Raw genomic sequence first — 56,742 nt, 5'->3', positions numbered from 1 at the left:
GGTGATGGAAACACTGGCGATTATTGCATACCGGCAGCCTGTCACGCGTGGTGATATCGAGCAAATTCGCGGGGTGGCGGTGAACCCGAATGTGATTCGCCAATTGCAGGAGCGTGACTGGATTGATGTGGTTGGGCAGCGCGAAGTGCCAGGCAGGCCTTCATTGTATGCAACCACCAAACATTTTTTGGATGACCTGAATCTGCGTTCTTTGGCAGAATTGCCTCCTTTTGAGGATTTTGCGCAAACTGAAATTCCGCTGGAATAAGTGCTTATGTCAGAACCCTTATTAAGACTGCGTATCAGCCACCAGGGCCAAACGGCGCTGGGGCCAGGCAAGATCGAGCTATTGGAGGCGATTGCACAGCAGGGCTCTATTTCTGCGGCCGCCAAACAGATGAAAATGTCCTATCGCCGTGCTTGGGAACTGGTCGATGTGATGAATCGCTGTTTTGACCAGCCTGTGGTCGTGAGTATGGCGGGCGGTCAGCATGGCGGCGGTGCGCAAGTCACGGATTTCGGACAGGCGCTGATTGCGGCCTATCAGCAGATCGTGCATAAAACAACACAGGCCGCCGCACTGGAGCTTGATTTGATCAGGCAGCACCTGAAGTAATCAATATTTTTTTGCGCGACGTAATGCATAAATGGGTATAACGATGGTAGCATGCAGTGGCTTAAGGGCGCTTCTAACCATCCAAATTGCTAAGCTAGCCTTGGCGTGATTAAAAAATTTAGACGCCGCATATAGTGGATATGTAAGGAGGAAATTTTTATGCGTAACGAAGTATCGCAACGGAATTTGAATGATTAGAGGTGCCCTTAAGCGGGATAGAGCGTGATCAGCATATTGAGGATATGTTCAATGAAAAAATGGCTATGGCTGGTACTGTGTACCTGCAGTTTTTTTGCGCATGCCGAGGAAGGCAAGGTGAAGGTGTTTGCTGCTGCCAGTTTGACTGATGTCATGAACCGGTTAGGCAAGCAATATACCCAGCAAACCGGGGTCGCTGTGGTGACTGTCTATGGCGGGTCTGGCATGCTGGCCAAGCAGCTTGAGCAGGGTGCGCCCGCTGATGTGTTTATTTCGGCGGACGAGAAGTGGATGCAGTACCTGGGAGACCGTCAACAATTACAAAATAATACGATCAAGTCCTGGCTGGGTAACCGTCTGGTGATGGTGACGCCGTTGACCAGGCCGTTGACGATTCAAGCCAGCGCGATGACCGATATTCAAAAGCAGGCGCCTGGCTACTGGTGTACCGGGGACACCTTGTCCGTGCCGGTCGGTATCTATGCAAAGCAGGCCCTGACCAGTCTTGGCTGGTGGGATAAACTCAAGGCCAGACTGGTAAGTGCGCAAGATGTGCGTGCTGCACTCAATCTGGTCGAGCGTGAAGAATGTGATGTGGGCATTGTCTATGCCAGCGATGTGCAGGCCTCCGGCAAGGTGAAACTGGCAGGCGAGTTTCCGGCCAGCAGTCATGTGCCGATTATCTATCCGGTCGCCATGTTGCCGCAGGCATCCTCCGCCACCGCTGCTTTTTACCGCTACCTGTTCTCTGCAGATGCCATCAAGGTACTTGTTGAATATGGTTTTCAACCCTTGCTTACTGAGTAGCAGGATTGGTTAACGCGATGTGGACTTTGACCCCGGCAGAACTGGCGATTGTGCAGCTTTCCTTGAAAGTGGCCGTATGCTGTGTGATGCTGCTTATCGTTCCGGCCATGCTGTCTGCATGGCTACTGGCCAGAGGACACTTCTGGGGAAAGTCGCTACTGGATGCGCTGGTGCACCTGCCGATGGTGTTGCCGCCTGTGGTGTTGGGCTATGCCTTACTGGTATTGCTGGGCCGTAAAGGCGTGCTTGGCGGCTGGTTATATACGCATTTTCATGTGCAGTTTACTTTTCACTGGTGGGGGGCGGTCATTGCCTCTGCCGTCATGGCGTTTCCGTTGATGGTGCGTGCGCTGCGACAGGCGCTGTTGCAGGTGGATCCTCTGCTGGAACAGGCAGCCCAGACCCTGGGTGCGTCGCCGTTAAAAGTATTCTTCACCATCACACTGCCCCTGTCTTATCATGGATTGCTCACTGGCGGTATTCTGGCCTTTAGTCGCAGCCTGGGCGAGTTTGGTGCCACCATTACCTTTGCCGGTAATCTGGAGGGTGAAACGCGCACCCTGCCGCTGGCGATTTACAGTTTGACGCAAACGCCTGAGGGGGATGCGGCGGCCTTGCGTCTGGTGGTCTTAAGCGTGCTGGTGTCATTGGCGGCGTTATTGATCAGCCAATGGCTGGAGCGCGGTTTGCAACGGAGTCAGCGCTAATATGTTATCTGTCGATATAGGCTTGCAGCAGCCTTACGCTGAACCTGGACGCGCATCGCCTCCCTTTGCCGTGCATGCAAAGTTTCAGGTGTCTGCCGGACAATGCCTGGGAGTGATGGGCGCATCTGGCTCAGGCAAAACCACCTTGTTGCATGCGATCGCCGGATTGCTGACCCCGGCGCAAGGTGCAGTGCGCTTTGGTGATCAGCCGTGGTTTGATGCTGGTCAGGGGATCAATATGGCAGCCAATAAACGGCGTGTCGGGCTGGTATTTCAGGAAGGGCGGCTATTCCCGCACCTGAATGTGATGCAAAACCTGCGCTATGGCTTGCCAACGGCTTTACCCGTGCATATTCAGTTTGATGAGGTCGTGAATACGCTGGCGATTGGCCATTTGTTGTCACGCAAGCCTGCACAACTGTCTGGCGGGGAACGGCAACGCGTCGCCATGGGGCGTGCATTGCTGTGCCAACCATCTGTATTGCTGATGGATGAGCCGCTGAGTGGTCTGGATGAGGCCTTAAAGCAACAGGTATTGCCCTATATACAGCGTGTAATTCAGGGGTTTGGCTTGCCCACTGTCTATGTCAGCCATGCGCCGGATGAGGTCAACAGCGTGGCAAATGCAGTCATGCTACTGACGCAGGGCGTGCTGCGTCAGCCTGATGCGTGTGCTGCTTAGTGTTAGTGATGGTGGCCGCCAGCCCCATGGACGTGCTGGTGTTCAACTTCTTCCTTGTTTGCAGCCCGCACGTCTTTAATGGTGGCTGTGAACAGCAGACGCTGACCTGCCCAGGGATGATTGCCATCGACCACCACTTTGCCATCGGCAATATCGGTAATCGTGTATAAAATCACATCGCCGGTGTCGTCTTCGCCTTCAAATTGCATGCCGACCTTGAGATCTTTGCTCGGGAAGGCACTTGCTGGTTCAATCTGTACTAGCGTGTCATCATACTCACCAAAAGCATCTTCCGGGTCCAGGCTGATTTCAACCAGGTCACCTACGTTCTTGCCATGCATGGCCTCTTCCACTTTCGGGAAGATATTGTCGTAACCACCATGCAGGTAAGCAACGGGTTGCTGGCTTTCTTCAAGTGTTTCGCCATCGCTGTTTTGCAGTTTGTAGGTCATGCTGACCACGGTGTTCATTGCTACTTGCATGTGTCGGAATCCTAATATTCGATTTTAAAATGCTATTTTAAAGGATATTTGCATGCCAGTGTCATTCTTGCCTGCGATAATGTGCGCCATACAATTTTCGCCAAACCCATGGTTGCACAGGGTTTTCTTGCTGCCACAGGCCGATACGGCTTTGTTGCACCTGTACTTGCAAGTCTGCAAGGGCGTTGTTTTGCGAGAATTTGCTGTTAAACCATGCCATGCCTTGCGTGATCTGATGGGTGCTGCTGTTCTGCCCATCACAATATAAATTTCCCAGCGTGCGGCCATAGCGGTCTGTGCCGTCGGCTTCAACGACAATGCGCGCCTTTTGACAGAATGTACGCAGGCTGCGTTGCGACTGCTTGCCATAAGACTGGTGCAGTTCTGGCGCGTCTATGTCGAGTAAACGCAGGTGGTAGTGTTGTGTGCCTTCACGAATAATGACAGTATCGCCATCCAGCACTTTTTCCAGTGTGGCGGCTGAGACGGTTGTTGCAAACACAGGCGCCAATGCTAATAGCCAAGCCAGTTGCACGATTTAATCCAGCAGGCTGGTGTAGTTTTCCGGCGTCAGCACGGTGGGGATCGCTTCTGGCAACAGGTCCGGATAGTCTTTGCTAAAGTGCAGTCCTCGGCTTTCCTGCCGTTCAATTGCACAACGTACGATCAATTCGGCGACTTGCAGCAAATTCCGTAATTCAATCAGGTCGTGGCTGACTTTAAAGTTACTGTAAAATTCATCCACTTCGTCCCGCAGCATATGGATGCGGTGTAGCGCACGGCTCAGGCGTTTGGTCGTACGCACAATGCCCACATAGTTCCACATAAAGCGGCGTAGCTCATCCCATGTGTGCGTAATCAATACCTCTTCGTCGGCATCGGTGACGCGACTTTCATCCCAGTCTGGCAGGGAGATGGTCGGCTGTTGACCATTGGCACGAATGTCTGCGGCACAACACTGGCTGAAGGCCAGGCATTCCAGCAAGGAGTTGCTGGCCAGCCGGTTGGCGCCATGCAAGCCCGTGCATGCAGTTTCACCAATGGCGTAGAGGCAGTCAATGTCGGTGCGGCCATGCATGTCTGTCATCACGCCGCCACAGGTGTAATGTGCAGCCGGGACCACCGGGATCGCCTGCCGGGTAATGTCTATGCCTAATTCCAGGCAGCGTTGATAAATATTGGGGAAATGTGTGCGGATAAAGTCGGCGGGTTTATGGCTGATATCCAGATACACGCAGTCCAGGCCCCGTTTTTTCATCTCAAAGTCAATAGCTCGCGCAACCACATCACGTGGTGCAAGTTCTTCGCGCGCATCATGCCAAGGCATAAAGCGTGTGCCATCCGGTAATTTCAGTAAGCCACCTTCACCCCGTAATACTTCCGAAATCAGAAATGACTTTGCGTGCGGGTGGTACAGGCAGGTGGGGTGAAACTGTACAAACTCCATATTGGCAACACGACATCCCGCGCGCCAGGCCATGGCCATCCCGTCACCGGTGCTCACATCCGGGTTTGTGGTGTACAGATAGACTTTGCCGGCGCCGCCGGTTGCCAACACGGTATATTGAGCAGACAGCGTGACCACTTTGCCTGACTGGTTGTTCAGTACGTAGGCGCCCAGGCAGCGATTCGGTCCGTCATTTGCGGTCAGTTTGAACAGTTTGTGGGTGGTAATCAGATCCACCGCAATGTGGTGCTCAAGCACGGTAATATTGGGATGTTCGCTCACGCGGTCAGACAGCGTAGTTTGCACGGCCTGTCCCGTGGCATCTGCCACATGCGCCACCCGGCGATGGCTATGCCCGCCTTCGCGCGTGAGATGCAAGCGGTCATTTTCGGCATCTTTAGTAAAGTTGACGCCCTGCTGCATAAGCCAGTCAATGCTGCTGCTGCCGCTGTTAACCACCATGCGGGTGACTTCGGTATCGCACAGGCCAGCACCCGCTATCAGGGTGTCTTGAATATGCGCTTCAATCGAATCTTCATTGTTGAGCACTGCAGCAATGCCCCCCTGCGCCCAGTTGCTGGCGCTTATAGGCAACTCACGTTTGCTGAGCACGCAGACCTGATAGTCCTCGGCCAGTCGCAGCGCCAGTGACTGGCCAGCCAACCCGCTGCCAATGATTAATACATCATAGACTTTATGCATATTTTTGCCGTGAATGGAACTTCGAGGATGCGCAGAAGTCATAAATATGCCAGCAGTGCATGTTGCACGGACTGGCAAAAAAAAGGGAAGAGACGATGTTACACACAGCTAATTTAGAGGCGCTGACGCGCACCGGGTTCGTCGAAAATAATACAAAAGCGTATACTACTCCCAATAGCAAAATAACCCAAGGGAGTCACGGTCATATGACTGTTCAGGCGGCAAGCGCCAAGCAGCAGGAAAACAGAGAACTTGATCAGATGCTTGTTGAGCGCGCACAGCAAGGCGATAAACATGCATTTGGATTGTTGGTAGAGAAGTATAATCGCAAGCTGGGGCGATTGTTGTCGCGTATGATTCGTGATCAGGCCGAAGTGGAAGATGTCGTGCAGGAGTCCTTTATCAAGGCCTATCGTGCGTTACACAGCTTTCGCGGTGATAGCGCTTTTTACACTTGGCTATATCGTATTGGCATTAATACAGCCAAGAATTATCTGGTGTCTATGGGGCGTAAGCCGCAGGTGATGCAGGATGTCGAAATTGAAGATGTTGAAAATTTCGATGAAGCCAATGATATGCGTACTATGGAGACCCCTGAAACCTCGTTAATGACTAAGGAAATTGCTCAAACCGTGAATGATGCCATTGCCGCATTGCCAGATGAGTTGAGAACCGCGATTACGTTGCGTGAGCTTGAGGGGTTGAGTTATGAGGATATTGCGACTGTGATGCAATGCCCGATTGGCACTGTGCGATCAAGAATTTTCCGCGCCCGCGAAACCATTGCGGCTAAGTTAAGGCCGCTTCTGGACACGCCGCAAGACAAGCGCTGGTAGTTTTTCAGCTTATTAAGACTTTGTATTGATGGGTGTTATGACAAACGTACGCTTAAATGCTAACATAAAAACATTGGTTGAATTGGGGTTATTATGAAGCAGCAACTTTCCGCTTTAATTGATGGCGAGGCTGATATTGAGCGCTGTGAGCATGTGTTTCTTGCGGCCAAGTCTACGGGCGAAGTGGCTGAAGCCTGGCGACATTATCATGTGATTCGTGATGTGATGCGTGACGAATTGTTTGTACAGTCATCTGACATGAGCCGTCGTATCATGGCTGCAATTGATGATGAGCCAACGGTGCTTGCTCCAGCTGCAACAATGGTTGCTTCCAAGGTAACGCATATTCGACCTCAATTCGGCAAGTATACCTGGTCGATTGCTGCTTCAGTTGCAGCTGCCTTTTTTGTAGGCTTGTTTGTGGTTAGTCAGTCAGGCGTGTCCGAGCCTGTTCAGATTGCTGATAATGATGCAGACCAGTATGTGATGGCGCATCACAATTACGCACCTAATAGTGCTACCTATTACATTCATAATGTTGCTTATTCAGCAGGTGAATAATTTTATTTTGTCGTCGTGCTCGATATGCCATTGCGGTTAGTTCTAAGTCTAGTTCTCGGTATATATCTTCATCAGCCAGTGTTCGCGGATGAAGATTTATGGCTTGTTTTGCAAAAAACGGCCTCAGCAGCCAGAGAGCTGAATTATCAAGGTTTATTTGTCTATCAAAACGGCGCTACCATTCGGTCTGTACAAATTACGCATATGTACGAAGCAGGCCGTGAATTTACCCGCAATGTTGTACTTGATGGCCGTCCTCGCGAAGTGTTTAGTGAGGGCGATGATATTGTCATTTTTAATGCTAAAAATGACAAAATAGTCATTGAAAAGCGCCGTGGTCAAAATTTGTTTCCAGCCATGTTACCTACCCAGCTGCAGCAACTCAGGCATAGTTATAAATTGAAGCTGGTTGGCACTGAAAGAGTGGCCGGTAGGATGGCAAGTGTCATCGACCTTGTTCCGAATGACAATCTGCGCTATCAGTATCGCATCTGGTCTGATACCGAGTACGGGTTGCTTCTTAAAATGAGCATGATGGATATGCAGCACCACACTCTGGAGCAAATAGGATTTAATCAGGTGGCAATGTTGCAGACCAAAGATTTGGACTGGTTTCAGCCTAAAATTGACGCCACCAAGCCATATGTGATGGATGACACCACTGAATTGAATCATATTCAGGATAATCTGGTTGTTCCTAACTTGCCAGCAGGCTATCGGAAAATAGACCAGATTCAGTTGCAGGTGCCCGGCAAAGCCCCCGTTCAACAACTGATTTTTTCTGATGGTCTGGCGTCGGTGTCCTTGTTTGTAGAGCCGATTGTCAAAGGTATGCAACCCCGCATTGGCAAGAAAAACATGGGTTCAACCAACGTCTGTGCACATGTACTCAATGGCTACCAGCTGGTCGTCGTGGGTGAGGTGCCAGCGCAAACTGTTGAGCAAATTGCCCAGCAGGTCACTTTCAAAAAATAAAACTCCGGTACGGCTATGATCGAAGAACGTGCGCTGGTTGTGGCTACCGACAATCAAAATCCCGAACAACCGTTGGCATATCTGGAAATTGAGCGTAAAACTGCCTGTGGGTTGTGTGGCAAAACCCGTGGTTGCGGTAATCAGATATGGGGCAAGTTGCTCGCCCACCAGCAGGCAAGGTTCTCTGCTAACAATTCCATTCATGCGCAAATCGGCCAAAGTGTGATTATTGCAATCGATGAACAGGCCGTGATGCATGCGGCATTGCTCTTGTATTTGCTGCCCTTGATCACCATGTTAGTGTTTGCGGCTCTCTTTTCTTCACTATTCGGCGGGGATCTGTATGCGGTGTGTGGTGCTGTGCTTGGATTGGCTTTGGCCTGGTTATGGGTCAAAGGGTTTCTCGCGGTACGTCCACATGGGTTTGCCCGGCCTGAAGTGGTCAGGCTGGCCACAGAGAGTTGCGTCACTTTTCACAATGGTTAAATAATAGGAATAATCATGATAAGAACTTGGATTTCAAGCCTGATGCTGGCTTGTGCGGTGGTTGTGAGTAGCCCGGTGTTGACGGCACAAGCCAAAGACTTGCCGGATTTTACTGAGTTGGCCGAAAAGCAGGGGCCGGCAGTGGTCAATATCAGCATTACATCGGTGGTGCATGGTGCGGGTACGATTGGCTTCCCGGGCATGCCTAATGATGAAGCGTTGCAGGAGTTTCTGCGCAGATTCGGTATTCCCGGGATGCCAGGCGCACCCGGGCAGGAAGGCGGACAGGACTACAAGTCTCAGTCGCTGGGGTCCGGATTTATCATCAGTAGCGACGGCTTTATTCTGACCAATGCGCACGTGGTAAGTGAAGCGGATGAAGTGCTGGTAAAGCTGTATGACAAGCGTGAGTTCAAGGCGAAAATTATTGGCGCCGACAAACGCACGGATGTCGCGTTGATCAAAATTGAGGCAACGGGGTTGCCCAAGGTCACCATTGGGGATCCCAACGCACTCAAGGTGGGTGAGTGGGTGGCTGCAATTGGCTCCCCGTTTGGCTTGGAAAACACCATGACTGCCGGGATAGTCAGCGCCAAAGGGCGCGCCTTGCCTCAAGAAAACTATGTACCATTTATTCAAACCGATGTGGCAATTAATCCTGGTAACTCAGGCGGGCCATTGTTTAATCTGCGTGGTGAGGTGGTTGGTGTGAACTCGCAAATTTACAGCAAGAGTGGTGGCTCGATGGGGCTGTCATTCAGTATACCGATTGATGTCGCGATTGATATTTCCAATCAACTCAAGGCGACTGGAAAGATTTCTCGGGGCTGGCTGGGGATAGCCATTCAGGAAATCACCAAAGAGCTGGCAGAGTCTTTCGGTATGAAAAACACCAATGGTGCGCTGGTGGCTGGCGTTGAGAAAAACAGCCCTGCCGATAAAGGTGGGTTGGAAGCCGGTGATGTGATTTTGAAGTTTGATAGCAAGCCAATCAACACCTCCAGTGATTTACCTCGTGCCGTGGCCGCAACCAAGCCTGGCAAAGTTGTTCCGGTTGATGTCTTGCGGAAAAATGCAGTTAAAACTCTGCAAATTGGTGTTGGCGAGATCCCAACTGAGCAAAATGAAGCGCCCGTAGCCAGCAAGGAGACTGCCAAGCCGGAAGCGAACAAGGTAGGCCTGACCTTGCGTGAGCTCACGCCACAGCAGAAGAAAAAACTGAATGGCAAGAACGGTCTTCTGGTCATTGAGAGTACAGGAGCAGCAGCGCAGGCGGGCATCCGTCGTGGTGATGTGATTCTGGGCTTGAACAACAGTGAGAGTCAGAGTGTGGAGCTGTTTAATAAGCAAATAAACGCGGTGAGTGCTGGTAAAACAGTTGCCGTGCTCGTGCAGCGAGGTGAAAATACTTTATATGTCCCGATTAAAGTGGGCAAATAGGCCATTAGCTACAGCTAATGAAGGCGGGAAATTCCCGCCTTTTTGATGTGCTGACTGCCGATACATAATCAATATGATCCATTTATGCAGTCCTTTTGTATGCCCGGGTTACACGTTGCAATCACTTTTTCATCCGGTCTTGAATCACCCGAAAAGTTGTGGGCTCCATTGGGTGTGTGCGGGTGTCTGGCGAGGGCTGATCAGTATGCCTGGCGTCTCTGACTCTCAAAATAAATCACTGATATTCATGCATTTGCTGTAAAATATCTCAAATTGAAAAGGCGCGTCAAAGCGCCTTTCTTGCTTGTAAATAACCCGTATTCATCAATGAAAAACATTCGTAATTTTTCGATTATTGCCCATATTGACCATGGCAAGTCGACACTGGCAGACCGTATTATTCAGTTATGCGGTGGCTTGGCTGACCGCGAAATGGAAGCGCAGGTGCTCGATAGTATGGATATTGAGCGCGAGCGCGGGATTACCATCAAAGCGCAAACGGCCGCCTTGCAATACAAAGCCAATAATGGCGAAATCTATCAGCTCAATTTGATTGACACCCCAGGACATGTTGACTTCAGTTACGAGGTCAGCCGCTCGCTTTCCGCTTGCGAAGGGGCCTTGCTGGTGGTGGATGCTTCGCAAGGAGTTGAAGCGCAAAGTGTGGCCAATTGCTATACCGCGATTGATTTGGGTGTGGAAGTCACCCCGGTGCTCAACAAGATAGACTTGCCTTCGGCGGACCCCGAGCGCGTCATGCAGGAAATTGAAGATGTGATTGGGGTGGACGCGACGGATGCTGTGCGTTGCTCGGCGAAAACCGGTGTGGGCGTGCGTGATGTACTTGAGGAGGTCGTTGCCAAGGTTCCACCACCCAAGGGTGATATCAATGCACCACTCAAGGCGTTGGTGATTGATGCCTGGTTTGATAATTATGTCGGTGTGGTCATGCTGGTGCGTGTGGTGGATGGTGTACTGCGTGCCAAGGAAAAAATTCGCCTGATGGCGACCGGTGCCGAGTATTTGTGCGAACAGGTGGGGGTGTTTACGCCCAAGTCTTTGCAACGTGCCCAGCTCAGCGCCGGTGAAGTGGGGTTTATTATTGCCGGTATTAAAGAGCTGGCTGCTGCCAAAGTGGGCGATACCGTCACCTTGGCAGGCAAGCCTGCAGCAGCAGCTTTGCCCGGCTTTAAAGAGGTCAAGCCGCAGGTGTTTGCTGGCTTGTATCCTGTTGAGTCCAACCAGTTTGAGTCATTGCGCACCGCGCTGGAAAAGTTAAGTTTGAACGATTCCAGCTTGCAGTTCGAGCCGGAAAATTCAACGGCCCTGGGCTTCGGTTTCCGTTGCGGCTTCCTCGGTTTATTACATATGGAAATCGTGCAGGAACGCCTCGAGCGCGAGTACGATATGGATTTGATTACCACTGCGCCGACTGTGATTTACGAGCTCTTGCTCAGAAGTGGCGAAGTGGTGCAAATCGAAAATCCATCACGGTTGCCAGAGCCTTCACGGGTAGAGGAAATTCGCGAGCCGATGATTGTGGTGAATCTGCTGATGCCGCAAGACTATGTCGGACCAGTGATGACACTCTGTAACAATAAGCGTGGTATCCAGCGCAATATGCAGTACATGGGCCGTCAGGTGATGTTGAGCTACGAAATGCCGCTCAATGAGGTGGTACTCGATTTCTTTGATAAGTTGAAATCAGTCTCACGCGGCTATGCTTCGATGGATTACGAGTTTCTCGAGTTCCGTGCGGCGGATCTGGTCAAATTGGATATTATGGTCAATGGTGAGCGCGTGGATGCCTTGAGCCTGATTGTACACCGTGCCAATAGTCTGTATCGCGGCCGTGAACTGGTATCCAAAATGCGTGAGTTAATTCCACGTCAGATGTTTGATATTGCTATCCAGGCCTCGATTGGCGCGAATATTATTGCGCGCGAAACGGTAAAAGCCATGCGTAAAAACGTGATTGCCAAATGTTATGGTGGCGATATTACGCGTAAACGCAAGTTGCTGGAAAAACAAAAAGAAGGTAAAAAGCGTATGAAGCAGGTGGGGAACGTGGAAATTCCGCAAGAAGCCTTCCTTGCCATTCTGCGTGTAGAAGATAAATAAATCGGGTGTTCCCGTAAAGTCCATTACAGGAAGTCAGTATGTATTTTGCAATGTTTATGTTGGTGATTTTGCTGGTGTCTGGTGCCATTTGGTTGCTGGATATTGTGGTCTTGCGTAAAAAGCGTCAGGCCTCTGCCTTGGGTGAAGTGGCAGATCCATGGTATGTCGAATACAGCAAAAGTTTCTTCCCGGTGATTTTGCTGGTGTTTACGGTGCGCTCTTTTATCGTTGAACCGTTTAAAATTCCGTCAGGCTCGATGATGCCAACCCTGCTGGCTGGTGACTATATTCTGGTCAACAAGTTTACTTATGGTCTGCGTGTGCCTATTCTCAATAAGGTGTTTTATCCGATTGGCCAGCCGCAACGCGGCGATGTCTTTGTATTTCATTATCCGCCAGACCCTTCCATCGACTATATCAAGCGCGTAGTTGGCTTGCCTGGTGACAAAATTGAATACCATGACAAGCAATTGACGATCAATGGACAAGTGGTCAGCCTGGACTTTATCAAACCGTATCAATATGCATTAAACGTGAATGACGAAACCGGTGATGCCCGTGCCGTCGATGTGACCGCCTCGCGTCTGAGCGAGCAACTGGGCGCAGTTAAACACGAGGTGTTGGTGCACGACATCATGAATCAATATGCGCCAGGTAGTCCGGGTGACCGCCTGATGCAAGGCGAGACGATTACAGTGCCTGAGGGCCAGTATTTTGCCATGGGTGACAATCGGGATAACAGTTCGGATAGCCGGGTGTGGGGATTTGTCTCTGAACAATATTTGGTTGGTCGGGCCTTTTTTATCTGGTTTAACTTTGACCAATGGCACCGTATCGGGCAAAGTATAGGGTAATCACAGCGTTGTGCTGATGGATGATACGGGTCTTCTTGCTTAAGGATATGTGCTTATGAAACAGAACACTGGCAACATTCGATCACAATCAGGTATCGGGCTGCTTGGTATATTATTAGTTCTGACAGCGTTTGGTATTCTGGGTGGCGTAGCTCTCAAGGCGTTGCCTTCTTATATTGAGTTTTACACTATCCAGAGCACAGTCAAGCGTATTGCCAACGACCCTTTGCTACAATCTGATGCGCAACGTCGTGAAGCCTTTGATCACCAGATGCATGTGGAAATGATCAATGACATCAAGGGCCGTGATCTTGTGATTGGTAGCGGCGGGGTAGCGGTGCAGTATCAGAAAAAAATTCCGCTGACAGACACCATTGGCCTGGTCATAGACTTTAATGCGACCAGTGAGGAGTAGTGTCTGCCGACATGAACGCACTTCCGGTTTTACAAACACGCATCAGTTACACCTTTACGCAGCCTCAACTACTGCAACAAGCACTGACACACCGCAGTTTTTCGGCTGCCAACAATGAACGCCTGGAGTTTTTGGGTGACAGTGTGTTGAACTTTATTATTGCCCATCAACTGTTTAAACGCTTTCCAGATTTGCCAGAGGGTGACTTGAGCCGTTTGCGTGCCAAACTGGTCAAAGAATCGAGTTTGGCTGAAATAGCTTCGACCTTGCATTTGGGAGATGCGCTCAAGCTGGGCGAAGGGGAGTTGAAAAGTGCTGGTTGGCGGCGCCCTTCTATCCTGGCCGATGCATTGGAAGCGATTGTCGGTGCCGTGTATCTCGATGGCGGATTTTTCGCAGCTGAACAAGTGGTAACTTTGCTCTATGCCGAAAAACTTACCATCATTGATCCCAAGGTCATTGATAAAGATGCCAAATCACAATTGCAAGAGTATTTGCAAAGTAAAAAAATGGAACTGCCGGAATATGAAGTAGTGTCGATAGAGGGCGAGGCGCATGCGCAAAGCTTTACTGTCAGATGCACCTTGCACAAGTTAAAAATGACCACCACCGGGGTCGGCACCAGCCGTCGGGTGGCCGAACAACAGGCGGCAAAACTCGCCATGGAAAAAATTCAATCATGACAGAACATACCTCTGCCGCAGAAGTATTTAGATGCGGAACCGTGGCCATCGTTGGCCGTCCCAATGTCGGAAAATCTACATTGTTAAACCATATTCTAGGTATGAAATTGGCGATCACTTCGCGTAAAGCGCAAACCACGCGGCACCGTTTGCTCGGCATACACACCACTGAAGATACTCAGTTTTTGTTTGTAGACACGCCCGGTTTTCAGCAAAAACACATCAATGCTCTAAACAAAACACTGAATAAAACAGTCACACAAGTACTCACAGAGGTCGATGTTGTACTGTTTGTGATCGAGCCGATGAAGCTTGGCGAAGCGGATGAACTGGTACTCAAGTTGTTGCCAAAAAACAAGCCGGTGTTGCTGGTGGTGAACAAAGCCGACCTGATGGGAGACAAAGGTAACCTGTTGCCATTAATTCAGGACTTTGACCTGCTGTTTGATTTTGCCGGGATTATTCCAGTCAGTGCCAAAAAGAACCAGCACCTGGACGAGCTATTGGAGGCTGTGCGCGAGCACTTGCCAGAGCAGCCCGCCATGTATGGCGAAGATGAACTCACCGATAAAAACGAGCGCTTTTTGGCAGCAGAGCTGATTCGTGAAAAAATATTCAGGCTGGTTGGCGATGAGTTGCCTTATTCAATGACGGTCGAAATTGAAAAGTTTGAAACCGTGAAAAAACTGCGCCGGATTTTTGCCGTCATTATTGTCGATAAAGACAGCCAGAAGCCGATGATTATTGGCAAAGGTGGCGAAAAGCTCAAGCAAATCTCTACCGAAGCGCGACAAGACATGGAAAAGCTGTTTGGATCCAAAGTCTATCTCGAAACCTGGGTCAAGGTTAAAGGTGGCTGGGCTGACGATGAGCGCGCCTTGAAGAGCCTGGGCTTCTAGTTTAAACGCAAGTCAGCAGCATGGCAGTGAGCAAGCCAGATTCCGGGTCTCACAAACAATCGCAGCAGCCGGTCTTTATTCTGCACACCTACCCTTTTAAAGAAACCAGCTTGGTGGTGGAGATGTTCAGCCAGGAGTTTGGCCGTATTGCCGCTGTCGCCAAAGGGGCGCGCAGGCCACTCTCAGCCATGCGCGGCATGCTGCAATCGTTTCAGCAATTGGCCGGCACCTGGTCAGGTAAAAATGAACTCAAAACCCTGCATGATCTTGAGTGGATGACAGGCCTCACCTTGCTCAGGGGGGATGCGCTGATGTGCGGTTTTTACATGAACGAACTGCTGTTACGGCTACTTCCCCGCGACGACGCCCATGCCCAACTGTTTGAGTATTATGCGCAAACTGTACAAACGCTTTCTACCTTACAACAAATGCCAGACTCGCAACAATTGGCGCAAATCATGCGGCGCTTTGAGTTGAAAATGTTACAGGAACTTGGTTACGCAGTGCCACTCACCTACGATGAGCATGGCGAAGTGATTCATGCCAATGAGTCCTATCGTTTTGAAGCAGACTATGGTGCATGTGCACCTTCAGCCACCAGGCATGGCGTCTTGATGCAAGGTAGTACTTTGCTGGACATGGCGCGAGGTGATTACAGTAATGTGGTCACGCAAGCGCAAAGCAAGCAGCTGATGCGTTACTTGCTGCAACACTATCTCGGTGAAAAGCCGTTACATACGCGCCAGTTGCTGGTGGATTTGCAAGGCTTCTGATGTAGCCTGCAAACAAATAGTGTTATATGTTATCAATCGTTTTCATGAGTGTCTGGCGATGATGTGCTCATCCCGTGCCCAAAAAAGTTTAAAATTCGAATTGCTGCAATTGATAAAAAAACTGAGAATCTAACCATGTTAAAACTAGGCGTCAATATCGATCACGTTGCCACTATCCGTCAGGCGCGTGGCACCAAATACCCCAGCGTGGTGCAGGCAGCACTGCGTGCCGAACAGTCTGGTGCAGACAGTATTACCCTGCATTTGCGTGAAGACCGCCGCCACATGCAGGATGCCGATATTTTCGCGCTGCGTCCCTTGCTGCAAACCAAAATGAACCTCGAATGTGCGGTGACCAGCGAAATGATCGACATTGCCATTCAGGTCAATCCGCAAGATGTCTGCCTGGTGCCTGAGCGTCGCGAAGAGCGTACTACCGAAGGCGGCCTGGATGTGCTCACCCATTACGCCAAGGTGGAGCATGCGGTGAAAAAACTGTCCGCACAGGGGATCCGTGTATCCCTGTTTATTGCGCCGGATTTAGCGCAAATTGATGCCGCAGTTAAAATGGGGGCGCCGGTGATTGAGCTACATACTGGCACTTTTGCCGATGCCGAAACGGAGAAGGCGCAGCTTGAAGAGTTGGAAAGAATTGAAGCCGCGCTGCAGCATGCCAAAGCCGCCGGGCTGGTCGTGAATGCCGGACATGGCTTACACTATCATAATGTGCATCACATTGCCCGCTTGTCGGGGTTTGAAGAGCTTAATATCGGCCATGCGATCGTGGCACATGCTCTGTTTGTTGGCTGGGATCATGCTGTGCGGGAAATGAAAGCGCTGATGAAAGAGTTTTCACCACGATGAATGTAGAAGAAGGTTGCCCACTTTGTGGCAATGCTTTGTTCATTACAAAAAAAATGACACTGAACTGGTTTCAGGTACTTCTTGCATTGATACCAACTATTGCAATAGTTTATCTACTTAAGCTTTTCTTAGAAGATGGTTATCGGTATGGAAAGTTTAGTGTATACGTCTTGTTGGGTGCTATTGGTTTGGTGGGCCTGATTTTTGCCAAGATAGTGAGTAAACGCAGGTTTACGGTTAAGTCTTGCATACGTTGCGATTATGTAAATACTCAAGAACAAGTAGATACATAGGAAATATAAAGATGATATTTGGCATCGGTACCGATATTGTAGAAGTCGAACGGATTCAGTCTTCACTCGACCAGTTCGGCGAGGCTTTTGCCAAGCGCATTCTGGCTGAGTCGGAGTGGCCGGACTTCCAGTCCAGCCAGCTCAAGGCGCGCTTCCTGGCCAAGCGATTTGCCGCCAAAGAGGCTTTTGCCAAAGCGATTGGGACCGGGATACGCGGTGAGGTCAGTTTTCAAAATATCGCAGTCACGCATGATGCCCTTGGTCGTCCTTTGTTACAGCTTTCGGCCACGTTGCAGGCCTTTCTCAAACAGCACCATATTCACCAGTCACATATCAGCATCAGTGATGAAAAAAACCTGGCGCTTGCTTATGTCATACTCGAAATGCAACAAGATTGAATGTCTTTAGAGATATGCTGTAGTGAATCCATGATTGTCTCGCGGCTGACTTCTAAAGGTTGACATGGCATGTAGACATTGACGCTAAAATTCACCTATATGATAATGGTTCTTATTTATCAATCCGGTTGAATTTAGTTTCATGCCTCTTCAGTATGTCGAAAAATATTGTTCATCACCTTTATCTTGATCATCACCGCTGGCTTTTCAATTGGTTGAACCGGAAATTGGGCGATTCAGCAGATGCTGCAGATATCGCGCAAGATACTTTTATTCGCATTATCCATACATCCACAAATGAAGATGTGGTGTGTGATGCGATCAATGAGCCCCGTGCTTACCTTACTGTTGTGGCTAAGCGCTTAGTTGCGAATTTGTATCGCAGGCGTGTATTAGAAAAAGCCTATCTGGATTCACTGGCTCAGTTCCCAATGACAGCTACGCCTTCACTAGAACATCAACAATTGATCCTGGAAACCTTGCAGCAAATTGATAGCCTGTTAGACCAACTACCCTCTAAAGTCAGGGATGCTTTTCTACTCTCCCAGCTTGATGGGCTGACCTATGCGCAGATCGCAATGCAGTTAAAAGTCAGTGAGCGCTCTGTAAAACGCTATATGGTGCAAGCCATGGCAAAATGTATTTTGTTAATGCCATGAAGGTTTCTGAAAAAACTGCCTTGCAGGCCGCAGAATGGTATTTCAGGCTGCAAGTACCCTCTGTCTCACAAACAGATCAATTTGCCTGCCAGGCCTGGCGGGATGCTGATCCATCGCATGAATATGCATGGCAACGCGCGGTTGCTGTGAGTCAAAAATTACAGGCCTTGCCCAAAGGCCTAGCCTACACCACGTTACGATCAAATGAGCAATCCGGTCGCCGACGGGCCATTAAAACACTGGCAGTATTGATGGCTGTGAGTGGTGTGAGTTGGGAGGCCTCGCAAAGTGAGGCTGCGCGACGCTATTTTACTGAGTACTCGACCGACATAGGGGAGCAACAAAGAATCACGCTGGACGAGGGCACCGAGATCCACCTCAATACCGCATCGGCGATCAATACCAAATTGACTGAGGATCTGCGCCTCATTGAAGTTGAAGCGGGCGAAGTGTTAATTCAAACCGGAAAGTTGGATCCCCTTAACCGGCCCATGCTTGTCAGCACTCGTTTTGGGCGTCTGCAACCGCTGGGTACCCGATTTCTGGTGAAATACATGGACCAGCATGCCACACTGGCTGTTATAGAGGGTTCGGTAAAAATCACTACGAAAGATCATCAACAATCCGTGATACTGGCCAATCAAGAAGCCATATTTGATCAACACGCCATTGGCAAGGTATTGCCAATAAGTGCTAATTTGGACAGTTGGGTGCGTGGCCTGCTGGTAGTGCGCGATATGCGCCTGGCAGATTTTGCCAGCGAATTGGCGCGTTATCGCACTGGCATGATTCGTTGTTCGCCAGAGGTCGCCGATCTCAAGATATCAGGCGCATTCCAGCTTCATGATACACAAGCATTACTTTCAAGTTTGCCCACGCTCTTGCCTGTGAAGGTCGATTATCACACCAGCTACTGGGTGATGTTAAGTGCGATAAAGTCTTGAACCTATAAGCGCTAGAAAAATTATTCATTTTTTTGTCCCTTTTTTTAATCCTGGCGTGTCATGTCATTAAAGAGGAGAAATTCTCACGTCAGTGACATTTAAAAAGGGAAATTCATGCAGAAAAAGCAAGGCCAACACTTGCGTCAAGTGGTACACACAGCGCTGTTATTGATGGCAACAAGTCAAACAATCATCCTGCCATTTTCAGATGTGCAGGCCGCTGAGCAAACGGTCACAAGTACTTATCGAATCAAGGCAGGCCCCCTCGCACAATCGCTTAACGAATTTGCGGCTGTGGCCGGGGTGAGTGTCAGCCAGCCGCCTGCATTGGCCGATGGCGTGACCAGCCCGGCAATTAACGGCACTTACACCACACGCCAGGCGCTGGATGCGCTTCTGAATGGCACCGGTCTGGAAGCAGTTGAAACCGCTCAAGGCGTATTTAAGCTGCAAAAGAAAGCCATCACGGTAGGCGCTGACTCAAAAGAGGCACAAAACCTGCCCGAGGTAAATGTCAGTGCAAAAGTAGACACTGAAACCGCTTGGAGCCCTGTGCAGGGATACCTTGCCAGACAAAGTGCCACCGGGACTAAAACTGACAGCAGCATTCTCGAAACGCCAGTGTCGGTGCAAGTGGTCACGCGTGAGGTGATGGATGACCAGATCTCTTTAAACATGAAAGATGTTTACGAAAATGTCAGCGGCGTGCAGCAGGCCGGGAATACCCTGAATGCACAAACAGAAGTCCTGCCTATCATTCGTGGTTTCGAATCGCCTAACCTGATGCGTAATGGATTGCGTGCCACCAATGCCGGTGCCGTCGATTTGGTAAATGTGGAGCGTGTTGAGGTGCTCAAAGGGCCAGCTTCGATTATGTATGGGGCACTAGAGCCGGGTGGGATCGTCAACTATGTCACTAAACGTCCGCAAGCGGATGCCAGCCATAAGGTTGAGCAACAATTCGGTAGTTATGATTTCCGTCGCACCACAGCAGATTCTACCGGTGCCTTAAACAATGATGGCACACTGCTTTACCGCGTGAATGTGGCACATACGGACAGCAACTCTTTCCGCGATGCAATGGACCTTGAACGCCTCGTCGTGGCCCCCAGCTTGCTTTGGAAGCCGAGTGAGCAGACCGAATTGCTGGTTGATTTTTCTTACCTGAAAGAAAAGCAGCCTTACGACACAGGCATCCCGCTATTCACGAACGGCAAATCCAGGGTGTCCAGAAGTACGACGTTCCTGGAGAGTGATCTGGATGGTCGGAGCAATGAGGACTATTACGCCGGATATCGGTTTTCCCATATTTTTAACTCGATGTGGAGTATCCGTAACCAGTTGCAATACCATCGCGCTAATAACAAGAACGAGTCACTGCGCTCACGTGGCATCCAGGGTAACAACTTACAGATGCGCTACCAGAATGAAGACAGGGTCGATGACGAAGTCCAGTTTGTGCTTGATGGGACAGCCAAGTTTAAGACCGGCGCCATTGATCATGTGTTTGTCTTGGGCACCGAGTTGATTGAACAGGAAACCGATTGGCACCGCTTCCGTGCCAATGCGCCAAATGTGGCTATTTCCAATGACCCGGTAGTGAATTATGTGCCCCCAGCAAACCAGACACTCAGTGATGAATATGCCAAAACCAAATGGGCCAGCCTGTACTTTCAGGATCAGTTGTCGCTACTTGAGGATGGCAGGTTAAAACTCTTGTTGGGTGGCCGGTTTGACGATGTCGTCACTTCTGGCAGGGATGGCAGCGTGGCTACGCAAAAAGTGAAGGACCAAGCTTTTACTAGCCGGGCGGGTGCGTTGTTCATGCTGACTGAAGATCATTCTATTTACCTCAGTGCCAGTCAGTCTTTCCGTCCCCAGACGCCGACTACAATTGATGCCGCAGGCAATCCGCTGGACCCAACCACGGGCAGGCAATACGAAGTCGGCCTGAAGAGTGCTTTTCTAAACCAAAGGCTCCTGACTACGGTTGCTGTTTACGATATTGAAAAGAAGAATGTGGCAGTATTTAACCAGGCTTTATTCAATGCGACCGGCCAAAATGCTTATTTTCCGGGGATCAAGCAGCGCAGTCGCGGGGTGGAGTTGGATACCAGTGGTCAACTGACAGATCAGCTTAAGCTCATTGCAAGTTACGCTTACACAGACACCGAAGTGCTGGAAAACAAAGGAGATCCTAACCAGGTGGGTAATCCTTTAGGCGGTGTCTCCCCACATGTTTCAAGAATCTGGCTTAGCTATGATTTTTTCACTGGCGGTCGTTTTTCTGGCTTGGGAATGGGCATTGGCGCACGCTATGTGGGCGAGAGCACAGCTCAGTATGACACCAACATTAAACTGGACGCCTATACAGTGGCTGATTTCAGTCTGTGGTATCGCTGGCAGAATGTGAGAGCAAGCCTGAATATCAAAAATCTCTTCAATGAAGATTATATTGCGCGGGCAAGTGATGCGAATATTGCCCATCCAGGCATCCCTCGGTCAGTGTTTGCCTCTGCCTCCATGCAATTTTAGCGCAGAAGGTGTCATTCAATGGATGGACGCTGTAGCTAGTCGTCCATCCATGCTTAAGTAGTCGCCTTGGTCTTGCGTTCAGGCAACGCGCTGGTCGGTTTTGGGTTTTTTGATGCTAATGAATATTCGTCACTATGGTGTCCGCCTGCATCGGTATGCAGGTTTAACGATAGCACTCTTTTTGGTTGTGGCTGGTGTCACAGGCGCTGTGATTGCGTTTTATGATCCTCTGGATCAGATGATGAATCCGCAGCTATACGAGGTGTCAGATGGTGATAAGCGTCGTCAAGTGATAGATCCCCTCGTCCTGCGAGAGCGATTATTGGCGACATACCCCGAGATTCAAATTCAGTGGGTGCCTTTGCGGCCCGCAGAAGGACAGGCGATTCGCTTTTCCATCACGCCAGCCATCAATCCCAGCACAGGTGCACCTTACCAACTGGCGTATGACGAGTTGTTCGTTAACCCTTACACAGGCAACACTCAAGGAAGGCGGATGTCGGGGAACATCAGCGATGGTGTAGAAAACCTGGTTCCATTTATGCTCAAGCTGCACTCCCAGTTGGCTTTAGGCCAAGTGGGTGCATATTTAATGGGCGTGATCGGACTTTTATGGACCATTGATTGCTTTATCGGTGCTTGCCTGACTTTTCCTCGAAAGACCCGGCAGCCATCGCCGAAAAAAAACAAGGTAAGCCAGTTTTTTATCTGGCTGAAACGCTGGTTACCTGCCTGGAAGCTCCGTATTTACTCAACCAACCGCTATAAACTGAATTTTGATCTGCACCGCGCTCTGGGGCTCTGGACGTGGGCAATGCTGTTTGTCTTGGCCTGGAGCAGTGTAGCTTTTAATCTGAATAGAGAGGTCTATCAGCCGGTGATGCACTTACTGTTTGAAACACAGAAGATACGTCCGGCGCTGATTCGGCAGTTGCAACCCAACTATCATCCGCAATTGAGTTATGCAGATGCCAGGTCAGCCGCTACGACTTACTTGAATGCCTCTAACCCTCTACATCTACGACAGGTTCAACCCTTTGGCATGAGTTACCTGCCAAAACTGAGCGTCTATCAATATCGCTTTGTCAGCAACCGGGATATCCGCTCAAGTCGCGGCAATACCCGCCTATTTATCCATGCCGATACAGGTGAAATCGTGGATGTATACATTCCGCTTGGCAAAACCAGTGGCGATACTTTTACAACCTGGATGAGAACATTGCATATGGCTGATTGCTGGGGGATACCCTTCAAAATGTTCATCAGCGTGATGGGTATTGTCGTCAGTATGCTCTCTGTGACTGGATTAGTTATTTGGTCTCGAAAACGTCAAGCCAGGCGATAACTTTTTACATTGCTCTGGCGATGTCCAGCCAGCCAAAAGGCTAAAAGAGACATAGTTCCAAGATTGAATTTTTGATATATTCAGGGCATGACAATAGAGTTAGATGTAGCGCGCCGCTTTTCTGGCGTCCAGCGCTTGTATGGCGAGCAAGGCTTGCAGCGTTTACAGGCCGCGCATGTGCTGGTGATTGGTATCGGCGGTGTGGGTGCGTGGACAGTAGAAGCGCTGGCGCGCAATGCGGTGGGTAAACTCACGCTGGTTGACCTGGATAATATTGCCGAATCTAACATGAACCGCCAGATTCATGCCTTGGAAGAGACTCTGGGTAAGGCTAAAGTCACTGCCATGCGTGAGCGCATTGCCGGCATTAATCCAGTATGCAAGGTGGTAGAAGTTGAGGACTTTGTGACGCCTGATAATCTGGTCACCGTGCTGCAAGAAAAACCAGACATGGTAGTGGATTGCATGGACGATACAAAAGCTAAAACGGCTTTGGCAGCCTGGTGTAAACAGCATGATATGCCGCTGGTGATGGTGGGTAGTGCCGGTGGCAAGCTAGATGCGACACGTTTGAAATTGGCCGATCTGGCGCATGTACAGGGTGATCGCATGCTGGCAAAAATTCGCAACCAGTTGCGTCGCGACCATGGCTTCCCCAAAGCCTCTGATAACAAAAAATCTGCCAAGTTTGGCATCACTGCTGTATTTTCAGACGAGCCTGTGGAAAAGCCGCAGGAGGTGTGTGACAGCCACGCCGGACTGAGCGGTTTGCATTGCGCTGGGTATGGCTCCAGTATTTGCGTCACTGCCACCGCCGGATTTGTTGCCGCCCAGCAGGCCATACACGTGATAGTCACGCGTTAAGGCGTGTTATGCTCGGGAAAAATCTGCGCAAACAGAGCTTCAGCCTGCGCCATCATAAAGTGCTGAAAGGCTTCAGCCGCTTTGCTCAACGCGCGTTTTTGCGGCATGACCACATACCAGTCGCGCAAGATTGGCGTGTCGACAATATCCACTACACTTAGCTGTCCATTTTTCAGTTCCTGACTAATGGTATGGGCAGACACCAGTGAAATGCCGAGATCGGCAATCACCGCTTGTTTAATGGTCTCGTTTCCTGAGATTTCTATACGCACTTTGGGGTTCAGGTGGTGACGGTTAAAAAACATTTCCATGATATAGCGAGTGCCAGAACCTTGTTCACGCGTGATGATTTCGTACTGGTTGAGTGCCTCGGGTGCTAACCGTTTTTGCGCAGCCAATGGGTGATGGGCAGGCACAATAAATACATGCGGGTGCGCTGCAAAGCACTGCGCCTGATTGAGTAGGCCAGTTGGCGGTTTACCCATAATGGCCAGATCAATCTCGCCTGAGTGTAATTGGTCTATGAGTTGCGCGCGATTTTTGACATCCACCTTGAGTTGCACCTGCGGGTGCTCTTTTTGAAATGCAGCCAGTACAGTGGGAAAGAAATAACGGGTGGTACTGACCAGACCGATGGTGAGACTGCCACTGTAGACCCCTTGCAATTGCTGCAAGGCCTGCTGTGCTTGTTCCAGCGTTGCCATGACCTTGAGTGCGTAGCCCAAAAAGTGTTCGCCAGCCGTGGTGAGGCTAACGCTACGTTTTTCACGGTTAAACAATGCGCAGCTCAAGTCAATTTCCATTTCGCGGATTTGCTGTGACACTGCGGGGGTCGTGATATGCAAGGTTTCTGCTGCGCGGCTAAAGCTCAGCAGTTGCGCCGCCGTAATGAAGATACGCATTTGTCGTAAAGTAAGGTTTTTCATAAGAAAATCTTAATTTAAATCCAATTGTTAAGCAAATCTTAATTGTCTGGCAATAATATATTAATATACGCCGAGGTGAACTTTGCCTAAAGTGAGCCCACCAACCTGTAAAGAGTAAAGAGAACATGTCCATGAAGCTGAATGAGTATCTGAGTCAGGCCGGCAGCCCACAAGCCTTGGCGAGCCTGTGCCTCTGTCTGGCCGAGGCTGGCAAGGCGATCGCCACCTTGATAGCACAGGGCGCTTTGAAGGGAGTGACTGAAAAAATGCACAGCACCAATGTGCAGGGTGAAACCCAGATGCAGGTGGATATCCTTAGCCATGAGTTGGCATTGGCACAGATGGTGCTTTCAGGAGTGGTAGCTGGTGTGTTGTCTGAAGAGGTAGATCTGCCGGTTTGGCTGGATGCCGCCGATGCACCATTTCTGGTGAGTATGGATCCGCTGGATGGTTCCTCCAATCTTGCCATCAATGGTGTGGTGGGTAGTATTTTTTCAGTATTGCCCAACCTTGGTGCGTCTGGTGATGATGCCGCATTTTTACAGCCGGGTAGTGCGCAGTTAGCAGCCATGTATTTGATGTATGGGCCCGCTACCTTGCTGGTGTTGACTGTAGGCAAAGGGACACAGGTATTTACGCTGGCGTCTGAAAGTGGTGACTTTGTACTGACTCAGTCCGATGTGCAGATTGCCGCAGATACCTCGGAATTTGCAATTAACGCCAGTAATCAGCGCTACTGGCAACCGGCCATGCAGCGCTATGTGGATGAGTGCTTGCAGGGGGTGGACGGGCCGCGGGGCCGTGACTTTAATATGCGCTGGTGCGCCAGCATGGTGATGGATGTGCACCGTATACTGAGCCGCGGCGGGGTTTTTTTGTATCCGCGTGATTGTAAGCAACCTGTCAGGGCCGGGCGCTTAAGATTGCTTTATGAAGCTAACCCCATGAGTTTGCTGGTCACACAAGCAGGGGGCGGCAGTATCAATGGCGAGCAGGATGTATTATCGCTGCAACCCGAGCAGTGCCATCAGCGCGTGCCAGTGTTGCTGGGGGCAAAAAACGAAATTGAACGCTTGCGCGAATACCATCGCCAGGCTTAATTGCAGTGCACTACAGGAGTTCAAAATGGCATTGATTTCATTGCGACAATTGCTGGACCACGCCGCCGAGTATGACTACGGGTTGCCTGCTTTTAATATCAACAATATGGAGCAAATCCTCTCTATCATGAAGGCCGCCAACGAGGTGGACAGTCCGGTGATTTTGCAGGCATCAGCAGGCGCACGCGGCTATGCCGGCGAATCCTTCTTGCGCAAGATGGTGGAAGCTGCGATTGAGCAATATCCGCATATCCCCATCTGCATGCATCAGGACCACGGGGCTTCGCCCAAAGTCTGCCAGATGGCGATTAGGAGCGGATTTTCCAGTGTCATGATGGATGGCTCCTTGCACGAAGATGGTAAAACACCTGCCAGCTATGAGTACAACATGGAGGTGACTCGCCGTGTAGTGGAGTTTGCCCATGCGGTGGGTGTCTCGGTAGAAGGTGAACTGGGTGTGTTAGGTTCGCTGGAAACCGGTATGGCGGGGGAAGAAGATGGTGTCGGCGCCGAAGGCAAGCTGGATGAATCTCAACTGTTGACCGACCCGGATGAAGCAGCTGCCTTTGTCGAGGCAACCAAAGTCGATGCGCTGGCGATTGCGATTGGTACCAGTCATGGCGCTTACAAATTTACGCGGCCGCCGTCTGCCGATACATTGTCGATCAAGCGCATTCGCGAGATTCATGCCAAAATCCCTAATACTCACCTGGTGATGCATGGCTCATCCAGCGTGCCGCAGGCACTGCTCGAACAAATTCGTGAATATGGCGGCGACATTAAAGAAACCTACGGCGTCCCGGTGTCGCAAATTGTAGAAGGGATTAAAAACGGCGTGCGCAAGGTGAATATTGATACCGATATCCGGCTGGCGATGACTGCGGCGATTCGTGCTTACATGTATCAGCATCCGGGTGAATTTGATCCACGCAAGTATTTTAAAGAGGCAACCACTGCCGCGCAGCAATTATGCAAAGAGCGTTTTGAAGCGTTTGGCAGTGCCGGACAGGCCGGAAAAATGAAAGTGATTTCACTAGAAAAAATGGCAGCGCTTTACTAAGGACTACTTAACCAGGGTCTACTTACACTTGGTTTACTTAATTAGCGCATATTTAAGCCATATTCAATCTTCAGGGGGCATGGTACAAGAGGGTAGTCATCATGCGAAAAAAATTAGTTGTTGGAAACTGGAAGCTGCATGGCAGTTTGCTTAATAACCAGAGTTTGATCAATCAGCTCAAGCAGGATCTCCATGGTTTAAATTGGGTCGATGCAGCGGTTTGCCTGCCTTATGTTTATTTGTTTCAGGCGCAGCAATTGTTGCAAGACTCGCCCATTGCCTGGGGGGCGCAAAATGTCAGTCAGTTTACCGAAGGCGCTTACACCTCCTGCATTTCGGCCAAAATGGTGGCAGAGTTTGGCTGCACGTATACCATTGTGGGGCACTCCGAACGGCGTGCGCTCAAGCTGGAAAGCAACCAGATCGCCAGCAAACGTTTGCTGCATGCCCTGCATGCTGGCTTGACACCGATTTTTTGTGTCGGCGAAACGCTGGATGAGCGGGATGGCGGCATGGCTGAGATGATCGTCAAAAACCAGATGTTGAATGTGGTGTATGGCTTGGACGATGAAGCCTTTGCCTTGGCCAAAAAGTTTAATATGGTCATCGCCTATGAACCAGTATGGGCCATTGGCACCGGTGAACATGCGACCCCTGAGCAGGCGCAGCGCATGCATGCATTTATCCGCTACATGGTGAGCGAACGGGACCCGGAATTTGCCCAGCAGGTGCGTATTCTGTACGGTGGCAGCATGTCGCCCGCCAATGCGCAGAGTCTGCTGAGCATGCCGGATATTGATGGCGGTTTGATCGGCCGCGCAGCCCTGGTGGCCGAGGACTTTGTCGAAATCTGTCGCATTGCCGAGCAGTGTCATCAGCAAAAAAATACACCAAAGGAACCTTCGCGACCGGCCCCAGTCACTTGGGCATGACTTCGGCTTTCAAAGGTAATAAAAGCACGCTTCCAAGTAAACCCTGTGTGGTCTGTGGCAGGCCGATGGCTTGGCGCAAGGCCTGGGCCCGCGATTGGGAACACGTTAAATATTGCTCTGAGCGTTGTCGCCGCGCTGCAAAAACAGAGGACTCCCATGCCTAGGCTCATCGTCATTCTGGGTGATCAGCTGAGCCTTGATAATCCTGCACTTGCCGACATAGATCCTGCACAAGACCATATTGTCATGGCCGAGGTGATGGAGGAGTCGACCCATGTCTGGTCACATCCGCAGCGTATTACTTTATTCCTCTCGGCCATGCGGCATTTTGCTGCGCAACTGGACACACTGCATCTGCCTCTTACCTATTTCAGGCTAGAGTCGCATGGCTATCCAGACCTGACCTCTGTCTGGATAGCCATGATTGCGCGGCATCAGCCACAGTCACTCGTGGTATGCGAACCCGGTGACTGGCGAGTGAAACAGGCTTTGCTGACAGTGGCGGAACAGTGCCAGTGCACACTGGATATTCGGCCCGACACCCATTTTATGTGCAGCACCGCACAGTTTCAGCAATGGGCCGCCAACTATACTAAAAAGCAGTCTTCATTGCGTATGGAGTTTTTTTACCGCCACATGCGTCGCCAGTATGGCATTCTGATGCAAGGCGATGCGCCGGTAGGCGGGGACTGGAATTATGATCAGGAAAATCGACAATCCATTGATAAACATGGCCCGCAAGGACTGACCGCACCCCTGGATTTTTTGCCAGATAGCATCACGCAGACTGTGATGGCGCAGGTGGCCACCCGTTTTGCAGATCATCCCGGGGTGCTGGACAACTTTGGCTGGCCAGTGACCCGTGTGCACGCTTTGCAGTTGCTGGCGCAGTTTATACAATACAAATTACCGGTATTTGGCCCCTATCAAGATGCCATGTGGCAAAACGAGCCCACCTTATGGCATTCTTTGCTGGCTTCTGCTTTGAATTTGAAGCTGCTCAATCCGCGTGAAGTGATTGCCGCTGCCGAGCAAGCTTACCGGAATGGCGAGGTGCCGCTGGCCAGTGCCGAAGGCTTTATCCGGCAGATTCTGGGCTGGCGCGAGTTTATTCGGGGTATGTACTGGCTGGATATGCCTGCGATGAAAAGCGCTAATTTTTTTGCACATACACGGGCGTTGCCTGCCTGGTTCTGGACCGGAAAAACCGGCATGCAGTGTCTGGCACAGACCATAGGCCAGACTTTGCAAACCGGCTATGCCCACCATATTCAGCGCCTGATGGTGACCGGATTATTTGCCACGCTGGCAGAACTGTCACCGCAACAAGTGGCAGACTGGTATTTGGCGGTGTATGTCGATGCAGTCGAATGGGTGGAGTTGCCAAATGTGGCGGGGATGGCGCTGTATGCCAATGGCGGGCGTTTCACCAGCAAGCCTTATGTCGCCAGCGGTGCATATATTCAGCGCATGAGCAATTACTGTGAAGGCTGTCGTTATAACCCCACAGTTAAAACCGGAGAGCGTGCCTGCCCGTTCACCACCCTGTACTGGGCATTTTTAATTAAGCACGAGGCCTTATTCAATGCCAACCCGCGTACGCGCCTCATGGTCAGGCATGTGACTAATATGACTACAGAGGCACGCATGGCTATAACCGCCTTCGCAGAAAAGCGCTTGATGCAGATCGCGGAATTGTAAACATATAATTTCATAAAAATGTCACAATAGGCGGCGTTTCAATGGATACAATATCTGCCATGAAAAACAACACGCCTGCCTTGCTTGATCGCGATCTCAGTATTCTCAGTTTTAATGCGCGCGTGCTGTCTCTGGCAGAGCGCGCGGACTATCCCTTGCTGGAACGATTGCGCTTCATGTGCATTGTTTCGCATAATCTGGACGAGTTTTTTGAAGTGCGCATGCCGTTACAGATGGAAGCACATCAGCAAGGCATCACCCTCGGTCCGGTGACCGCTAATACCTGCGAGCAGGTTGCGCAAATGGCGCACGCACTTGTTGCGCAGCAGTATCAGTTGTTTAATGAGGCACTCATGCCTGCCTTGGCCAAAGAAGGCGTACATCTGGTATCGGGCAGTATCCGGACGCCAGAACAGACGGCCTGGGTGGCCAGTTACTTCAAGCGCGAGGTGTTGCCGTTCCTGATGCCGGTGTCGCTCGATCCATCGCACCCCTTTCCGCAAGTGGCCAACAAATCATTGAATTTTATTGTCCGTATTGCGGTGGGGGATGAGGAGCGTATTGCCATTGTGCGAGCGCCCCGCGTGGTGCCACGTGTGGTGCAACTGCCGCCCTCACTCAGCAAAGGCGAGCAGCGGTTTGTTTCACTGACCAGTATTATCCGGGCCAACCTTGATGTGCTGTTTGAGGGCGCCACCATTTTGCATTTCTCGCAGTTCAGAGTGACACGTAACAGTGATCTGGATGTCGATGAAGATGATGTGATCAATCTGCGTATGGCCTTGCGCGAAGAACTTGCGCACCGCCAATATGGCGAGGCGGTGCGACTGGAGGTGACACAAGAGTGCGATAGCGATCTGGCCGACTTTTTACTCAAGCAGTTTAATTTGCCTGCGCTCGCCTTGTACCGGGTCAATGGCCCCGTCAACCTCGGTCGCCTGATTCAATTGCCAGATATGGCCAAGGGTGATCATTTGAAGTTTGTGCCATTTCATCCGCAATGGCCACGCGAGATCAAAAAGAACCAGTCAATTATTGCACAAATGCAAGGCCGCGATTTACTGATGCATCAGCCCTATGAAAGCTTTGATGTGGTGATTCAGTTACTGGAAGAAGCGGTCCTCGACGATCAGGTGCTGGCCATCCGCATGACGATTTACCGTACGGGCGCTGATCCGCGCATGCTGCGACTATTGCAAGAAGCTGTGGGTCGCGGCAAGGAAGTGTTGGTGGTAGTCGAGCTCAAAGCCCGCTTTGATGAAGAAGCGAATATCAACTGGGCGGAAGCACTGGAATCGGTAGGTGCGCAGGTCGTGTATGGCGTGGTTGGACTGAAAACGCATGCCAAAATGTTGCTGATCATGCGTCGCGAGGGCAAAACGATACAGCGCTATGGCCACTTGTCTACCGGCAACTACAACCCGAAAACCACGCGCCTGTATACAGACTGGAGCATGCTGACCGCTAACCCCAATCTTACCAAAGAGATGGAGGCTGTATTCAGGCACCTGACCAGTGAATTACCGTTACCCGTCATGCGTCATTTGCTGGTGGCGCCGTTTACCTTGCAGACCGGGATGATCAGGCAACTGGAAAAAGCTCAACGCGTGGCCAGGCAGGGCAAGCCAGCTCGCGTGATTGCCAAAATGAATGCGCTGACAGATGTGCCGCTGGTACAGGCCTTAATTAAAGCGGCCACTGCTGGCGTAGAAATTGATCTGATTGTGCGTGGTGCCTGTATTCTACCGGTCAGTTTGCCAGCCTTGCAGGGACGCATTCGTGTACGTTCAGTGGTCGGGCGGCTGCTTGAACATTCCCGCGTATTTTATTTTGCGCTGGATGGTCAGGTGCAGATGTGGCTGTCCAGTGCCGACTGGATGAGTCGTAACATGACGCGTCGCGTCGAACTGGCTTGGCCAATTACTGATCCAGCCATGCAGCAGCGCATTTTGCAAGAGAGTTTGCAGATGTATCTGGAGGATACGCTGGATGCATGGCAACTGAATGAGCGTGGTGAGTATACTGCCGTGCGAGACACTACAGAGCCTTTGTCACGTCAAGGATGCCAGAATAGTTTGCTGAAACAATACCAACCAAGATGAGCAGTCAGGTCCGCAATCTGATTCTTTGGCGGCACGCCGAGGCCGAAGTGTTACAGCATGGGCAGCGGGATATGGACCGTGTGCTCACGGCCAAGGGGCACAAGCAGGCCAAGCAAATGGCCGGCTGGTTAAAAAGATATTTACCCAAGAGTACTTATGTATTGGTCAGCCCGGCACAGCGGACATTAGAAACAGCGGCCTACTGGGGGGATGATTGGCAAGAGGAACCTCGCATTGCCCCCGAGCGTCCGATTCAGCCAATTATGCAACTGATGGCACAAAGCCCCTACCAAAACCTGATGTTGGTTGGGCACCAGCCATGGATAGGCGAGCTAGCTGCAGATTGCCTTGGTATTGAAGAGGGGCAGCTTAGTATTAAAAAAGGCGCGGTCTGGTGGTTGCGACTGCCCAAATCAGGTGGGGCCTACAAGCTTTACAGCGTGCAAGCCCCTGATCTGCTGGCCTGAATTTGATTACGAATTAATCATCAGGCGAGTTTCAATCTGCTTCCAGTGTTGCTCTATCCAGTTCGCGTCTTATAGGGGGGGTTAAAGGGCACCTCTCATCATTCAACTTCCGTTGCGATACTTCGTTACTCATAAAAAAATTCTCCTTACATATCAATGATATGCGGCGTCTAAATTTTTTAATCGTGCCTCGTCTGGCTTAGCAACTTGAATGATGAGAGGTGCCCTAAATTTGCAATAAGACCAGACAGTTGCAAGCACACCCTTTTAATTGTCCGGCATTGCTATTTTAATGTTAATGCTTTTTCTTGGGGCGACCGGTTTTGATCACAGGGATCGCAACCAGGCTGGCTTGCAACGCGGCATCGTTCATATCAGAGAGCAGTTTCAAGCCTGCGCGCAACAGTTCACTCTTTTTGACCGGTTTGCCAAGGGTTTCCATGCGTTTTTTCAGAGTAGCAATTTGTGCATACTCATCTTTAGGCATGGTGAAGCTGTCACGCTCCATTTTGACTTTTTCGGTTTTGGATTTTTCTGTCAATGTTTTTGCAGCCTGAGGTCTTGCCGGCGCAGACTTGGTTGCCACTGGTTTTGCGGGGGCGCTCACTGTTTTCGGGGTAGCCGGCGCAGCTTTGGCTACAGGTTTAACCGGAGTTTTTTTAACAAGTGCATTGTGGGTGGCAGGTTTTTTGGCTGCGGGCTTTTGGGCACTCTTGGTTGTTTGGGCTTTGTCAGTGTTGGGGCTAGTGACATTGGCCCCAGTATTCTGGTTTGCCGGACGATCGGCACTTTCGGCTTTGCTCGACATTCGTTTCTCCTGATTAAATTGTCAAAACAGTTTATACCGTTTTATTTGAGCGTCAACTGTCATAAAAAATTCATATTTTTATGGTGTCATGAACAGGCAATTAATGACAGAATTCAAGTCCTTTCAGCGGAGGTTAAAAACCATGCGCAGGGTGTTGGTGGCAAATACCAAAGGCGGTAGCGGTAAAACCACGCTCGCAACCAATCTGGCTTGTTATCTGGCCAGATTGGGACATAAAGTGGTATTGGAAGATACCGACCGTCAGCAATCGGCGACATCTTGGCTATCCAGGCGCCCCGAGTCAGCGCTTACATTGTTCAACGCAGAGGCCTTGAGTAAGTCTGCGTTACAAAAAGCGGATTGGGTTATTGTGGATTCGCCGGGTGGCATTAAAGATAAAAAGATCTCGGATGCAGTGACCGAGGCAGATCTGGTGCTGGTGCCGATCGCACCTTCGGCATTTGATATTGGCGCGGCCGATGATTTTTTGGCATTGCTGTCAGAAGAGAAAGCCATACGTAAACAAAAAACATTTGTAGGCTTGATTGGTATGCGTGTCACGCCGCGCACCAAGTCGGCAGAGCGTCTTGCCGAATACATGGCTGAAACCGAGTTTGAGGTGCTTTCAATGTTGCGGGCTTCACAGATCTACGTCACAGCCGCCGAAGAAGGATTAAGTATCTTTGAGCTTGGTCAACAGCTGAAAGAAATCGATATTGCACAATGGAATCCGGTCACGGACTGGGTGTTGCAAAACAGTTAAACCATTTTTTGCGCAAAGCAAGAAATGATGAGTAGTCAATCAACAGGGAGTTGCAATGAAAGACAAGGTCAATCCAGAGTACTTGGAAAGAGTGAAACAGTTGAGTGGTGATGAAGCCGAGCGCGTATTGTCACGCATGGACGGAAAATTACCCAAGCGGTTTATGAAAGACAAACTGACACAGGATGAAGCCATTGCCTTGCAACTGGAAATTGAAGATGAACAGTTGCAGGAGTGGCGTGAAAAAATAGCAAAATTGCGTGAAGAGGACGAGAAAAAAGACAAGAAGAAGAAAGAGTAAAAGCGAAAAACGGGCGATAAGCCCGTTTTTTTATGGTGTTATTCAGTAATTCACAGCAAGCGGCCAGCCTAGTTTCTGCCACAGCAGGCATTCTTCTTCCAGCAGGTAGTGCGTTTGGGGATGTTGTGCCGCCCATTGCTCGGGCAGTTGTATGCTGAACTGCTGTTTTTCGCGCAATAACTGAATATGTTTGAGTGCGGGCAAGCGCCGAGAGTGGCAAAAAATCACTGCCAGTCGCAGTGCCATCAGTTGACAGACTAAGTCTTGATTATCAAAGTCTGCGCCCAGTTTTCGCAATTTTCCCTGATGTCCAAGCACCAACAGGCTAATGGTGTGCAATTCACTTTGTGCAAACCCCATTAGCTCGGTATTGTCCAGAATGTAAGCGCCATGTTTGTTGCAGTCAGTATGTGATATTGCCCAACCCACTTCGTGACAGAGTGCCGCCCAATGTAATAAGGGTTTCTGGGTCGCGCAGGCTTGCATGGCATCATAAAAAAACAAGGCAATCTTGCTCACATTTTGCGCGTGTGTCATGTCTACGCCAAAGCGTTTGCACAGCCGTTCAATGGAAGCACTGCGCAAGTCCTCTACGAGATGTTCATCTGTTAGCAGGTCATAAAGCACACCATGACGCAAGGCGCCATTAGCTACTATTAATGTATCTATTTGCAGGGTATCAAATACCGCGGTGAGAATCGCCAGGCCGCCACCGATGACTGCGCGGCGATCATCTTTTAAACCTTCCATGTTCACGCGTTCAGCTGTTTTTGCCTTAATCAGCACTTGCTTGAGCCAGTCCAGTTGCGCACGTTCAATCTTGTTGGGAGCAAAGCCAGCGCCAGCCAGCACATCCGCCACGGCACCCACCGTGCCAGACGCGCCATAGGCTACCTGCCAACTTCCAATGTAGCGATCAGTAATCATGTCAATAATTGACTCGGCAGCAATTTCTGCACGTTCAAAATTGCGTTCACTGAGTTGACCATCTGCAAAGTATTTTTGTGACCAACCCACGGAACCCAAGCGTAATGACTCGGTGGTATTGGCCTTGAAGTGCTGCCCCAAGATAAATTCTGTTGAGCGCCCGCCAATATCAATGACCAGCCTGCGCTCGTTGGATTGAGGCAACATCCGGCTAACACCTTGATAAATCAGTCTGGCTTCTTCAACGCCTGAAATGATTTCTATCGGGTATCCGAGCACCTTTTGTGCCTGCCGGATAAATTCGTCACGATTGGTGGCTTCGCGCAGAGTTTGCGTGGCCACGGCACGCACCTGTGAGGCAGGAAACCCTTTGAGACGCTCGCCAAAACGTGCCAAACACTTTAATCCGCGCTCGAATGCTTGTGGTTTTAGATTGCGCTCTTCATCCAGGTCGCCGCCTTGGCGAACAGCCTCTTTCAAATAGTCGACACGTTGAATCTGCCCGTCTACCAGGCGGCCAATTTCGAGGCGAAAACTGTTGGAGCCCAAGTCGATGGCTGCGAGTTGAGTATCATTGGTAATTTCTAGCATGTTGCAGGTAAATAATCAGGGTTTATAAAGTGTGTAGCAGGATTAGAAATAGCGGGTGATTGTTTTTGGATATTCTGGAAAATAGCGCTCAATCACGCTAAGGTCAAAGCTGCGCAATATACTGGTGTTAGATTCTCTGTCCAGCAAAAATGCGAATGAGGCTTTCACTAATGCTGAGATGTTTTGGGATTCCGGCGTCAGTTGTTTGGCATACTGCGGTGTGACACTGACTTGATGGGTGGTGCTGTGTGTACTGTGCACCGTGACTGCAAACGAATACGGGCTTGTTTCAATCACCTCAATGTTCGCCATAGTTGCTCTCCCTAGTCAGCGCAACAAACAGTATAAATTGTTATGTTGGCATAGGCTAGTGAAACAAATATGAATCGTTTGTTGACCAGGACTTTAACCTGCAAAAATCGTCCATTTCGCCAGGTGATTCACAAAAAATTCACATCGGTGTGAAAAAATTTGAGTTTGAGATGAGGAAAAATAGGCTTTTGACGCGTCTGACATGGGCGCTTTTTTTTGTACTGATCCCGGCGGTCAGCCAGGCTGCACGCCCATTGGTGACGGATGATGCCAGGTTAACCAATGCGCACGCCTGCCAGTTGGAAACCTGGACCCGGCAATATGAGGGCGGGCAAGAGTTCTGGGCACTGCCGGCATGTAATTTCGGCGAGAATTTTGAAGTGACGCTGGGCGGCGGTCGCTATGAGGACCGTGCCGATAACTATCACACCGAGGATTGGGTGGCACAGTTCAAAACCTTATTTAAACCGCTGGAAAGCAATGGATGGGGGTGGGGGCTGGCCGTCGGTCGGGTGATGCATCCGGATATCCAGCCCGGTCCAAACCAGCTAGGCAATACCTATTTTTATATCCCGGTATCATGGTCAATGCTGCAAGACGATGTGGTGATTCATTTGAATCTAGGGATGTTACGTGACCGCCAGCAATCCCAAAACAAGGCGACGCTCGGCGTGGGCAGCGAGTTTCAGATGGGGCAGCGCTTGCGCGGCATTGCCGAGATTTTTGGTGATCACACGCAAGCCCCTTTTTACCAGCTCGGCGTGCGCTATTCGATCATCCCTAACCTGTTTCAGGTGGATGGTACGATTGGCCAGCAGGTGAATGGCCAATCGCAGGACCAATGGCTTTCTATCGGATTGCGGTGGACGCCATAGTGTCTGGGTTTCGATGCGTTTCTCATCCCCAGTATTTAAGTTCAGGCCGTAGCGCATGAATGCCCTGCGGCCAATCGAACATGCAATCGATAAGTACACCTCTCAAGACAGTTATTTCAACAAAATAATCCGGTTAATCTGCCCCAAACGATAGGCCGTTTTGGTCAGCTTGCCTCCTTTTAGTGCAAGCGGGCGAATCGGGCAGGGCGGAATTCTTCTGCCATCTTCCAATAGCGTGTCATCTTCAGCGGTTGATTGCCATAAGCCGCCATTGACCGGGCGAAATTGCCAGCGAATGTAACCCACTTTGGCACCCAGTTGCAGCATTTCGTCACGGTCAGGCGCTTCGCTGACCAGGAGTTCATCTTCAAGTTCTTCGTCATATTTTCCAAAGGCCTGTTTGCAGGCGAGCGCTTCCTGTTCGCTAGCGCCGATATAAGTGCAAGCGCGACGTTCTTCACGTTGCACATCCCAAGCGCCCAGTTGCCAGGCAGCATCCAGTACGGCCTCTTCGACCACTTCCGGCTGTCGCCAGCGGTCATTGATTTGCAGGGCAGAACCCGGCACGGGTTGTAATGTGGGCTTTAACTGCGGCAGTGCCGGGATCTGCGTTTTGCGAAAGCCATGCCAGTGCAGCATCAATAACAAGGGCGTGTCTGCGCGCGGGACGGCCGTCAGGGTGACGGCGTATAAAGGCATGTTCATGACCTGCATTTGCGTGGTCAAAGTATGAAAAATATCCATGATTCACTCCTTGCTTGGCTAACAGTGCTGTCACTAAAACACTAGCAAAAACTGTGCTGAAACTGCCTCGCCTTTGCCTGAAGCAAGCGGTGAACGCTGGCGTTGTTCCATGTAATGCAAAAGCTGTTTGTGTGGTGAAATGGTCGGTTGTCAGGTTTTCCCCATCCACTCTGCTGGCACATGCATCGCCACCTCTTGAAATCTGCACTGCATCGCCCCATATCATCACAAAACTTGTGTTCAACCGATGTTGGGAGAAAAATATGACCACTGCGACTGCAGAAAAACAAACACTCGGCTTTCAGGCCGAAGTCAAACAACTGTTGCAACTGATGATTCATTCGCTGTACAGCAACAAGGAAATTGTGCTGCGCGAACTGATTTCCAACGCTTCAGATGCGGCGGACAAGCTGCGCTTTGAGGCGATTGCGGATGGCAGCCTGTATGAAAGCGACAGTGAATTGCATATTCGCATCGCCTATGACAAAGCGGCCCGCACGCTGACGATCTCGGATAACGGTATCGGCATGCGACGCGAAGAAGTGATTCAGAATATCGGTACGATTGCCCGCTCTGGCACCAAAGAATTCTTTAAAAACCTGACCGGTGACCAAGCCAAAGATGCCAATTTAATTGGTCAGTTTGGCGTGGGCTTTTATTCCAGTTTTATCCTTGCGGACAAAGTGACCTTGATTACCCGCCGTGCCGGCGAAACCGAAGCGGTGCAATGGGAATCCAGTGGCGAAGGCGACTTCACCATCGAGACTGTTGAAAAAGCCGGTCGCGGTACCGACGTGATTTTGCATCTGCGCGAGGGCGAAGACGAGTTTTTGAATGACTGGAAGCTGAAAACCATCGTCCGCAAATACTCTGACCACATCACGCTGCCAATTCTGATGAAAAAATCGGAATGGAAAGACGGCGAAAATGGCGAGGGCGGCCAAATGGTCCCCACCGATGAAGATGAAACCGTCAACAAGGCCTCTGCGTTGTGGGCACGCAGCAAAAACGATATTTCTGATGAAGAATATAACGAGTTTTACAAACACGTTTCGCACGACTATGAAAATCCACTGGCGTATACCCATAGCCGCGTAGAAGGCAAGCAGGAATATATTTCATTGCTCTACGTGCCAGGCAAAGCCCCGTTTGATTTGTATGACCGAGACCGTCGCCAAGGCATCAAGCTATATGTGAAGCGTGTGTTTATTATGGAAGACGCCGAAAAGCTGATGCCACAATACCTGCGCTTTGTGCGTGGCGTGATTGACTCTGCCGATTTGCCGCTGAACGTCTCCCGCGAAATTCTGCAAGACAGCCGCGACGTAGAAGCGATTAAAAACGGCTCAGTGAAAAAAGTGCTGGGCTTGCTGGAAGATCTGGCCGAGACCAAGCCTGAAGACTATGCCAAGTTCTGGAACGAGTTTGGCCGCGTGCTGAAAGAAGGCCCGGGCGAAGACTTTGCCAACAAAGACAAAATTGCCGGTCTGCTGCGTTTTGCCTCTACCCATGCCGATACCGAAGAACAAAACGTCTCGTTCAAAACCTACATCGAGCGCATGAAGCCCGAGCAGGAAGTGATTTACTACATCACCGCCGACACCTTTGCCGCCGCCAAAAACTCGCCGCACCTGGAAATCTTCCGCAAAAAAGGCATCGAAGTGTTGCTGATGTCGGACAAGGTGGATGAGTGGATGCTGGGCGGGCTCACCGAGTTTCAAGGCAAAAAACTGCAATCCATCGCCAAAGGGGATCTGGACCTCGGCAAGTTGGAAGATGACGCTGATAAAGAAGCGCAAAAACAAGTCGAAGAGCAAGCCAAAGACTTGGTTGAACGCATCAAAACGGCTTTAGGTGAAACTGTTAAGGAAGTGAAAGTCACTCACCGCCTTACCGATTCACCTGCCTGCCTGGTGGCCGGTGAACACGACTTGTCTGGCAACCTGGCGCGTATTCTCAAAGCGGCAGGTCAAAAAGCGCCAGACAGCAAACCGATTTTAGAGATTAACCCGACCCACCGTCTGGTTGAAAAACTAAAAGCGGAAAGCGACGATGCCAAATTTGCCGATTATGCGCATGTGTTGTTTGACCAGGCGTTGCTGGCGGAGGGTGGTCAGTTGGAAGACCCGGCTAGCTTTGTTAAACGGATGAATAGTTTGATTTTGTAATTGTTTGATTGCTAGTAAATGAGAAAGCCACCTGAGTCAGGTGGCTTTTTTATTTTGTACTGTCTCACGCCCGTCATACCCGCGAAAGCGGGTATCCAGTGGTTTTTCAATCATCGTTCAAAAATTATAGGCATTTCTATTAGCATCAAAAAATATCTTTTGTTTATTTCTTAACACTTATGGCATTATTTAAACCATGTAAGCAAGTCAGAATCGATTGACGATTTTGCCGATTAAATTACGCCCTCTATTTTTAACCTAGGTATATGGTTTTATTAGTAGATTTAAAAAAACACCGCTCGTTTACATGCCGTCATTGGGACGGCTACTTAATAGTTAGGAGTAAAGATGAAACTGGAATTAACTCATCCCTTTCTTGCTGATGAAAATGAAAGAGGGGAAGCTGCAAAACACTTTACTACTCAATTTATAGATAACTCTGTTAAATCACTTAAATTCATAGTTGGACCGCTCAAGGATCCAAGCATGGCGAATAAAATTGATGAGTACATTAAATTTAAATTGAAGGTTAAAAGCAGCGCAGTTGAAGATAAAGGGTTTTTATTTAAGAAAAAGGTAATGTCTTATTTACTAGAACCTGAAACAATAAATCATAAAAATATGCTTAATATTGCAGATGCATTTTATGACTTAATATTGGCTTTTGATGTTGCTGTTAATGTTGAGGAAAGTGATGATTGAAGCAAGGCTTACTCCTAACCCATCTCTAGGGACTTCCCCTTCCTGTCAAGCAATATCATCCCCAACACCCAAATAATTGGGTGTTTTTGCATCTGTTTCATTTATTCAGCATCACCACCAGCCAGATCTGCCAATTTCGAATCGCCCATAAAGGGTTAAACTGCATCTCTCTAGACGGCCTTGTTGCGGATCAGTATTTTCGCGGGCCAGGATAATAGCCGCGCACAGAGACCTCATTCATTCATCGGCCTGACAAGAACGCACTGATCAGGCTTGTTCTTTTTTATGTCGGCCATTGGGTTAGTCAGGTTCTCTCTGTGCTCGGTCTAACCTCTTTGCTATCTGCCTTGGCAGGGGTGGTTTCAGTGGTTTAAGCTGAATTTACAACGCGTTTAAAGTGGCTTCATTCCAGGTTTAAATCACGTATGTTGATTTGCAGCTGGCAATTGGCACCCGGTGCCTGCCAGCCTTGCCATGCATCGGCATCATAGCTTGTGTCTTTCGCCAACATTGCCCACAGCATGCGGGCATGCTTGTTGGCAATGGCGACCAGTGTTTTGTGATAACCCACCCGCTGATACACGCTGACGATCCATTGCTGCAATCGGCTGGCTTTGTCTTGCGTTTGTCGCAAAGCCACTTGCAGCGTGCTTTTAGCGCCTTGTACCAGCAAGCTACGCACATACGTGTCGCCGCGGCGGCTGGTTCTGCCGAGCTTAGGTTTACCGCCAGAGCTCATCTGTCTGGGCGTGAGCCCCAACCATGCGGCAAACTGTCTGCCATTTTTAAACTGACTGGCGTTCACAACGGTTGCCACAGTGGCGCTGGCTGTCAGTGTGCCTATGCCTGTCATCTCAGTCAGTCGCCTTGCTGAGGGTTGTGAGGCAACGTGCTGCGCAATCTGCTGATCACACAGCGCAATCTGCGCATGCACTGTGTGCAGATACAGCAGCGATTGTTCTATCGCCAAGCGCACCCCTTCGGGTATGGCACTATCCGCAGTCAGGCCTGGCAATGCGCGTATCAGCTTATCGGCACTGCGTGGTGGCCAAATGCCAAACTCGCCGAGCAATCCACGCATACGGTTTAAATGTGCGGTGCGTTCTTCCTTATAGCCCTCACGCAACCGATGCCAGACCAACACAGCTTGTTGCTCAACGCTTTTAATCGCCACAAAACGCATGGTCGGTTGCCGAGCCGCAATGGCAATCGCTTCGGCATCATTTTTATCATTCTTGGCGGCCATGCTTTTACGAAACGGCTGCACAAACTCAGGTGCCATGAGTTTTGCGACATGCCCCCGCCCTGCAAACCAGCGCCCCCAATGATGCGATGAGCCACAGGCTTCCATGGCGATGGTACAAGGCTGCAATTGCTGCGCCCAAGTGATAAAGGCATCACGTTTTAGCGTTTTGTGATACACCACCGCACCCGTCACATCCATGGCACACACTGCAAATACATCCTTTGCTAAATCGATTCCAATCGTTGTAACATTGCGCATGACTTCTCCTCTCGTTTTGATTGAAAGAATGTTGAGGGGACAGGTCTTGCATTACGACATTTTGTCATTAGCCGAGTGGAGTGTGTAACTTGTTGCCCACGTATCTGACGATTGATTCTGAAACCACTGCCGACGGAGAAAAAACATGGCCGATGATGGCTCGCAACAATCTAATGTATGGCCTCTGCCAAAATTTAGCTTCCAGGTGACATGGGGTTCGCAGGTGGCTGTATTCCAGGAAGTGTCAGGGCTCGATATGGAGGCGCCGGTCATTGAGTACCGAAGGGGCGACAACCCGGCGTTTTCGACAATCAAGATGCCGGGAGTCAAAAAATACGGCAATATCACGATGAAAAAAGGCATTTTTAAATCTGATCCCAAGTTATGGGACTGGTTTAATCAGATCAAGATGAACACCACCAAACGAGTGACTGTCACGATTAGCCTCCTTGATGAGGCGGGTAAGCCTACCATGATTTGGACCTTGGCTAACGCATGGCCGACTAAGATCAGCGGCACTGACCTAAAAGCAGAAGGTAACGAAGTGGTCATTGAGTCCATCGAAGTTGCACACGAAGGTTTGACAATCGCAAACGCATGTTAACAGCCAGGTAAGGGGTGTCATTGATTGCCAATTTTGCCGGATTTAACACATTGGGCAATACAAAACCTTAGCGTTTGAAGATGGTGCGTTTGGGGATAGTTAGAGCGTATTTTGTATTGTTACGTGTGGGCAACGCGTTGCCTAACCTACTCGGCTACAGAGGTTAATCAGGTTGACATTAAAAGCCCGCACTGCGGGCTTTTATATTTTTAAGTTATAAATATATTTTTATATATTATTTATTGGAATTTATATCACTTGTTATATTTCAATCCAATATGGTGATTAAAGGATTGAAAATGCGTCAGTGGTCAAAGGTTATTCCAGTAGCAATCGCTTTTTCGTTTGGTAATGCGTGGGCGACCGATGGTTATTTTTTTCATGGCTATGGGGTTCGCTCTCAAGGCGTCGGTGGGGTAGGCATTGCGTTGCCGCAAGATGCGCTGGCGGCTGCGACTAACCCGGCGGGCATGGGTAAAGTGGGTGACCGTGTGGATGCGGGCGTGACCTGGTTTAGGCCTGTGCGTGAATCGGAGATTGAAGGCAGTGGTGCGCCAGGGGCCAATGGTACTTATAAAGGTAACGATAGCCAGAATTTCTTTATTCCAGAGCTGGGCTATAACAAGCAATATTCTGAAGATGTGACGCTGGGCGTGAGTGTGTACGGTAATGGCGGCATGAATACTGACTACAAAAACGGTATTCCGCTGCTTAATAGTAATGGCCGCCCCACGGGCGTGGATTTGGCGCAGGTGTTTGTGGCACCTACGGTGACCTGGAAGGTGCAGGAGCATAACACGCTGGGCGTGTCCTTGAACTTGGCCTATCAGCGGTTTGAAGCCAAGGGGCTGCAAAATTTTAGCAATGCGAGTAGTTCATCGGCCAATCTGACGAATAATGGTCATGATGATTCATACGGCGCGGGTGTGCATATCGGCTGGCTGGGCGAGATTACAGATACGGTCAGCTTGGGGGCTACATACCAGAGCCGCACCTATATGAGCCGTTTTGATAAGTACAAAGGTCTGTTTGCCGAGCAGGGCGACTTTGATATTCCATCGACTTATGGGGTAGGGGTGGCGGTAAAAGTGACACCGGCATTGACGTTGGCGGCGGATTTTCAACGCATTAATTACAGTGAGGTCGATTCGGTTGGCAACGCTTCTTTATCTAACCTGAACAATGGTTTGGGCAATGATAACGGTGCCGGATTTCACTGGCAGGATGCCAAGGTGTATAAGATTGGTGCCTTGTATCAATATAGCCCAGAGTTGATTTTGCGTGCGGGATACAACCATGTGGACCAGCCGATAAGAAGTGGCGATACCTTGTTTAATCTCCTGGCCCCTGGTGTGGTGAAAGATCATCTCTCGATTGGAGCGACCTGGGTCTTGAGTCCGCAATCTGAAGTGTCGTTTGCTTACACGCATGCTTTTGAAAATACAGTGCGTGGGCAAAATTCGATTCCCGCTAGCTTTGGTGGAGGTGACGCCAATGTGCGCATGTATCAGGATGCCTTGGGCGTGGCTTATACCTGGAAACTTTAGTTTTGGTGCTTCTCTCTGCCGGGGTCGGCAGTATAATTCAAAGCCACAATGAGAATTTTGTGGCTTTTTTTTATGTCTGATACATTCTTGCTGTAGGCTTGCTTTTTGCTTTTGCTAACTGAAAGCAATTCAATGAATTAAACTCAAGGGGAAGATGCATGGCCACCACTGCCAAATCCAAGCAAAAAAAAACTGAGATCTCTGAGGCCGCCCATGATGCTGAAGACTTCTTGCTTGAGCAGTTGCCTATCCCGCAGGCGCTGCGTAATCATTTGATGTTTTCTATCGGTAAATCAAACTCCTGGGCGACACCGCGCGACTGGTATCAAACTACCGCATATACTGTGCGTGATCATTTGATGGGCCGCTGGGTCAAAACCAGAGACGCTTATCGCGATGCCAATACCAAGCGTGTCTATTATCTTTCTCTGGAGTTTTTGATTGGGCGGATGTTGTCCAATGCCGCACTGAATTTGGGCATTGCACCGGAACTAAGCGAAGGTTTGCAGGAAATCGGGCAGAAGCTGGAAGGTCTGTCCGAGCTGGAGTCGGATGCCGCTTTGGGTAATGGTGGTTTGGGAAGATTGGCCGCTTGCTTTGTGGATTCGATGGCGACGATGGATATTCCGGCGACAGGTTACGGTATCCGGTATGACTACGGGATGTTCAAGCAGACGATTGAGAATGGACAGCAAGTTGAAAATCCGGACAACTGGTTGCGCTATCAAAATATTTGGGAGGTACAGCGTCCGGAGCATACCTGTGAGGTCAAGTTTTATGGTCGCGTGGTGCATGTGCATACCGAGCATGGCATCGAGCCTCATTGGGTAGATACCGAAGCTGTGGTTGCCATGCCTTATGATGTGCCTATCCCCGGCTATGGCACGCAAACCGTCAATAATTTGCGTTTGTGGTCAGCCAAAGCGACCAACGAGTTTGATTTGGCCCACTTTAACGAGGGCAATTACGAAAAGTCAGTGGAAGGGCGGCACAGTGCGGAGACCATATCGCAAGTGCTTTATCCCAATGACAGTTCCGCCTCTGGGAAAGAGTTGCGTCTCAAGCAGCAATATTTTTTTGTGACTGCCTCGATTCAGGATATTTTGCACCGTTTCACCAATTACAACGCTGACTGGGATAGCTTGCCAGAAAAAGTGGCAATTCAACTCAATGACACGCATCCGGCGATTGCGGTGGCTGAGATGATGTATCAATTGGTGGATCACTATCACTTGCAGTGGGAACGTGCCTGGAAACTGGTCACGGGGGTGTTTGCCTATACCAATCATACCTTGATGCCTGAAGCCCTCGAAACCTGGTCAGTTGACCTGTTTTCAACCTTGCTTCCGCGCCATCTGGAAATCATTTACGAAATCAACCATCGCTTCTTGCAAATGGTGAACCAGCACTTCCCGGGAGATACCGACTTGCTCAGCCGCGTTTCAATCATCGATGAAACGCATGGTCGGCGTGTGCGCATGGCGCATCTTGCCGTGGTCGGCAGTCATACGGTGAACGGTGTGGCGGCTTTACATAGTGAACTGCTTAAAACAACGCTATTTGCTGACTTTAATAAAATTTACCCTGGCAAACTGACCAACGTGACTAATGGCATTACGCCAAGGCGCTGGTTAAATCAGGCAAATCCCTTGCTCACCGAGTTGTTGACCAAGCATATTGGCAGTGGCTTTCAAAAAGAGTTGAGTCTGATTGCCAATATTGAGCCGATGGCCGAGAACAAAGCTTTCAGGGCTGCATTCCGGGAGGTGAAAGCCGCCAACAAGCAGCGCCTCGCCGATAAGATTTTGCAAAAAACTGGCGTCATTCTCAATGCGTCTGCGCTGTTTGATGTGCAGATCAAGCGGATTCATGAATATAAACGTCAGCTGCTTAATGTATTGCATGTCATCACTTTGTATAACCGTATCCGTAGCGGCAAGGCGCAGGGGCAAGCGCCCCGTGTGGTTATTTTTGCCGGTAAGGCGGCCCCTGGCTACTGGCTTGCCAAGCAGATTATTCGTTTGATCAATGATGTGGCTTCTATTGTCAACAATGATCCGGCAGTGGGAGATCAGCTCAAGGTCGTGTTCTATCCAAACTATGAAGTCAGCGCCGCTGAAATCCTGTTTCCGGGGGCTGACTTGTCCGAGCAGATATCCACCGCAGGCACCGAGGCCAGTGGTACGGGTAATATGAAGATGGCCTTGAATGGGGCCTTGACGATAGGCACGCTGGATGGGGCCAATGTCGAGATTAAAGAAGAGGTAGGTGACGATAATATCTTTATTTTTGGGTTAACAACCCCCGAAGTTGCGCAAGCCAAGGCTGATGGATACAACCCGTGGGATTACTATCATGGTAATGCCGAGTTGAAGCAGGTGATAGATATGATCGGCAATGGTTTCTTCTCGGTAGAAGAGCCAGGGAGATACCAGGCGATTGTTGACACCTTGTTACATAAAGGGGATCAGTATTTGTTATTGGCTGATTATGCCGCTTATGTGGCCACGCAGGAAAAAGTGGCTGCGCTGTACCTGGACCAGGAGGCTTGGTCACGCAAAGCCATCTTGAATGTTGCCCGGATGGCCAAGTTCTCCAGTGACAGAACCATTGGCGAGTACGCGAAAAATATCTGGAAGGTCAGCGCATTTAGTGGTTAAGCCGCCTGTTTGAATCGTAAAAGTTTCAAGATCTGGCGTACAAAGCAAGTCCATCTGGACTTGCTTTGTTGTTTATAGTTAAACTGATTGCAGTGACTATAGAATAACAATGGGGCTCTTAGATGAAAAAATCGCTGATATTTGGTTTTGTATGGTTAATGACGCAGGATGCCAGTGCGCTGGATCTTAAAGGCTTGGGCGATCTGGTTAATAAAGTGGGTGATTCGGCTTCGGCCTCTTCAAGTAGCGGGGCCGTCAGTACGTTGACGCAGCAGGAAACCAGTGATGGGTTAAAACTTGCCCTGAATCAGGGGGTGTCCAAAGCGGTGAGCATGCTGGGCGCTACGGATGGCTTTATGGGCAACAGTGAAGTCAAGATTCCGCTGCCGGACTCCCTGAAAAAAGTTGAAAAAGGCATGCGCATGGTTGGGATGGGTAAGCAGGCTGATGATCTGATACTCAAAATGAACCGTGCCGCGGAACAAGCTGTGCCGGAGGCAAAGGCGCTCTTAGTCAACTCTGTGAAGCAAATGAGTCTGGCTGACGCTAAAGCCATTCTGACGGGCCCCCAAGATGCGGCAACCCAATATTTCAAAAAAACCACGTCCACAGACATGGCCGCTAAATTTCTCCCTATCGTAGAAAAAGCCACTGCCAATGTGCAGTTGGCAGACACGTATAACAAGTATGCTGAAATGGGCACCAAGTTTGGTGTGATTAAAAAAGAAGACGCTAATATCAATCAATACGTCACGCAGAAAGCCCTGGATGGTGTTTACTTGATGATTGCCAAAGAGGAAGCTGCCATCCGTCAGGATCCGGTGGGGCAGGCCAGTAATCTGCTGAAAAAGGTATTTGGTGCTGCCAAGTAATTGATCTGAAACACATTCTTTTTACCCACTCGATGGAGTGGGTAGTCTCAACACAATTCTTTCTTTTTCGTTTAATAATTTTGTCATGATAGGCATTTAACCTGCACGTTATGTGGAGGTGGTGCAATTGATCAGTGATAATCGTTCAAATAGTTCTCTTGTCGTTTGGCGTCTGTTAGATGGCAAACCCGGTCATGAGCACCAGTCGCTAGGTCTGGTCAATGAAATGCGGCAGCGCTTAGTACTCGAGGTGATTGATTTGCCGGTAGGTAGTGGTGGCGCAGGCTGGTTGTATTTGGCCGCCGGGGTTTGGCCTGCCGGTAAACAGTTGCCCAAGCCCGATATGATCATCGGTGCTGGGCATGCTACGCATGGCCATATGCTGGCCGCCAAGCGTGCCTATGGCGGGCGAACGGTGTGCATGATGCAGCCCAGTTTGCCGGCCGAAATGTTTGATGTCTGCCTGATTCCAGAACACGATCAATACCGTGGATTTTCCAGTTTTATCGAGACACGTGGTGTCATCAACCACATACAGCCTGCCGATGCAGGAAAAAAAGGCAACAGCGATGTGTTAATCATGATTGGCGGCCCCAGTAAGCATTTTCACTGGGATGAGTTGGGCGTCATTGCCCAGGTATATGATCTGGTACGCAAGTCTGCCGAGATTCATTTTGTATTGACCACTTCCAGACGTACGCCCGCCAGCTTTGTTTCAGCCATGCATCGCGTCAGTCTGACCAACCTGACTATCATTCCGATTGAAGAAACTGGCAAGGACTGGGTGCAAAGCACGCTGGCGCGCGTGTCTTCTGCCTGGGTCACTGAGGATTCTGTGTCCATGGTGTATGAAGCCCTCACTGCGCAGGTGGCTGTAGGGTTGATAAACCTCTCGGCCAAAGGGGTGAGTCGCGTCAGCCTGGGGATAGAAAAGTTAATCGATCGCCAATTGGTGGCCAGATATGACCCTTATGGTTTATACCGCCAATATATGCGGCCCGTGCTTGGCTTTAACGAAGCCAGCCGGTGCAGTGATGCCTTGCTAAGCTATTTCTATTTCAATCGAACTTCTACAAGGGGTCGCTTGGTATCACGGTTAACCTGGTGATTGAGTTCCTGTTTTGCGTGCACTGACAGTTTTACAGATATTACCCGCCTTGCAGTCAGGCGGGGTGGAGCAAGGCACCCTGGAAGTAGCATCACATCTGGTTTCGCAAGGGCACCGGTCACTGGTGGTGTCCGCTGGTGGGCGCATGGTGGCTGCACTGGAGGCCTCAGGCAGCACGCATTTTGTCTATCCTGTCGGGCGCAAGTCGCTGCTGACATTGTTATTGATCCCCAAATTGCGTGCCCTTTGGCGGCGCGAGCAAGTAGATATTGTACATGTGCGCTCGCGCTTCCCGGCGTGGGTGGTGTTTCTGGCTTGGAAGGGCATGCCTCGCGATCAGCGCCCACGACTGGTCACCACTGTGCATGGCTACTACCGTTCTGGCTGGTATAGCCGGATTATGACGTGTGGTGAGCGGGTGATTGTGGTTTCGAAAACGATACAAGCTTATGTGCAGCGGGCTTATCAGGTGGATGCGTGCAAGTTGCGGTTGATCTACCGTGGAGTGGATACCGCACAGTACTCTCCTGGCTATTCGCCGGAGATGGCTTGGCAACAGAATTGGTTTGCTGAGTATCCGCAGACGCGTGGCAAACGGTTGCTGGTTTTACCTGCCAGAGTCACGCGCTGGAAAGGCGCAGCAGACTTCGTTGATATGTTGAGTATTGTTTGCCAGCAACATAACGATGTGCATGCCTTGCTGGTGGGCGAGGTGGCCGCTGACAAACAGGCTTTTGCCGCCAGTTTAAAGCAGAAAATTCACGTTGCCGGGTTAGCCGGGCACATCACCCTGACCGGCTACCGTCAGGATGTTAAACAGATCATGGCTATGGCCAAGATTGTGTATTCCTTATCTGCCGAGCCAGAAGCCTTTGGCCGCACGACGCTGGAAGCATTGAGTTTGGGCGTGCCGGTGATTGGCTACCAGCATGGTGGCGTTGCCGAGCAATTGGCGGCATTGTTACCGGAAGGTGCTGTGCCTGTTGGAAATGTGGCTGAAGTGGCCATGCTCACGTTGAGCTGGTTATCGCAAGCACCAACCGTGCAGCCAAACATGCAGTTTTCATTGCAGGAGATGCAGCAGAAAACACTGGCGGTTTATCATGATGTGATAGCCGATAGCGGTCAAAGCGATTGAGTATGCAAGCCATTTTTCTTTCGCATCCTGATGCTCGCCATGCCATGCCGAGGATGCTTGCGCACATGTGTTTGTTGTTCGCGGTGATGATCATCGGCTGGAGTCCATTTTCGGGGGGAGGCAGAGTGCCCGCCTTGTTGCTGTCCATGGTGGGTGCGGGGCTGTTGCTGACGTCTATGTCTGCGTTAATCAAACAGCAGGCGGTGCGCCGTTGGACTTTGGTGTTCCTGCTGTTGTGGTTGCCTATGTGGTTGTCATTGCTGCATGCGTTTTCGGCGAAAGCAACGCTGTCGGCAATCGCCTGGTTTAGCCTGATGTATCTGGCAGGTCTGGCGTTGATATTGTTGTTGCAGCAGGCGGCATATAGAGCGTTATTGACGCGCTGGCTAAGCTGGGTAATGGCTTTGTGGATAATGGATAGTGTTATCCAGACCCTGTTGGGCGTCGATGTGCTGGGTATCCCTAAAACGCCAGAAGGACGTGTCACCGGTATGTTTACTGACTTGCATCAGGGAATATTGATGTTGGCCATGTTGCCGCCTATTGTTTATTATTTGCACCCCAGATATACATGGTTGGCCTGGGCCATCTTACTGGGCGTGGGGGGGGTGGTTACCCTTTCCGGCGCACGCGGCTATGTCTACATTTATCTCATGATGTTGCTGCTGGGTGTGTGGCGTAGCCAGCTTGGCTGGAAGGGTTGGCTGGCCGTACTGGCAGTACCGCTGCTGTTGACCATGCTTTTTAGCCTTTTAAATCCTCAATTGGCTAAATACAAACTGGAAAATACCCAAGCGGTGACAGTGACTGGACTGTCGGTATTTGACCGCGTGAATCATGCGCTTAGCTATCGTCTCAACTTGTGGGAAACCGGGTTGCATATGTGGCAGGCCCAGCCAGTTACCGGTATTGGCAGTCATAACTACAAACACGCCTATGCGCGATATGCCAGCCGCGCTGATGATCCTTTTGTGAATCATCCCACGCATAGTCACAATATTTATGTCGAATGGCTGGCCGAGACCGGCATTGTCGGGGGGCTGGGGTTGTTGGCCATCATCGTGTTATGCGTGCGTTGGTACAGGCAGGCAGGGGCTGTCTGTCAGAATCAGGCTTGGCCTTATGCTGTCGCATTAATCGCAATCTACTTTCCGATAAACACCACCCAACCCATGCTGGTCCCCTGGTGGTTTCCGGTGCTGCTGCTGCTGGTTTGTGCTTTCATCGCTAGTCTGGACAGGCGTGCTCATGATCAGGCCGCCTAGTTTGGTGCAATACCAGGATGCGGACTGTTTTACCGCAAGGTTGGATCACACGGTTGTTCACGATCTGCCACGCAATGCATCCATCAAGCGCATTCTTGTTATTAAATGGGGCGGCATGGGAGATATCGTCATCAGTACCGCGATAATGGAAGATATCCGGCTGGCATTTCCGCAGGCAGCGTTGCATTTGAATACCATGCCTGCATGGCAGCCCCTGTTTGACCATGATGTCAGGTTTAGCAGGGTTTGGTGCGTGAATCTTCAGCAAAAGCCAGGCCGCTGGCGCGCTTACCGGCAATGGCTGAAAGAAGTGGTCGAGATGCAGTATGACCTTATTGTCGATTTGCAAACCAACGATAAAAGTCGTGGCTTGCTGACTATGCTCAGGTTGATGGGCAAAGCGCCTGCCTTGCTATTGGGTAATCACCCACGCTTCCCTTACACCATTCGACAAACTCAGCAGCTACCGCAGGCACACAGTTTTCAAATCATGCAGCAAGCATTGCTTTCGGCCGGTATTCCACTTCGCACAAGCAGCCCCAAGCTCCATATAGCACCGTCCTCAGTCGTGGTTGCCGAGCAGTTATTGGCGCTGCATGGCTTGCTGTCCAAATCGTTTGCGATTTTTTTGTGCGGCAGTCATGCCAATGGATTGACCAAGCGCTGGGGGGCTGCCAATTACGCAGCACTGGTTGCGTATTGCATTAATCAGGGGGAGCGCGTGGTGCTGCTCGGTGGGCGCGACGAAGTTGAAGAGTGTCAGGCGATAGCCAGTCAGCATCCGTGGCATGTGGTGAACTTGTGCGGGCAAACCCGTTTGCTCGAGGTGCCTGTGATATGCGCACATGCCAAATACATTGTGGCGAATGACACCGGCACAGCACACCTTGCAGCGTCCACACGGACACCAATGATGGTTATTTGTGGTCCGACCAACCCGTTGCGGGTTAAACCAACGGGTCAGCAAGTGGTTGCATTGCAACTGGATGTGACCTGCAAAAATTGTTACACCTGGCAGTGTAGCCATCACTCCTGTATGCGACAGCTTTCACCACAACAATTGTTGTCATACTTGCCCACTGCCGGGGTTGCCGATGCCTAAAGTGATTTGGTGGGGACGTTCTGACCTCAATTACTCACGAAACCGGATTTGCAGACAATTGTTGCAATCGCTGGGTTATCAAGTCATTGATTTCTCGCCTCGCATCAGTGTGCTGGCGGATGTTGAAGCGCAACTGGTGGGGCTAGCCTCCGCCGATTTGATATGGGTGCCTTGTTTCAGGCAGCGCGATGTAGCTGCGGCCACGCGATGGGCGCGCAAAAAGAAAATTCCTGTTTTGTTTGACCCCCTGATCAGTGCCTGGCAGAAGCAGGTTTATGAACGTCAGAAGTATGCTGCTGACAGTGTTTGGGCGCGACGGTTGTTAAAGCGTGAGTCCAGGTGGATGCAAGCGGTGGATATGGTGTTGCTGGATACCGAACCACAACGGCAAATGTTTATGCAGCGTTTTAATCTGGAATCCGCAAAAACAGCGTGTGTTTATGTCGGGGCTGAACAACCCTTATTTACGCCTGTAGCATCTGCGCATTCTTCAACGTTTATTGAAGTCTTGTTTTATGGCAGTTTTATTGCCTTGCATGGACTAGCGACAGTGATCGCCGCCGCCAGAATGACCGCCAGTCAGTCGCATATTCAGTGGGTTTTGCTCGGTGACGGGCCGGAAAAAGCCAGCGTCCAGCAGCAGGCGGCAGGGTTGGTCAATGTCAGCTTTGAGCCAAGTGTTCCCTATGCACAACTGCCGCGTCGCATTGCACAAGCCGATATTGTGCTCGGTGTATTTGGAGATTCGGAGAAAGCTGCGCAAGTGATTCCCAATAAGGTATTTCAGGCGCTGGCTTGCGCACGACCAGTGATTACGCGGGCCAGTTCGGCCTATCCGGCAGTTTTTGGCAGTGGCCCGGAGTGCAGCTTATGGCAAATTGACGCTGCTAATCCGGTTGCATTGGCCAGCGCGGTCACGCAATGGTCACGTTGTCTGCACGGCAAAAGGCAGGCGGCGCATGCCCTGTACGCTTCCAGTTTTTCTGAACTACAACTGCGTCACCAACTACAGGCAGCGCTTGGTTCGATTGGCTTGCCAATTGCGTGATTCTAGGGGGGAGCCATGTACGCAACACGCATACTCGTGATCACTTTGTCTAATATTGGTGATGCCATTATGTCCACGCCGGTACTTGCTGCCCTGCACGCCCATTATCCTGAGGCATGTATAGACTTGGTGTGTGATGTGCGCTCTTCTGCCTTGTATAAATCTTGTCCATATATTGGCCATCTGTTTGAGCGGGACAAGACGCATGGCTGGATGGGTTATCTGAAGCTGATTGTTCTCTTGAGACAAACGCGCTACGACCTTATTGTTGATTTGCGCACCGACTTTCTGGTCCATTTGCTGCGGGCAAAGCAGAAATTCAAAAAAAAATCGAATGTCAGTACTCTGCACATGCACTCGGTAAGCAAGCACATGGCGGCGATTCGCACGCTCGTTGGCAATCGCGCTGCCAATCTTGAACTATGGGCGAATGCGCAGGATCAGCATATAGTTGACACGCAGTTTCCATGCGCTGGTCGCCTGCTTGCCGTGGGGCTAGGCGCCAATTTTTCCGGAAAAATCTGGCCGTTAGCGCGTTATGTGGCTGTTGCCAATGCACTGTCTGGGCAGGTGGATGGCGTGGTGTTGCTGGGTGGCTCTGCTGACCGTGCGCTGGCGCAGCAGTTTTCAGCGCAGGTTAGACTGCCGGTTTACAATGCGTGTGGCAATTTAAGCTTGCCCCAATCATATGCACTGCTGAAGCGATGCCACTTTTACCTCGGTAATGATTCCGGCCTTGGCCATATGGCTGCAGCTGCGGGCTTGCCAACCCTGACACTGTTTGGGCCTGGTTCACCCGTCCGCTACTTGCCATGGTCTCGACAAGCCTATTTTATTCAGGATCCGCAACAGAGTATTTTTGGGATAACGGTAGAGAGTGTGGTGGAAAAATTGCAAGCATTGTTGATTCAGGCAGGCAGGCAATAGGGTGATCAGATTAATTTTAAATATGCTCAGTGTCTTGCTTAACCGCTTATCCCTGAAGTGGATACATTGCATAGGTAGCTATCTCGGATGCCTGTTTTACCTGATTGCCACCAAGCAAAACAAACTGTTAGTGGAGAATCTAAAGCAAAGTGGCCTGTTCCCATCCGAGCATGCATTGCAACAGGCTGTCCGCAACAACCAGCAGGAAATGGGAAAATTTATCCTTGAATCTTTGGCTATTTGGTCGCGATCACAAGCACAAGTGTTGCAATGGGTGCGTCATGTCTATGGTAAAGCGTGTCTGGATGAGGCTATCGCACAAACTCAAGGCATCCTTTTTTTGACGCCGCATATTGGTTGTTTTGAAATTACTTCTATCTATTACGCCAGCATGCAACCGATTACGATACTCCATCGTGATTCCCGCAAGTCCTGGATGCACGCGTTGATGCAAGAGGGGCGCAAAAAAGGCGCAGTGACACTGGCTCCAGCCAACCTCAAAGGCGTCAGGCTGATGTTGAGAAACCTGCATGCCCATCAGGCAGTGGGTATTTTGCCTGATCAAATCGCCAGTAAAGGTCGAGGCGAGTGGGTCGATTTCTTTGGTAGGCCCATGTACACCATGACATTGGTTAGCCAGTTGCTAAGCCGTGTTGATGTCCGCGTCATCGTGGTGGTGGCTGAACGATTGGCTGACGGGCAGGGCTACGATTTGCATTTGCAAGCCCTGAACGCTGAGGCAGTCTCTTCACCTGCCAAACTTAACCAAATGCTAGAAGCGCTGGTAAAAAAATTTCCACTGCAATATATGTGGAGCTATGACAGGTATAAAAAACCATAATGAACAATATGCAAGGCGCTTACGTACAACTGGCCAGACTGATGGCCTATATCAAACCCTATTGGCTGACGTTTGTCATGGCGCTGATCTGTCTGATGATTCTCTCCGCCAGCAATACAGCGTTTCTAAGCACGATCAAACAGGTGACGGATAAAGGTTTTGTAGGGCAAGCGCAATATGACTCGCGCATTTACCTGACTGCCATGTTATGTGGTTTGTTATTCGCCCGCGCATTGGCCGGATTCGGCTCAAATTATTTAATGCGTATCGTCGGACGGCGCGTGATTGAGGACATCCGTAACCATGTGTTTGGGCATATGCTTACGCTACCGGCCAGTTTTTTTGATCAGTATGCTATCGCCAATATCACAACCAAAATAACCTTTGACTGCGAGCAGCTTTACAGCGCTGTCACCAAAGTCATTATTTCATCGATCCGTGACAGTTTGACCATAGTCGGTATTGTGGCGTACATGCTTTACCTGGATTGGAAGCTCACCTTGGTGTTTTTAATGGTGATGCCCATCATTGCACGTTACCTGAAAAGAATGGCGCCCAAGCTGCGCAACTCTGGTAAGCAAGTGCAAGCGAGTATGTCTGATATGACGCAAGTGATTGAAGAGGCGGCGAGTGGTCAGCGTGTCGTCAAGATATTCAACGGAGAATTTTATGAATACCAGCGCTTTAGCAACATTGCGGCCAAAAACCGGCAAATGATGGTCAGGTTGGGGCGTATCTCGGGACTCAATAGCATGTTTGTTGAAATGCTGGCCGCGGTTGCGCTCGGAATGGTTATTTATTACTCTGCAGGACAGTTCACCGCGGGCGAGTTTGCTGCATTTATTGGCGCTTTGTTGATGTTGATCGGACCAGTCAAGGCGATGGCTTCTGTCAATGAGGATGTGCAAATTGCCGTTACCGCCTGCCAGAGCGTGTTTGCCGTGCTGGATGCTTCAGCAGAAATGAATCAGGGCGAATTGTTGCTGACACAGCCGATACAAGAGATTCGACTCCAGAACGTGACCTTTAAATATCCATTCGGGCAGAGTGCCGCACTATCAAACTTCAATCTGACCATACAAGCAGGCGAAAGTGTTGCGCTGGTGGGAATGTCAGGTGGAGGAAAATCGACATTGGTAAACCTGCTGCCGCGCTTTCATGAAATAGAGCAAGGCCGTATCACGATAAATGGCATTGATATACAGCAATTGGCTTTGCCACACTTGCGGCAGCAGTTTGCCTTAGTCAGTCAGGATACCGTACTGTTTAACGACACGATCTATCACAATATTGCTTACGGCAGTCTGCACGCGGTATCTAGAGAGGCCGTGGTTGCAGCGGCAAAGGCGGCATATGCCTGGGAGTTTATCGAAAAACTGCCACAGCAATTAGACACCCATATTGGTGATCGTGGTTTACGTTTGTCTGGCGGCCAGCGTCAGCGCCTGTCGATTGCACGTGCTATGCTCAAGAATGCACCTGTTCTGATTCTGGATGAGGCGACTTCGGCGTTGGATAATGAATCCGAAAATAAAGTGCAAGCAGCTTTAAAGCAACTCATGGTGGGTAAGACCACCATTATGATTGCCCATCGCCTCACCACCATACAGCACGCCAGTCGCATTGTTGTGATGGATCAAGGTCGAATCATAGAAGAGGGTGTGCATGAGCAGCTTGCCCAGTCCGGAGGTAAATATGCCACGCTCTACAATATGCATGGAATTGGCAAATAGTAGTTGACATTCTTTTCTAGAATTTGCTATAGTCTCACCTCTCGACGCAACACAGGTTTTCTAGTCGATTCGGACGCGGGATGGAGCAGTCTGGCAGCTCGTCGGGCTCATAACCCGAAGGTCACAGGTTCAAATCCTGTTCCCGCAACCAATGAAATTTAGGTCGAATTTAGTCAGTGAAAATTAAATTAATTCTTCGCTTGACCGGTAAAAAAACCTCTGTATAATGCGCACCTCGTTACGCAAGAACGGTAACGAAAGCAGCTGAAAAGCTGATGTTCTTTAAAAATTTGGATGACTGATAAGTGTGGGTGTTTGTGGTTGAGTG

57 protein-coding genes and 1 tRNA gene (1 of these 58 only partly in view) are annotated in these 56,742 nt (G+C 50.2%); 49 read left to right on the top strand and 9 right to left on the bottom strand.

What is annotated here, in order from left to right:
- The 5 genes from scpB to Q9291_RS09190 form a co-directional block, all read left to right on the top strand.
- Positions 1-268 carry the final stretch of an SMC-Scp complex subunit ScpB gene (gene scpB / locus Q9291_RS09210; protein WP_306389770.1) on the top strand. It extends 281 nt beyond the left edge of the window, so only the last 268 of its 549 coding nucleotides appear in the window; the start codon falls outside the window, past its left edge; its stop codon occupies positions 266-268.
- Positions 269-274: 6 nt separating this feature from the next.
- Positions 275-616 carry a winged helix-turn-helix domain-containing protein gene (locus Q9291_RS09205; RefSeq protein WP_306389748.1) on the top strand — a complete coding sequence of 114 codons (342 nt, stop codon included), beginning with the start codon at positions 275-277 and terminating at the stop codon, positions 614-616.
- A gap of 249 nt (positions 617-865) precedes the next feature.
- The gene (gene modA, locus Q9291_RS09200) at positions 866-1,621 is read left to right on the top strand and encodes a molybdate ABC transporter substrate-binding protein (protein WP_306389747.1); all 756 of its coding nucleotides are present in this window, start codon (positions 866-868) and stop codon (positions 1,619-1,621) included.
- 17 nt (positions 1,622-1,638) lie between these two features.
- On the top strand, positions 1,639-2,328 hold the full coding sequence (modB, locus tag Q9291_RS09195) for a molybdate ABC transporter permease subunit (protein ID WP_306389746.1): 690 nt from the start codon (positions 1,639-1,641) through the stop codon (positions 2,326-2,328).
- Position 2,329: 1 nt separating this feature from the next.
- Entirely contained in the window at positions 2,330-3,010 is a 681-nt protein-coding gene (locus Q9291_RS09190) for an ATP-binding cassette domain-containing protein (RefSeq protein WP_306389745.1), read from the top strand.
- Positions 3,011-3,012: 2 nt separating this feature from the next.
- Here Q9291_RS09190 and Q9291_RS09185 read toward each other — a convergent pair whose 3' ends face one another.
- The 3 genes from Q9291_RS09185 to nadB form a co-directional block, all read right to left on the bottom strand.
- A complete protein-coding gene (locus Q9291_RS09185) occupies positions 3,013-3,492 on the bottom strand; it encodes an FKBP-type peptidyl-prolyl cis-trans isomerase (RefSeq protein WP_306389744.1) in 480 nt (159 codons plus the stop codon).
- A 61-nt stretch (positions 3,493-3,553) separates the two neighbouring features.
- On the bottom strand, positions 3,554-4,027 hold the full coding sequence (locus Q9291_RS09180; RefSeq protein WP_306389743.1) for a thermonuclease family protein: 474 nt from the start codon (positions 4,025-4,027) through the stop codon (positions 3,554-3,556).
- Positions 4,028-4,030: 3 nt separating this feature from the next.
- On the bottom strand, positions 4,031-5,641 hold the full coding sequence (gene nadB / locus Q9291_RS09175) for an L-aspartate oxidase (RefSeq protein WP_306389742.1): 1,611 nt from the start codon (positions 5,639-5,641) through the stop codon (positions 4,031-4,033).
- 206 nt (positions 5,642-5,847) lie between these two features.
- On the opposite strand from nadB, the gene rpoE reads away from it, so the two are divergent.
- The 19 genes from rpoE (at position 5,848) to Q9291_RS09080 (ending at position 23,586) form a co-directional block, all read left to right on the top strand.
- A complete protein-coding gene (gene rpoE / locus Q9291_RS09170) occupies positions 5,848-6,477 on the top strand; it encodes an RNA polymerase sigma factor RpoE (protein ID WP_306389741.1) in 630 nt (209 codons plus the stop codon).
- A 93-nt stretch (positions 6,478-6,570) separates the two neighbouring features.
- Complete coding sequence (locus Q9291_RS09165; RefSeq protein ID WP_306389740.1) at positions 6,571-7,038, top strand: sigma-E factor negative regulatory protein; 468 nt, start codon at positions 6,571-6,573, stop codon at positions 7,036-7,038.
- Positions 7,039-7,146: 108 nt separating this feature from the next.
- Entirely contained in the window at positions 7,147-8,013 is an 867-nt protein-coding gene (locus Q9291_RS09160) for a MucB/RseB C-terminal domain-containing protein (RefSeq protein ID WP_306389739.1), read from the top strand.
- 15 nt (positions 8,014-8,028) lie between these two features.
- The gene (locus Q9291_RS09155) at positions 8,029-8,499 is read left to right on the top strand and encodes a SoxR reducing system RseC family protein (RefSeq protein ID WP_306389738.1); all 471 of its coding nucleotides are present in this window, start codon (positions 8,029-8,031) and stop codon (positions 8,497-8,499) included.
- Between the two features lie 15 nt (positions 8,500-8,514).
- Positions 8,515-9,939, top strand: a complete 1,425-nt coding sequence (locus Q9291_RS09150; protein WP_306389737.1) for a DegQ family serine endoprotease — start codon at positions 8,515-8,517, stop codon at positions 9,937-9,939.
- A 327-nt stretch (positions 9,940-10,266) separates the two neighbouring features.
- Positions 10,267-12,060 (top strand): translation elongation factor 4, encoded by a 1,794-nt coding sequence (lepA, locus tag Q9291_RS09145; RefSeq protein WP_306389736.1) that lies wholly within the window; start codon positions 10,267-10,269, stop codon positions 12,058-12,060.
- A gap of 38 nt (positions 12,061-12,098) precedes the next feature.
- Entirely contained in the window at positions 12,099-12,914 is an 816-nt protein-coding gene (lepB, locus tag Q9291_RS09140) for a signal peptidase I (RefSeq protein ID WP_306389735.1), read from the top strand.
- A 55-nt stretch (positions 12,915-12,969) separates the two neighbouring features.
- Positions 12,970-13,329 carry a DUF4845 domain-containing protein gene (locus Q9291_RS09135; protein ID WP_306389734.1) on the top strand — a complete coding sequence of 120 codons (360 nt, stop codon included), beginning with the start codon at positions 12,970-12,972 and terminating at the stop codon, positions 13,327-13,329.
- Positions 13,330-13,340: 11 nt separating this feature from the next.
- Complete coding sequence (rnc, locus tag Q9291_RS09130; RefSeq protein WP_306389733.1) at positions 13,341-14,012, top strand: ribonuclease III; 672 nt, start codon at positions 13,341-13,343, stop codon at positions 14,010-14,012.
- Positions 14,009-14,911 (top strand): GTPase Era, encoded by a 903-nt coding sequence (gene era, locus Q9291_RS09125; RefSeq protein ID WP_306389732.1) that lies wholly within the window; start codon positions 14,009-14,011, stop codon positions 14,909-14,911. The genes rnc and era overlap by 4 nt, the downstream gene beginning before the upstream one ends.
- Before the next feature lie 20 nt (positions 14,912-14,931).
- Positions 14,932-15,684 (top strand): DNA repair protein RecO, encoded by a 753-nt coding sequence (gene recO / locus Q9291_RS09120; RefSeq protein WP_306389731.1) that lies wholly within the window; start codon positions 14,932-14,934, stop codon positions 15,682-15,684.
- A gap of 135 nt (positions 15,685-15,819) precedes the next feature.
- Positions 15,820-16,548, top strand: a complete 729-nt coding sequence (pdxJ, locus tag Q9291_RS09115) for a pyridoxine 5'-phosphate synthase (RefSeq protein WP_306389730.1) — start codon at positions 15,820-15,822, stop codon at positions 16,546-16,548.
- Positions 16,545-16,841 carry a hypothetical protein gene (locus tag Q9291_RS09110; RefSeq protein ID WP_306389729.1) on the top strand — a complete coding sequence of 99 codons (297 nt, stop codon included), beginning with the start codon at positions 16,545-16,547 and terminating at the stop codon, positions 16,839-16,841. The genes pdxJ and Q9291_RS09110 overlap by 4 nt, the downstream gene beginning before the upstream one ends.
- An 11-nt stretch (positions 16,842-16,852) precedes the next feature.
- On the top strand, positions 16,853-17,239 hold the full coding sequence (gene acpS, locus Q9291_RS09105; RefSeq protein WP_306389728.1) for a holo-ACP synthase: 387 nt from the start codon (positions 16,853-16,855) through the stop codon (positions 17,237-17,239).
- 155 nt (positions 17,240-17,394) lie between these two features.
- Positions 17,395-17,898, top strand: coding sequence for a sigma-70 family RNA polymerase sigma factor (locus Q9291_RS09100; RefSeq protein ID WP_306389727.1), 504 nt, complete (start codon positions 17,395-17,397; stop codon positions 17,896-17,898).
- Positions 17,877-18,842 carry a FecR domain-containing protein gene (locus Q9291_RS09095; protein ID WP_306389726.1) on the top strand — a complete coding sequence of 322 codons (966 nt, stop codon included), beginning with the start codon at positions 17,877-17,879 and terminating at the stop codon, positions 18,840-18,842. The genes Q9291_RS09100 and Q9291_RS09095 overlap by 22 nt, the downstream gene beginning before the upstream one ends.
- Positions 18,843-18,956: 114 nt before the next feature.
- A complete protein-coding gene (locus Q9291_RS09090) occupies positions 18,957-21,377 on the top strand; it encodes a TonB-dependent siderophore receptor (RefSeq protein ID WP_306389725.1) in 2,421 nt (806 codons plus the stop codon).
- A 112-nt stretch (positions 21,378-21,489) separates the two neighbouring features.
- On the top strand, positions 21,490-22,722 hold the full coding sequence (locus Q9291_RS09085) for a PepSY-associated TM helix domain-containing protein (protein WP_306389724.1): 1,233 nt from the start codon (positions 21,490-21,492) through the stop codon (positions 22,720-22,722).
- Between the two features lie 87 nt (positions 22,723-22,809).
- Positions 22,810-23,586, top strand: a complete 777-nt coding sequence (locus tag Q9291_RS09080; RefSeq protein ID WP_306389723.1) for a tRNA threonylcarbamoyladenosine dehydratase — start codon at positions 22,810-22,812, stop codon at positions 23,584-23,586.
- On the opposite strand, the gene Q9291_RS09075 is transcribed toward Q9291_RS09080, so the two are convergent.
- Entirely contained in the window at positions 23,583-24,512 is a 930-nt protein-coding gene (locus Q9291_RS09075; RefSeq protein ID WP_306389722.1) for a LysR family transcriptional regulator, read from the bottom strand. The genes Q9291_RS09080 and Q9291_RS09075 overlap by 4 nt on opposite strands.
- Before the next feature lie 125 nt (positions 24,513-24,637).
- Between Q9291_RS09075 and Q9291_RS09070 the strand changes: the two genes are divergently transcribed.
- From Q9291_RS09070 to Q9291_RS09040, 7 genes are all read left to right on the top strand, one after another.
- Positions 24,638-25,612, top strand: a complete 975-nt coding sequence (locus Q9291_RS09070) for a class 1 fructose-bisphosphatase (protein ID WP_306389721.1) — start codon at positions 24,638-24,640, stop codon at positions 25,610-25,612.
- A gap of 25 nt (positions 25,613-25,637) precedes the next feature.
- Positions 25,638-26,672 carry a class II fructose-bisphosphate aldolase gene (gene fba / locus Q9291_RS09065; RefSeq protein ID WP_306389720.1) on the top strand — a complete coding sequence of 345 codons (1,035 nt, stop codon included), beginning with the start codon at positions 25,638-25,640 and terminating at the stop codon, positions 26,670-26,672.
- 101 nt (positions 26,673-26,773) lie between these two features.
- Positions 26,774-27,604, top strand: a complete 831-nt coding sequence (gene tpiA / locus Q9291_RS09060; protein ID WP_306389719.1) for a triose-phosphate isomerase — start codon at positions 26,774-26,776, stop codon at positions 27,602-27,604.
- Positions 27,601-27,768, top strand: coding sequence for a DUF2256 domain-containing protein (locus tag Q9291_RS09055; protein ID WP_306389718.1), 168 nt, complete (start codon positions 27,601-27,603; stop codon positions 27,766-27,768). Before tpiA ends, Q9291_RS09055 begins: the two co-directional genes overlap by 4 nt.
- Positions 27,761-29,305, top strand: coding sequence for a cryptochrome/photolyase family protein (locus Q9291_RS09050; RefSeq protein WP_306389717.1), 1,545 nt, complete (start codon positions 27,761-27,763; stop codon positions 29,303-29,305). Before Q9291_RS09055 ends, Q9291_RS09050 begins: the two co-directional genes overlap by 8 nt.
- 59 nt (positions 29,306-29,364) lie before the next feature.
- Entirely contained in the window at positions 29,365-31,407 is a 2,043-nt protein-coding gene (gene ppk1, locus Q9291_RS09045) for a polyphosphate kinase 1 (protein ID WP_306389769.1), read from the top strand.
- A complete protein-coding gene (locus Q9291_RS09040) occupies positions 31,404-31,874 on the top strand; it encodes a SixA phosphatase family protein (RefSeq protein ID WP_306389716.1) in 471 nt (156 codons plus the stop codon). The genes ppk1 and Q9291_RS09040 overlap by 4 nt, the downstream gene beginning before the upstream one ends.
- 295 nt (positions 31,875-32,169) lie before the next feature.
- Here the strand turns inward: Q9291_RS09040 and Q9291_RS09035 are convergent, their stop codons facing one another.
- Positions 32,170-32,682, bottom strand: coding sequence for a hypothetical protein (locus tag Q9291_RS09035; RefSeq protein WP_306389715.1), 513 nt, complete (start codon positions 32,680-32,682; stop codon positions 32,170-32,172).
- An 88-nt stretch (positions 32,683-32,770) separates the two neighbouring features.
- Between Q9291_RS09035 and Q9291_RS09030 the strand changes: the two genes are divergently transcribed.
- Together Q9291_RS09030 and Q9291_RS09025 are read left to right on the top strand one after the other, a co-directional pair.
- Entirely contained in the window at positions 32,771-33,445 is a 675-nt protein-coding gene (locus Q9291_RS09030; protein WP_306389714.1) for a nucleotide-binding protein, read from the top strand.
- Between the two features lie 55 nt (positions 33,446-33,500).
- Positions 33,501-33,746, top strand: coding sequence for a hypothetical protein (locus tag Q9291_RS09025; protein ID WP_306389713.1), 246 nt, complete (start codon positions 33,501-33,503; stop codon positions 33,744-33,746).
- Between the two features lie 42 nt (positions 33,747-33,788).
- Here the strand turns inward: Q9291_RS09025 and ppx are convergent, their stop codons facing one another.
- Both ppx and Q9291_RS09015 read right to left on the bottom strand, forming a co-directional pair.
- Positions 33,789-35,264 carry an exopolyphosphatase gene (gene ppx / locus Q9291_RS09020; protein ID WP_306389712.1) on the bottom strand — a complete coding sequence of 492 codons (1,476 nt, stop codon included), beginning with the start codon at positions 35,262-35,264 and terminating at the stop codon, positions 33,789-33,791.
- 42 nt (positions 35,265-35,306) lie between these two features.
- A complete protein-coding gene (locus tag Q9291_RS09015; protein WP_306389711.1) occupies positions 35,307-35,576 on the bottom strand; it encodes a hypothetical protein in 270 nt (89 codons plus the stop codon).
- Between the two features lie 188 nt (positions 35,577-35,764).
- On the opposite strand from Q9291_RS09015, the gene Q9291_RS09010 reads away from it, so the two are divergent.
- Entirely contained in the window at positions 35,765-36,451 is a 687-nt protein-coding gene (locus Q9291_RS09010; RefSeq protein WP_306389710.1) for a PA4824 family protein, read from the top strand.
- Between the two features lie 111 nt (positions 36,452-36,562).
- Here the strand turns inward: Q9291_RS09010 and Q9291_RS09005 are convergent, their stop codons facing one another.
- Entirely contained in the window at positions 36,563-37,195 is a 633-nt protein-coding gene (locus Q9291_RS09005) for a diguanylate cyclase (RefSeq protein WP_306389709.1), read from the bottom strand.
- Between the two features lie 263 nt (positions 37,196-37,458).
- On the opposite strand from Q9291_RS09005, the gene htpG reads away from it, so the two are divergent.
- A complete protein-coding gene (gene htpG / locus Q9291_RS09000; protein WP_306389708.1) occupies positions 37,459-39,363 on the top strand; it encodes a molecular chaperone HtpG in 1,905 nt (634 codons plus the stop codon).
- A gap of 348 nt (positions 39,364-39,711) precedes the next feature.
- A complete protein-coding gene (locus tag Q9291_RS08995; protein ID WP_306389707.1) occupies positions 39,712-40,065 on the top strand; it encodes a hypothetical protein in 354 nt (117 codons plus the stop codon).
- Between the two features lie 403 nt (positions 40,066-40,468).
- On the opposite strand, the gene Q9291_RS08990 is transcribed toward Q9291_RS08995, so the two are convergent.
- Positions 40,469-41,569, bottom strand: coding sequence for an IS110 family RNA-guided transposase (locus Q9291_RS08990; protein WP_306389706.1), 1,101 nt, complete (start codon positions 41,567-41,569; stop codon positions 40,469-40,471).
- A 145-nt stretch (positions 41,570-41,714) separates the two neighbouring features.
- On the opposite strand from Q9291_RS08990, the gene Q9291_RS08985 reads away from it, so the two are divergent.
- The 13 genes from Q9291_RS08985 (at position 41,715) to Q9291_RS08925 (ending at position 56,565) form a co-directional block, all read left to right on the top strand.
- Complete coding sequence (locus tag Q9291_RS08985) at positions 41,715-42,173, top strand: phage tail protein (RefSeq protein ID WP_306389705.1); 459 nt, start codon at positions 41,715-41,717, stop codon at positions 42,171-42,173.
- A 299-nt stretch (positions 42,174-42,472) separates the two neighbouring features.
- Positions 42,473-43,720 carry an OmpP1/FadL family transporter gene (locus Q9291_RS08980; RefSeq protein WP_306389704.1) on the top strand — a complete coding sequence of 416 codons (1,248 nt, stop codon included), beginning with the start codon at positions 42,473-42,475 and terminating at the stop codon, positions 43,718-43,720.
- A gap of 158 nt (positions 43,721-43,878) precedes the next feature.
- Positions 43,879-46,380 carry a glycogen/starch/alpha-glucan phosphorylase gene (locus tag Q9291_RS08975; RefSeq protein WP_306389703.1) on the top strand — a complete coding sequence of 834 codons (2,502 nt, stop codon included), beginning with the start codon at positions 43,879-43,881 and terminating at the stop codon, positions 46,378-46,380.
- Positions 46,381-46,502: 122 nt separating this feature from the next.
- Positions 46,503-47,252 (top strand): DUF4197 domain-containing protein, encoded by a 750-nt coding sequence (locus tag Q9291_RS08970; protein ID WP_306389702.1) that lies wholly within the window; start codon positions 46,503-46,505, stop codon positions 47,250-47,252.
- A 121-nt stretch (positions 47,253-47,373) separates the two neighbouring features.
- On the top strand, positions 47,374-48,360 hold the full coding sequence (locus Q9291_RS08965) for a mitochondrial fission ELM1 family protein (protein WP_306389701.1): 987 nt from the start codon (positions 47,374-47,376) through the stop codon (positions 48,358-48,360).
- A 13-nt stretch (positions 48,361-48,373) separates the two neighbouring features.
- Positions 48,374-49,498, top strand: a complete 1,125-nt coding sequence (locus Q9291_RS08960) for a glycosyltransferase family 4 protein (protein WP_306389700.1) — start codon at positions 48,374-48,376, stop codon at positions 49,496-49,498.
- Between the two features lie 2 nt (positions 49,499-49,500).
- Positions 49,501-50,763 (top strand): O-antigen ligase family protein, encoded by a 1,263-nt coding sequence (locus tag Q9291_RS08955; RefSeq protein WP_306389699.1) that lies wholly within the window; start codon positions 49,501-49,503, stop codon positions 50,761-50,763.
- Positions 50,747-51,865, top strand: a complete 1,119-nt coding sequence (locus tag Q9291_RS08950; protein WP_306389698.1) for a glycosyltransferase family 9 protein — start codon at positions 50,747-50,749, stop codon at positions 51,863-51,865. Before Q9291_RS08955 ends, Q9291_RS08950 begins: the two co-directional genes overlap by 17 nt.
- Positions 51,858-52,913 carry a glycosyltransferase gene (locus Q9291_RS08945; protein ID WP_306389697.1) on the top strand — a complete coding sequence of 352 codons (1,056 nt, stop codon included), beginning with the start codon at positions 51,858-51,860 and terminating at the stop codon, positions 52,911-52,913. Before Q9291_RS08950 ends, Q9291_RS08945 begins: the two co-directional genes overlap by 8 nt.
- Positions 52,914-52,928: 15 nt before the next feature.
- On the top strand, positions 52,929-53,840 hold the full coding sequence (locus tag Q9291_RS08940; protein ID WP_306389696.1) for a glycosyltransferase family 9 protein: 912 nt from the start codon (positions 52,929-52,931) through the stop codon (positions 53,838-53,840).
- Between the two features lies 1 nt (position 53,841).
- The gene (locus Q9291_RS08935) at positions 53,842-54,681 is read left to right on the top strand and encodes a lysophospholipid acyltransferase family protein (protein ID WP_306389695.1); all 840 of its coding nucleotides are present in this window, start codon (positions 53,842-53,844) and stop codon (positions 54,679-54,681) included.
- Positions 54,681-56,414: a lipid A export permease/ATP-binding protein MsbA gene (msbA, locus tag Q9291_RS08930; protein ID WP_306389694.1), complete on the top strand. Its 1,734-nt coding sequence runs from the start codon at positions 54,681-54,683 to the stop codon at positions 56,412-56,414. Before Q9291_RS08935 ends, msbA begins: the two co-directional genes overlap by 1 nt.
- A 74-nt stretch (positions 56,415-56,488) precedes the next feature.
- A tRNA-Met gene (locus Q9291_RS08925) sits at positions 56,489-56,565 on the top strand.
- Positions 56,566-56,742 lie beyond the last annotated feature (177 nt).

The sequence above is a fragment of the Methylophilus aquaticus genome (genome assembly GCF_030769565.1).
Classification (GTDB): Bacteria; Pseudomonadota; Gammaproteobacteria; order Burkholderiales; family Methylophilaceae; genus Methylophilus; species Methylophilus aquaticus.
The sequence above is the reverse complement of the archived record's forward strand: the minus strand, read 5'-3'. Positions and strand labels throughout refer to the sequence as shown.

Bases quoted from the DNA above. Each gene is read 5' to 3' on its own strand.
- Q9291_RS09080 (WP_306389723.1), top strand. From the start codon at position 22,810: ATGACAATAGAGTTAGATGTAGCGCGCCGCTTTTCTGGCGTCCAGCGC.
- fba (WP_306389720.1), top strand. From the start codon at position 25,638: ATGGCATTGATTTCATTGCGACAATTGCTGGACCACGCCGCCGAGTAT.
- Q9291_RS09025 (WP_306389713.1), top strand. From the start codon at position 33,501: ATGAAAGACAAGGTCAATCCAGAGTACTTGGAAAGAGTGAAACAGTTG.
- Q9291_RS08955 (WP_306389699.1), top strand. From the start codon at position 49,501: ATGCAAGCCATTTTTCTTTCGCATCCTGATGCTCGCCATGCCATGCCG.
- ppk1 (WP_306389769.1), top strand. From the start codon at position 29,365: ATGAAAAACAACACGCCTGCCTTGCTTGATCGCGATCTCAGTATTCTC.
- rpoE (WP_306389741.1), top strand. From the start codon at position 5,848: ATGACTGTTCAGGCGGCAAGCGCCAAGCAGCAGGAAAACAGAGAACTT.
- Q9291_RS09165 (WP_306389740.1), top strand. From the start codon at position 6,571: ATGAAGCAGCAACTTTCCGCTTTAATTGATGGCGAGGCTGATATTGAG.
- acpS (WP_306389728.1), top strand. From the start codon at position 16,853: ATGATATTTGGCATCGGTACCGATATTGTAGAAGTCGAACGGATTCAG.
- Q9291_RS09205 (WP_306389748.1), top strand. From the start codon at position 275: ATGTCAGAACCCTTATTAAGACTGCGTATCAGCCACCAGGGCCAAACG.
- Q9291_RS08985 (WP_306389705.1), top strand. From the start codon at position 41,715: ATGGCCGATGATGGCTCGCAACAATCTAATGTATGGCCTCTGCCAAAA.
- nadB (WP_306389742.1), bottom strand. From the start codon at position 5,641: ATGCATAAAGTCTATGATGTATTAATCATTGGCAGCGGGTTGGCTGGC.
- Q9291_RS09150 (WP_306389737.1), top strand. From the start codon at position 8,515: ATGATAAGAACTTGGATTTCAAGCCTGATGCTGGCTTGTGCGGTGGTT.
- Q9291_RS08940 (WP_306389696.1), top strand. From the start codon at position 52,929: ATGTACGCAACACGCATACTCGTGATCACTTTGTCTAATATTGGTGAT.
- Q9291_RS09100 (WP_306389727.1), top strand. From the start codon at position 17,395: ATGTCGAAAAATATTGTTCATCACCTTTATCTTGATCATCACCGCTGG.
- Q9291_RS08980 (WP_306389704.1), top strand. From the start codon at position 42,473: ATGCGTCAGTGGTCAAAGGTTATTCCAGTAGCAATCGCTTTTTCGTTT.
- lepB (WP_306389735.1), top strand. From the start codon at position 12,099: ATGTATTTTGCAATGTTTATGTTGGTGATTTTGCTGGTGTCTGGTGCC.
- recO (WP_306389731.1), top strand. From the start codon at position 14,932: ATGGCAGTGAGCAAGCCAGATTCCGGGTCTCACAAACAATCGCAGCAG.
- pdxJ (WP_306389730.1), top strand. From the start codon at position 15,820: ATGTTAAAACTAGGCGTCAATATCGATCACGTTGCCACTATCCGTCAG.
- Q9291_RS09040 (WP_306389716.1), top strand. From the start codon at position 31,404: ATGAGCAGTCAGGTCCGCAATCTGATTCTTTGGCGGCACGCCGAGGCC.
- Q9291_RS09075 (WP_306389722.1), bottom strand. From the start codon at position 24,512: ATGAAAAACCTTACTTTACGACAAATGCGTATCTTCATTACGGCGGCG.
- Q9291_RS08990 (WP_306389706.1), bottom strand. From the start codon at position 41,569: ATGCGCAATGTTACAACGATTGGAATCGATTTAGCAAAGGATGTATTT.
- rnc (WP_306389733.1), top strand. From the start codon at position 13,341: ATGAACGCACTTCCGGTTTTACAAACACGCATCAGTTACACCTTTACG.
- Q9291_RS09005 (WP_306389709.1), bottom strand. From the start codon at position 37,195: ATGGATATTTTTCATACTTTGACCACGCAAATGCAGGTCATGAACATG.
- htpG (WP_306389708.1), top strand. From the start codon at position 37,459: ATGACCACTGCGACTGCAGAAAAACAAACACTCGGCTTTCAGGCCGAA.
- Q9291_RS09085 (WP_306389724.1), top strand. From the start codon at position 21,490: ATGCTAATGAATATTCGTCACTATGGTGTCCGCCTGCATCGGTATGCA.
- Q9291_RS09035 (WP_306389715.1), bottom strand. From the start codon at position 32,682: ATGTCGAGCAAAGCCGAAAGTGCCGATCGTCCGGCAAACCAGAATACT.
- Q9291_RS09135 (WP_306389734.1), top strand. From the start codon at position 12,970: ATGAAACAGAACACTGGCAACATTCGATCACAATCAGGTATCGGGCTG.
- Q9291_RS09095 (WP_306389726.1), top strand. From the start codon at position 17,877: ATGTATTTTGTTAATGCCATGAAGGTTTCTGAAAAAACTGCCTTGCAG.
- Q9291_RS09110 (WP_306389729.1), top strand. From the start codon at position 16,545: ATGAATGTAGAAGAAGGTTGCCCACTTTGTGGCAATGCTTTGTTCATT.
- ppx (WP_306389712.1), bottom strand. From the start codon at position 35,264: ATGCTAGAAATTACCAATGATACTCAACTCGCAGCCATCGACTTGGGC.
- Q9291_RS08945 (WP_306389697.1), top strand. From the start codon at position 51,858: ATGCCTAAAGTGATTTGGTGGGGACGTTCTGACCTCAATTACTCACGA.
- modB (WP_306389746.1), top strand. From the start codon at position 1,639: ATGTGGACTTTGACCCCGGCAGAACTGGCGATTGTGCAGCTTTCCTTG.
- Q9291_RS09050 (WP_306389717.1), top strand. From the start codon at position 27,761: ATGCCTAGGCTCATCGTCATTCTGGGTGATCAGCTGAGCCTTGATAAT.
- Q9291_RS08995 (WP_306389707.1), top strand. From the start codon at position 39,712: ATGAAACTGGAATTAACTCATCCCTTTCTTGCTGATGAAAATGAAAGA.
- tpiA (WP_306389719.1), top strand. From the start codon at position 26,774: ATGCGAAAAAAATTAGTTGTTGGAAACTGGAAGCTGCATGGCAGTTTG.
- modA (WP_306389747.1), top strand. From the start codon at position 866: ATGAAAAAATGGCTATGGCTGGTACTGTGTACCTGCAGTTTTTTTGCG.
- msbA (WP_306389694.1), top strand. From the start codon at position 54,681: ATGAACAATATGCAAGGCGCTTACGTACAACTGGCCAGACTGATGGCC.
- Q9291_RS08970 (WP_306389702.1), top strand. From the start codon at position 46,503: ATGAAAAAATCGCTGATATTTGGTTTTGTATGGTTAATGACGCAGGAT.
- Q9291_RS09055 (WP_306389718.1), top strand. From the start codon at position 27,601: ATGACTTCGGCTTTCAAAGGTAATAAAAGCACGCTTCCAAGTAAACCC.
- Q9291_RS09070 (WP_306389721.1), top strand. From the start codon at position 24,638: ATGTCCATGAAGCTGAATGAGTATCTGAGTCAGGCCGGCAGCCCACAA.
- lepA (WP_306389736.1), top strand. From the start codon at position 10,267: ATGAAAAACATTCGTAATTTTTCGATTATTGCCCATATTGACCATGGC.
- Q9291_RS09185 (WP_306389744.1), bottom strand. From the start codon at position 3,492: ATGCAAGTAGCAATGAACACCGTGGTCAGCATGACCTACAAACTGCAA.
- Q9291_RS09155 (WP_306389738.1), top strand. From the start codon at position 8,029: ATGATCGAAGAACGTGCGCTGGTTGTGGCTACCGACAATCAAAATCCC.
- Q9291_RS09030 (WP_306389714.1), top strand. From the start codon at position 32,771: ATGAACAGGCAATTAATGACAGAATTCAAGTCCTTTCAGCGGAGGTTA.
- Q9291_RS09090 (WP_306389725.1), top strand. From the start codon at position 18,957: ATGCAGAAAAAGCAAGGCCAACACTTGCGTCAAGTGGTACACACAGCG.
- Q9291_RS08950 (WP_306389698.1), top strand. From the start codon at position 50,747: ATGATCAGGCCGCCTAGTTTGGTGCAATACCAGGATGCGGACTGTTTT.
- Q9291_RS08975 (WP_306389703.1), top strand. From the start codon at position 43,879: ATGGCCACCACTGCCAAATCCAAGCAAAAAAAAACTGAGATCTCTGAG.
- era (WP_306389732.1), top strand. From the start codon at position 14,009: ATGACAGAACATACCTCTGCCGCAGAAGTATTTAGATGCGGAACCGTG.
- Q9291_RS09190 (WP_306389745.1), top strand. From the start codon at position 2,330: ATGTTATCTGTCGATATAGGCTTGCAGCAGCCTTACGCTGAACCTGGA.
- Q9291_RS09015 (WP_306389711.1), bottom strand. From the start codon at position 35,576: ATGGCGAACATTGAGGTGATTGAAACAAGCCCGTATTCGTTTGCAGTC.